The 57,671-nt window shown below is 44.9% G+C and carries 43 protein-coding genes and 3 pseudogenes (2 of these 46 cut by a window edge); 19 read left to right on the top strand and 27 right to left on the bottom strand.

Annotated features, from left to right (window positions below; translation table 11 throughout):
* The 3 genes from LMH68_RS16745 to LMH68_RS16735 all read right to left on the bottom strand — a co-directional run.
* A protein-coding gene (locus LMH68_RS16745; protein ID WP_017071256.1) for an amino acid ABC transporter permease crosses the window boundary here: on the bottom strand, positions 1 to 202 show its start. The gene continues 464 nt to the left of window position 1, outside the view; the window shows 202 of its 666 coding nt (coding positions 1–202); its start codon is at positions 200 to 202; its stop codon lies off the left edge, out of view.
* Positions 203 to 317: 115 nt separating this feature from the next.
* Entirely contained in the window at positions 318 to 959 is a 642-nt protein-coding gene (locus tag LMH68_RS16740) for an amino acid ABC transporter permease (RefSeq protein WP_017066356.1), read from the bottom strand.
* Between the two features lie 131 nt (positions 960 to 1,090).
* Positions 1,091 to 1,957: a transporter substrate-binding domain-containing protein gene (locus tag LMH68_RS16735; RefSeq protein ID WP_065584482.1), complete on the bottom strand. Its 867-nt coding sequence runs from the start codon at positions 1,955 to 1,957 to the stop codon at positions 1,091 to 1,093.
* A 239-nt stretch (positions 1,958 to 2,196) separates the two neighbouring features.
* Here LMH68_RS16735 and LMH68_RS16730 point away from each other — a divergent pair, with 239 nt between their 5' ends.
* On the top strand, positions 2,197 to 3,711 hold the full coding sequence (locus LMH68_RS16730) for a PLP-dependent aminotransferase family protein (RefSeq protein WP_017066354.1): 1,515 nt from the start codon (positions 2,197 to 2,199) through the stop codon (positions 3,709 to 3,711).
* Between the two features lie 167 nt (positions 3,712 to 3,878).
* On the opposite strand, the gene LMH68_RS16725 is transcribed toward LMH68_RS16730, so the two are convergent.
* Positions 3,879 to 5,195, bottom strand: coding sequence for an aspartate aminotransferase family protein (locus tag LMH68_RS16725; RefSeq protein ID WP_017066353.1), 1,317 nt, complete (start codon positions 5,193 to 5,195; stop codon positions 3,879 to 3,881).
* A gap of 362 nt (positions 5,196 to 5,557) precedes the next feature.
* Here LMH68_RS16725 and LMH68_RS16720 point away from each other — a divergent pair, with 362 nt between their 5' ends.
* A complete protein-coding gene (locus tag LMH68_RS16720) occupies positions 5,558 to 6,253 on the top strand; it encodes a sulfite exporter TauE/SafE family protein (protein ID WP_017066352.1) in 696 nt (231 codons plus the stop codon).
* Between the two features lie 12 nt (positions 6,254 to 6,265).
* Entirely contained in the window at positions 6,266 to 7,018 is a 753-nt protein-coding gene (locus LMH68_RS16715) for an SDR family NAD(P)-dependent oxidoreductase (RefSeq protein ID WP_017061222.1), read from the top strand.
* 151 nt (positions 7,019 to 7,169) lie between these two features.
* On the opposite strand, the gene LMH68_RS16710 is transcribed toward LMH68_RS16715, so the two are convergent.
* Positions 7,170 to 9,602: a response regulator gene (locus LMH68_RS16710; RefSeq protein ID WP_229647583.1), complete on the bottom strand. Its 2,433-nt coding sequence runs from the start codon at positions 9,600 to 9,602 to the stop codon at positions 7,170 to 7,172.
* An 88-nt stretch (positions 9,603 to 9,690) separates the two neighbouring features.
* Between LMH68_RS16710 and LMH68_RS16705 the strand changes: the two genes are divergently transcribed.
* Positions 9,691 to 10,449: a substrate-binding periplasmic protein gene (locus LMH68_RS16705; protein WP_065584480.1), complete on the top strand. Its 759-nt coding sequence runs from the start codon at positions 9,691 to 9,693 to the stop codon at positions 10,447 to 10,449.
* A gap of 174 nt (positions 10,450 to 10,623) precedes the next feature.
* On the opposite strand, the gene LMH68_RS16700 is transcribed toward LMH68_RS16705, so the two are convergent.
* Both LMH68_RS16700 and LMH68_RS16695 read right to left on the bottom strand, forming a co-directional pair.
* Positions 10,624 to 11,184 carry an NADAR family protein gene (locus LMH68_RS16700; RefSeq protein WP_050643559.1) on the bottom strand — a complete coding sequence of 187 codons (561 nt, stop codon included), beginning with the start codon at positions 11,182 to 11,184 and terminating at the stop codon, positions 10,624 to 10,626.
* 189 nt (positions 11,185 to 11,373) lie between these two features.
* A complete protein-coding gene (locus tag LMH68_RS16695; protein ID WP_017061218.1) occupies positions 11,374 to 11,568 on the bottom strand; it encodes a hypothetical protein in 195 nt (64 codons plus the stop codon).
* Positions 11,569 to 11,852: 284 nt separating this feature from the next.
* Here LMH68_RS16695 and LMH68_RS16690 point away from each other — a divergent pair.
* A pseudogene (locus LMH68_RS16690) lies at positions 11,853 to 12,641 on the top strand (ABC transporter ATP-binding protein); the annotation flags it as partial.
* Entirely contained in the window at positions 12,638 to 13,156 is a 519-nt protein-coding gene (locus LMH68_RS16685) for a transcriptional regulator (RefSeq protein WP_229647584.1), read from the top strand. The pseudogene LMH68_RS16690 and the gene LMH68_RS16685, both read left to right, overlap by 4 nt.
* Before the next feature lie 380 nt (positions 13,157 to 13,536).
* Here the strand turns inward: LMH68_RS16685 and LMH68_RS16680 are convergent, their stop codons facing one another.
* Complete coding sequence (locus LMH68_RS16680) at positions 13,537 to 15,516, bottom strand: replication initiator protein RctB domain-containing protein (RefSeq protein ID WP_017061215.1); 1,980 nt, start codon at positions 15,514 to 15,516, stop codon at positions 13,537 to 13,539.
* Between the two features lie 1,262 nt (positions 15,517 to 16,778).
* Here LMH68_RS16680 and LMH68_RS16675 point away from each other — a divergent pair.
* From LMH68_RS16675 to LMH68_RS16660, 4 genes are all read left to right on the top strand, one after another.
* Positions 16,779 to 17,996 (top strand): ParA family protein, encoded by a 1,218-nt coding sequence (locus tag LMH68_RS16675; protein ID WP_081229176.1) that lies wholly within the window; start codon positions 16,779 to 16,781, stop codon positions 17,994 to 17,996.
* 5 nt (positions 17,997 to 18,001) lie between these two features.
* Positions 18,002 to 18,976: a ParB/RepB/Spo0J family partition protein gene (locus tag LMH68_RS16670; RefSeq protein WP_229647585.1), complete on the top strand. Its 975-nt coding sequence runs from the start codon at positions 18,002 to 18,004 to the stop codon at positions 18,974 to 18,976.
* A 93-nt stretch (positions 18,977 to 19,069) separates the two neighbouring features.
* On the top strand, positions 19,070 to 21,163 hold the full coding sequence (locus LMH68_RS16665; RefSeq protein ID WP_229647586.1) for a GNAT family N-acetyltransferase: 2,094 nt from the start codon (positions 19,070 to 19,072) through the stop codon (positions 21,161 to 21,163).
* 420 nt (positions 21,164 to 21,583) lie between these two features.
* Positions 21,584 to 23,254 (top strand): DUF342 domain-containing protein, encoded by a 1,671-nt coding sequence (locus LMH68_RS16660; RefSeq protein ID WP_229647587.1) that lies wholly within the window; start codon positions 21,584 to 21,586, stop codon positions 23,252 to 23,254.
* Between the two features lie 124 nt (positions 23,255 to 23,378).
* Here LMH68_RS16660 and LMH68_RS16655 read toward each other — a convergent pair whose 3' ends face one another.
* The 6 genes from LMH68_RS16655 to LMH68_RS16630 form a co-directional block, all read right to left on the bottom strand.
* On the bottom strand, positions 23,379 to 25,493 hold the full coding sequence (locus LMH68_RS16655; RefSeq protein WP_017061209.1) for a type I secretion system permease/ATPase: 2,115 nt from the start codon (positions 25,491 to 25,493) through the stop codon (positions 23,379 to 23,381).
* Positions 25,494 to 25,511: 18 nt separating this feature from the next.
* Positions 25,512 to 27,422: a LapD/MoxY N-terminal periplasmic domain-containing protein gene (locus LMH68_RS16650; RefSeq protein ID WP_229647588.1), complete on the bottom strand. Its 1,911-nt coding sequence runs from the start codon at positions 27,420 to 27,422 to the stop codon at positions 25,512 to 25,514.
* Positions 27,423 to 27,427: 5 nt separating this feature from the next.
* Complete coding sequence (locus LMH68_RS16645) at positions 27,428 to 28,096, bottom strand: transglutaminase-like cysteine peptidase (RefSeq protein WP_019823329.1); 669 nt, start codon at positions 28,094 to 28,096, stop codon at positions 27,428 to 27,430.
* A gap of 59 nt (positions 28,097 to 28,155) precedes the next feature.
* Positions 28,156 to 29,547: an HlyD family type I secretion periplasmic adaptor subunit gene (locus LMH68_RS16640; protein ID WP_017061206.1), complete on the bottom strand. Its 1,392-nt coding sequence runs from the start codon at positions 29,545 to 29,547 to the stop codon at positions 28,156 to 28,158.
* A gap of 112 nt (positions 29,548 to 29,659) precedes the next feature.
* Positions 29,660 to 30,946, bottom strand: coding sequence for a sigma-54-dependent transcriptional regulator (locus LMH68_RS16635; RefSeq protein WP_102332339.1), 1,287 nt, complete (start codon positions 30,944 to 30,946; stop codon positions 29,660 to 29,662).
* Positions 30,947 to 31,030: 84 nt separating this feature from the next.
* Positions 31,031 to 32,953: a sensor histidine kinase gene (locus LMH68_RS16630; protein ID WP_229647589.1), complete on the bottom strand. Its 1,923-nt coding sequence runs from the start codon at positions 32,951 to 32,953 to the stop codon at positions 31,031 to 31,033.
* Between the two features lie 167 nt (positions 32,954 to 33,120).
* Here LMH68_RS16630 and pdxH point away from each other — a divergent pair, with 167 nt between their 5' ends.
* A complete protein-coding gene (pdxH, locus tag LMH68_RS16625; protein WP_017061203.1) occupies positions 33,121 to 33,756 on the top strand; it encodes a pyridoxamine 5'-phosphate oxidase in 636 nt (211 codons plus the stop codon).
* Between the two features lie 102 nt (positions 33,757 to 33,858).
* Here pdxH and LMH68_RS16620 read toward each other — a convergent pair whose 3' ends face one another.
* Both LMH68_RS16620 and LMH68_RS16615 read right to left on the bottom strand, forming a co-directional pair.
* Entirely contained in the window at positions 33,859 to 34,641 is a 783-nt protein-coding gene (locus LMH68_RS16620) for a helix-turn-helix transcriptional regulator (RefSeq protein ID WP_032549012.1), read from the bottom strand.
* A 364-nt stretch (positions 34,642 to 35,005) separates the two neighbouring features.
* Positions 35,006 to 35,182, bottom strand: a pseudogene (locus LMH68_RS16615) (SUMF1/EgtB/PvdO family nonheme iron enzyme); the annotation flags it as partial.
* Between the two features lie 270 nt (positions 35,183 to 35,452).
* Between LMH68_RS16615 and LMH68_RS16610 the strand changes: the two are divergent.
* The 4 genes from LMH68_RS16610 to putP all read left to right on the top strand — a co-directional run bounded on the left by LMH68_RS16610 (position 35,453) and on the right by putP (position 41,986).
* A complete protein-coding gene (locus LMH68_RS16610; RefSeq protein WP_060980807.1) occupies positions 35,453 to 36,277 on the top strand; it encodes an AraC family transcriptional regulator in 825 nt (274 codons plus the stop codon).
* 181 nt (positions 36,278 to 36,458) lie between these two features.
* On the top strand, positions 36,459 to 39,596 hold the full coding sequence (gene putA / locus LMH68_RS16605; RefSeq protein WP_229647590.1) for a bifunctional proline dehydrogenase/L-glutamate gamma-semialdehyde dehydrogenase PutA: 3,138 nt from the start codon (positions 36,459 to 36,461) through the stop codon (positions 39,594 to 39,596).
* An 11-nt stretch (positions 39,597 to 39,607) separates the two neighbouring features.
* Entirely contained in the window at positions 39,608 to 40,312 is a 705-nt protein-coding gene (locus tag LMH68_RS16600; protein ID WP_229647591.1) for a 1-pyrroline-5-carboxylate dehydrogenase, read from the top strand.
* A gap of 183 nt (positions 40,313 to 40,495) precedes the next feature.
* Entirely contained in the window at positions 40,496 to 41,986 is a 1,491-nt protein-coding gene (gene putP / locus LMH68_RS16595; RefSeq protein WP_229647623.1) for a sodium/proline symporter PutP, read from the top strand.
* A 638-nt stretch (positions 41,987 to 42,624) separates the two neighbouring features.
* On the opposite strand, the gene LMH68_RS16590 is transcribed toward putP, so the two are convergent.
* Positions 42,625 to 42,795: a hypothetical protein gene (locus LMH68_RS16590; protein WP_017061196.1), complete on the bottom strand. Its 171-nt coding sequence runs from the start codon at positions 42,793 to 42,795 to the stop codon at positions 42,625 to 42,627.
* Between the two features lie 278 nt (positions 42,796 to 43,073).
* Here LMH68_RS16590 and LMH68_RS16585 point away from each other — a divergent pair, with 278 nt between their 5' ends.
* The gene (locus LMH68_RS16585; protein ID WP_229647592.1) at positions 43,074 to 43,562 is read left to right on the top strand and encodes an Lrp/AsnC family transcriptional regulator; all 489 of its coding nucleotides are present in this window, start codon (positions 43,074 to 43,076) and stop codon (positions 43,560 to 43,562) included.
* A gap of 110 nt (positions 43,563 to 43,672) precedes the next feature.
* Here the strand turns inward: LMH68_RS16585 and LMH68_RS16580 are convergent, their stop codons facing one another.
* Both LMH68_RS16580 and LMH68_RS16575 read right to left on the bottom strand, forming a co-directional pair.
* Positions 43,673 to 44,377: a hypothetical protein gene (locus LMH68_RS16580; RefSeq protein WP_017065155.1), complete on the bottom strand. Its 705-nt coding sequence runs from the start codon at positions 44,375 to 44,377 to the stop codon at positions 43,673 to 43,675.
* Between the two features lie 286 nt (positions 44,378 to 44,663).
* Entirely contained in the window at positions 44,664 to 46,514 is a 1,851-nt protein-coding gene (locus tag LMH68_RS16575; RefSeq protein ID WP_229647593.1) for an ABC transporter ATP-binding protein, read from the bottom strand.
* Between the two features lie 586 nt (positions 46,515 to 47,100).
* On the opposite strand from LMH68_RS16575, the gene LMH68_RS16570 reads away from it, so the two are divergent.
* Positions 47,101 to 48,075, top strand: coding sequence for an arginine deiminase-related protein (locus LMH68_RS16570; RefSeq protein WP_017061193.1), 975 nt, complete (start codon positions 47,101 to 47,103; stop codon positions 48,073 to 48,075).
* 133 nt (positions 48,076 to 48,208) lie between these two features.
* Here LMH68_RS16570 and LMH68_RS16565 read toward each other — a convergent pair whose 3' ends face one another.
* The 6 genes and pseudogenes from LMH68_RS16565 to LMH68_RS16540 all read right to left on the bottom strand — a co-directional run bounded on the left by LMH68_RS16565 (position 48,209) and on the right by LMH68_RS16540 (position 53,471).
* On the bottom strand, positions 48,209 to 48,841 hold the full coding sequence (locus tag LMH68_RS16565; RefSeq protein WP_017067109.1) for an esterase/lipase family protein: 633 nt from the start codon (positions 48,839 to 48,841) through the stop codon (positions 48,209 to 48,211).
* Between the two features lie 134 nt (positions 48,842 to 48,975).
* Positions 48,976 to 49,175, bottom strand: a pseudogene (locus tag LMH68_RS16560) (AraC family transcriptional regulator); the annotation flags it as partial.
* A gap of 18 nt (positions 49,176 to 49,193) precedes the next feature.
* Positions 49,194 to 49,769: a mechanosensitive ion channel family protein gene (locus LMH68_RS16555; RefSeq protein WP_017070158.1), complete on the bottom strand. Its 576-nt coding sequence runs from the start codon at positions 49,767 to 49,769 to the stop codon at positions 49,194 to 49,196.
* Entirely contained in the window at positions 49,769 to 50,704 is a 936-nt protein-coding gene (locus tag LMH68_RS16550; RefSeq protein ID WP_017062015.1) for a CorA family divalent cation transporter, read from the bottom strand. Before LMH68_RS16550 ends, LMH68_RS16555 begins: the two co-directional genes overlap by 1 nt.
* A 327-nt stretch (positions 50,705 to 51,031) precedes the next feature.
* Positions 51,032 to 52,654 (bottom strand): phosphoethanolamine transferase, encoded by a 1,623-nt coding sequence (locus LMH68_RS16545; protein WP_229647594.1) that lies wholly within the window; start codon positions 52,652 to 52,654, stop codon positions 51,032 to 51,034.
* A 232-nt stretch (positions 52,655 to 52,886) separates the two neighbouring features.
* Positions 52,887 to 53,471, bottom strand: coding sequence for a porin family protein (locus tag LMH68_RS16540; protein WP_065584469.1), 585 nt, complete (start codon positions 53,469 to 53,471; stop codon positions 52,887 to 52,889).
* A gap of 192 nt (positions 53,472 to 53,663) precedes the next feature.
* Here LMH68_RS16540 and LMH68_RS16535 point away from each other — a divergent pair, with 192 nt between their 5' ends.
* Positions 53,664 to 54,203: a hydrolase gene (locus tag LMH68_RS16535; protein WP_229647595.1), complete on the top strand. Its 540-nt coding sequence runs from the start codon at positions 53,664 to 53,666 to the stop codon at positions 54,201 to 54,203.
* Here LMH68_RS16535 and LMH68_RS16530 read toward each other — a convergent pair.
* Together LMH68_RS16530 and LMH68_RS16525 are read right to left on the bottom strand one after the other, a co-directional pair.
* Positions 54,200 to 55,063 carry a MurR/RpiR family transcriptional regulator gene (locus tag LMH68_RS16530; RefSeq protein ID WP_229647596.1) on the bottom strand — a complete coding sequence of 288 codons (864 nt, stop codon included), beginning with the start codon at positions 55,061 to 55,063 and terminating at the stop codon, positions 54,200 to 54,202. The genes LMH68_RS16535 and LMH68_RS16530 overlap by 4 nt on opposite strands.
* Before the next feature lie 117 nt (positions 55,064 to 55,180).
* Positions 55,181 to 56,455 carry an amino acid deaminase gene (locus tag LMH68_RS16525; RefSeq protein ID WP_229647597.1) on the bottom strand — a complete coding sequence of 425 codons (1,275 nt, stop codon included), beginning with the start codon at positions 56,453 to 56,455 and terminating at the stop codon, positions 55,181 to 55,183.
* 176 nt (positions 56,456 to 56,631) lie between these two features.
* On the opposite strand from LMH68_RS16525, the gene LMH68_RS16520 reads away from it, so the two are divergent.
* On the top strand, positions 56,632 to 57,671 hold the 5' portion of the coding sequence (locus tag LMH68_RS16520) for an N-acyl-D-amino-acid deacylase family protein (RefSeq protein WP_017065165.1). The gene runs 394 nt beyond the window's last position; the window shows 1,040 of its 1,434 coding nt (coding positions 1–1,040); its start codon is at positions 56,632 to 56,634; the stop codon falls past the right edge of the window.

Here is a 57,671-nt window from a genome sequence, read left to right as displayed (position 1 = left end):
TCAGAAACGGTAAGGTGCGCATCATGCCTATCAAACTGTTGATGGTGTACTTAACACCGAGTCTCGAGTTTTCGAGACAGTACAACAAACCAATGCCTATGACGAAACTCAAGATTGAAGACGAAACAAAAAGATAAAACGTGGTTACAAAACCAGAAGCAAACAGCTCTTTTTGTTGCCAGATAATATTCCATTCTTCCATATTTACTCCTTAAATTTACCCACTCAATGACGCTTCACAAGCAGGTAAATGGTGTAGCTGACCAAGTAGTGATGACGGCCAAACTGTTGCTGCTACTGTAAACAGATGTATGCACTTATTGCTGCAGATAAGTGGCTCGGTTTTCAGCCACAGCTTGCAACTTCACCAACACGCCAATAATCAACATGTAAATGGCACCGGCACATAGAATCGGCCCAAGTGGTTCATAGGTAACCGCAGAGATTCGATTGGTGACACGAGTTAGGTCGACGATGCCGATCACCGCAATCGCTGGGCTGCCTTTGATTAAGAACGACATCTCATTGACTAGCGCTGGTAGGCTCATGATCACCATTTGCGGGAACATGATGCGGCGAAAATAAGTGATACGTCTCATACCAATGGCTTCTGCCGCTTCCATTTGTCCTTTTGAAAAGTTAAGAAAGGCATTGCGCCAAATCTCTGCATTGAATGCCGATGTATTGAGTGTGAGAGCTAAAATAGCAGAAACGTGTTTATCTAAATTGATGCCAAATGACGGAAAAGAAAGGAAAATAAACAGAGCCAGTGTCACCAAAGGCGTTGCTCGTGCCCAGCTGACATAGATACCCAACATTTGATCCACAAACGGGATTTTCATCATTCTAACTAAGGCAATCATTAGGCCGATGACGACACCTAATACAATCGATACTGCCGATATCCATGCCGTTGCCCACGCGCCCTGTAGTAACTGTTCCCAAGCGTAATAATCCATAAACGACCTCTTTGATCAGCGACTTCTTTCGATAGATTGTGCGCCAAAGACTCATGGGTTAAACCGCTTTGAACCCATTGGCATGGACACAAACAGCCGCTAACTGTTTGTGTCGGCGCATGCTTATTCATCTATTGAACGGCTGTTAGCTTGTGATACTGCTCAACCGAAGTGATGGCTTCTGAAGGGAGTTGGTCGAACGATTCACCGAACCACTTCTTCTGCAACTCTGCCATTTTTCCTGTTTGCTCAAGGTGTAGGAAGAATTCCGTTAGGTAAGCCAAAAGCTCAGGATTATCTTTAGGAACTGGCCAGCTAACGAAACCTGGGCCAGAGACTGCTTCGCCTTTTTTGAATACCTTTGACTTCGACTTCACTACCTCGTTAACTGAAACCACACTGTTGATCACATAGTCTATTCGGCCGATTGCCAAGTCGGAATACGCTTCTGGGTAGGATTGATACTGCACCACTTTACCCAAAGATTTGCCTTGTGCTTCGAGCATCACTTCGAGCTCTGGAAGCCTTTCTAGCAAAGCACTGCCCGCTTGTAAGCCCACTGTTTTTCCATCTAAATCGGCTACCGTATTAATATCTTCCGCGTCAGCTCTGGTTAAGAAGTAATGCTGCGCTGAAGCGATAGGTGGAGTGAAATCAAAGGCCTTCAAGCGAGCATCGGTAATGATCGCGCCAGTTAACGCCACATCATATTGACCCGCAGATACCGAAGCGAGTAGTCCTGTCCAAGGTAAGATCTCTTGTTCGATATCGAACTTCGAATATTCACGTAACTCATCAAGCAGATCTTTGTTAATCCCCGCAGGCTTACCGCGGTCGATATAGTTGAATGGAGAGTAGTTGTCTTCTGTCGCCACTTTCATGAAGCCTTGCTTTTCGATGGCTGCAAGCTCCGATGCTTGTGCGACTCCAAAACAACCCAGTACAACTGTCGCTGCCGCTGTTGAAACCCATGCCTTCATCGTCATTCCCTGTTTCATACGCTTTCCTTATCGAGATTATTTGCCTGCCTTTACTTTATGAACGGAATGCATCGGAGACGTAGAGCCAATTTAATTTTCAGGTTGGGACAGAACGATTTTCTAGTTTGGGACAACGTAATTTTCGGGGTTGAGAGAGAGCAAAACACACTCTTAAAACATCAATATGAACTCTGGCGCATTTCTTGCTCTTTTATACAAATTGGACTGAGGTTCACTGAGAATAAGGACTGTATCTCATGGCGATAAATCACAATTGTTTCATCGAGTTTGATTCCAAAAGAAGCCTGCAAGAACAAGTACGTAGCTATTTGGTGACGGCGATATTGAATGGTATTTTTCCGGCTGAACAAGCGCTTCCGTCTTGTCGTAAGCTGTCTAGCCAATTGGGTGTTTCACGCAATACTGTCTCCTTGGTGTACGACAGTTTGCTCGACGATGGCTACCTCATCAGTAAGCCTCGCAGTGGTTATTACCTTTCAGAAAAGTATGAAAACCCGAGTGATACTATCGACGCGAGTTTGGATCATTTTGAATCAGCCGACAGCGACAATGCACCGGATTGGAGCAAACGCGTTAAGCTGCAATTGGGCCAATACCCACGCATCGTCAAACCCTCGCATTGGAGTTGTTACCAATACCCATTTATTTTTGGCCAACCCTCTATCAATGACTTCCCATTAGCTCAATGGCGAGAAGCGACAAGAAAGGTCACCTCAGACCCACATGATCACCGCTGGCTTTGCGACAAGGTCGATAAAGACGTCGACATGCTGGTCGAACAGATACGCACAAGGGTGCTCCCACAGCGCGGTATTCATGCCCAAAGTGATGAGATCCTCATAACCTTAGGTTCGCAGAATGCGCTGTATTTGATTTCGACTTTGCTCATGAACCATCAGAGTCGAGTCGGAGTCGAGAACCCCGGCTACAAAGAAGCGAATCACATCTTCAATCTCTCTGGCGCGCAGTTACACCCGCATCAAGTGGATGAACAAGGATTGAGATTCAATGAGCACTCTTCACTGTGTGATCACTTCTATGTCACGCCTAGCCATCAAGCTCCAACCGGCGTCACCATGAGTGATGAGCGTCGAACTCAGTTACTTGAAATGGCCAAAGCCAATGACGCGGTAATTATCGAAGATGACTATGACGCCGAGTGCAACGTGGAGTGGAATCCTAAACCCGCGCTAAAAGCCAATGACAAGGAAGGGAGAGTCATCTACGTCAGCAGCTTCTCTAAGCTACTGGCACCCGGCTTGAGGTTAGGCTACATCGTGGCACCTGAAGAGTTAATCTACGACCTTAGAATACTGCGTCGCTTGATGTACCGACATGCGCCAAGCCGTGTTCAGATGGAAGTAGCGCACTTTATTGAACAAGGCTACTACGACAGCTTTGTGAGGCGCTTTAGAGAAAACACTCGCCAGCGCTGGAAGCTGATCAACGATGCTGTCTTGAAGTACTTACCTGACTGCAAGCGACTGGCTCAAAGCGAGCAGGCCAACTCTCTGTGGCTACAAACGCCCAGCCACATCAATAGCCAGCGTTTAGCTTCACGAGCCGCCCAAAAGGGCATATTGATTGAGACAGGCTATTCACACTTTATGACGAATACCGAAACGGAATCGGGCTGTGAAGCATTGTCAGAATATGACCCCAATTCCTATTTTCGATTGGGCTTTCACGCCATCGACAAAGATCTGATCGCACCCGGTATCAAAGAGCTGTCAGAGGTGATGAAGATCTAGCATCACTTAAGAGCAGTTTGACCAGACTGATTTAGTGAAAGAACGTAAAAAGAGCATCAATCGATGCTCTTTTGTCGTTTCTGAAGGTTAGGTTTGGCACGTTGAAAAGAACGGGGAATTCTTTGTCAAAGTGCCTTGGTTGCTGTGCTGGCTATCTTATTGGAGACTTAAGAAGCGAGTTCAAACAACACTTCATCAATGATCTTAACGCCTTTCTTTATATCGCTTGGCTGAATAACCAAAGGTGGCGCAACGTGAATGCGGTTATTCACAATGAAGGTCAACAGGCCTCGCTTGGTCAATTGCGCTTTCAATTGCCCCATTTTTTCATTGCTTAAAGGTGTTTTACTTTCACGATCTTCCACCAGCTCAACCGCCCAGAACATCCCTTTACCGCGCACATCACCAATCATAGGGTGCAACTCTTGAAGGCTCAGTAGGAGCGGCCCTAGAACGCTGTTACCGACGTTATCAGCATGTGTGACAATGCCCTCTTGCTCCATCACATCGAGCGTTGCAACGATAGAAGCCATCGCCAAAGGGTGACCAGAGTACGTTAAGCCGCCCATAAAGAAGTTTGACTTAAAGTGCTCAACGATCGGTTCGCTGACCACCACGCCACCAGCCGGCACATAACCCGAGTTCACCCCTTTCGCGAAAGTAATCAGATCCGGCACTACATTAAAGTGCTCAAACGCAAACCACTTACCCGTGCGGCCAAAGCCGACCATGACTTCATCGAATATCAACTGAATGCCATGTTTGGTTGCCAGCTCACGCACGCCGATAAGGTAATCTTTGGGCGGAATGAGAAAACCAGCCGTTCCCGGAATCGTCTCTAGGATAATCGCCGCAATCGCCGTTGGTCCTTCGCATTCAATCACTCGCTCTAAATGCTGCAGGGCACGCTCACTCTCTTCTGCCTCAGTCGCCGCGTTGAATTCGCTTCGATAGAGAAATGGATTGAAGAAGTGAACGTGCCCACGGCTATACTCGTTTGGAATTCGACGAAAATCCCCCGTCGCAGCAATAGCAGTACCTGTATTGCCATGGTAAGAACGGTAAGCAGATAGCACCTTGTCGCGCCCTGTGAATTGTCGCGCCATGCGAATCGCATTTTCGTTGGCGTCTGCGCCTGCATTGGTAAAGAACACCTTCTTAAACGAGCTTGGCGCTTTCGACAAGATGCGCTTGGCCGCCAAACCGCGAGTGAGGTTGGCGGTCGCAGGGGCAACGGTTACCAATGAGTCCGCTTGATCTTTAATCGCTTTGATCACTTGTGGATGCTGATGACCAATGTTGGTGTTAACCAGTTGGCTACTAAAATCAAGGTACTCTTTACCTTCGTAGTCCCACATTTTGCATCCTTGCCCACCCGCAATGGCGATAGGCTCCGCTGCTTCTTGAATCGACCAAGAATGAAATACGCTCTTGTCGAGGTCGATAATATCTTGGTTCACAAGCTGTTCTGTTGATACTTCCATTTCATCGTCTCCATTAACAACACTAGATTCACAGCCGCTCGTGCTTGGCTCGTCTTCGAGAATGAAAGACACAAAACACGACATTGAAAAGGCTGCGCTATCGGATGGAATAATCTTCATCCCAAACAGGGCGGAGGTCATAGTGTCAGTTTCAACAAAACATTGGGCCAGTACATCAGCCCAAGTCTCATCCCCGATCCAACAAACAGCCTGACCCAATCCAATCGTCGATCTGGCTCTATTCAAAACTCTTAGGTGTGAATAGATTGAAAGGCAGACGAGACAGGTCTCATCGAACGCTAATTAACGCAGCAGCAATATCAAAAGCAAAGAGGTGAGCAAGAGTGGAATTAGGATTAGCGATGACATTGATTCTGTTTGCAGGAGTAGTTCGAGGCTATTCAGGATTTGGGTTTGCGATTATCGTAGCGCTTTCCCTCAGCTTTATTGTTCCACCATTGCAAGCGGTAACCATCGCTATCTTGTTGGACTTTTTAAGTGCCTTTCCTCTGCTCAAGCGAAGTAAAACCACCATCAATATCCGGCTTATTGCGCCGCTGTGTATTGGCATGTTGGTTGCGGTGCCTTTCTCGCTGTATTTCATTAGCACGATATCGGAATCAGGCTTGAAGGCCTTTATCGCGATGATGTCTTTGGTCGCTAGCACGCTGATTATTTTGGACTTACGCCTCACTTGGTTGCACCAACGACACGCGTTTTGGGCGGGAGCCATTTCGGGGTTTAGCATGACCACCGCTTCTTCAGGAGGTCCGCCATTAGTGACGTATTTGATGAACCTGACCATTAAAACCAGTGAACAGAGAGCCACCGCGATTGTGTTTTTTCTGCTGAGTTCAGCGATTTCACTGATCGGCTTCATATGGATTGGCGCATTTAACCAAGAATCGTTCATCACAGGTTTATGGCTATTACCGGCAGCTTTGATTGGCAATGTACTGGGGCAAAAACTGTATCTATCAGTACCGAACTTGTCTGCAAAAACAACGACCGCGCCGATTTTGATCGGCATGGCACTACTTATGTTAATTTCAAATTAGAAGGATGTATTTATGGATAAGATAGCGTTCATTACAGGGGCAACCTCTGGTTTCGGCAAAGCGGCAGCAAAACGTTTCGCAGAAGATAACTGGTCGTTAGTGCTGTCTGGTCGTCGAATCGAAAGGCTACTCGACCTAAAGGAAGAATTAACGGTGCCTGTGCATGTAATTCAACTCGACGTTCGAGACGCAGACGCCGTAAAACAAGCCATTGATTCATTACCCGCTGAATTTTCATCGATTACCGCATTGGTCAATAATGCTGGGTTAGCTTTGGCACCAGAAGGCGCGCCTGATGTGGACTTGAAAGACTGGCACACTATGATCGATACCAATGTCACAGGCTTGGTTAATGTTACTCATGCGCTGTTGCCTACGTTAATTAAAAAAGGCGCAGGAAGCTCAATCATCAATGTTGGGTCAATCGCCGGACAGTGGCCTTACCCAGGAAGCCATGTGTATGGTGCCAGCAAAGCGTTCGTAAAGCAGTTCAGTTACAACCTACGTTGTGACTTACAAGGCACAGGGGTACGAGTGACTGACCTCTCCCCTGGTATTGCAGAAACGGAATTTACTCTTGTAAGAACTAAAGGTAACCAGACGGCTTCAGACAACCTTTACCAAGGCACTACACCGTTGTCAGCAGAGGATATTGCCGAGCAGATGTTTTATATCGCAACCTTGCCAGATCACATCAACATTAACCGAGTCGAAGTGATGCCGACACGTCAAGCATGGTCTGCGTTCGCAATCGATAGAGATTAAGTTCAAACCGACACATACAAAAAAGGTGGTCTTTTCAGGCCACCTTTATCATTTCTTTCACACGATACTTCAAATATAACCAACGGCATAAAAGACTATGTCTAATTCGCCTCATTACTCTTTTAATGAAAGTAAGATTAGAGATACTCAACTAAACAATTTGCTGCTCATGTTCTTTGTTTGATTCCGTCTCTTTCGACAAGAAACTCGCTACGATCTCTCTCAGTTTGCCTTGGTTAACCGGTTTAGGTAAAAACTCATCCATGCCTACATCGAAGCACAAATGCTTGTCTCGCTGCACGACGTTGGCCGTCAGCGCAATGATTGGAATATGCTTTGCAGCCCCTTCTTCGAGCGCTCGGATCTGCTTGGTCGCTTCGAAGCCATCGAGAACCGGCATCTGACAATCCATAAAAATCATCTCGTATTCGTTGGCTTTGAATTTCTCGACACCAATTTCACCGTTGTCGGCAATATCAACCTCAAAGCCAAGCTTCTTGAGCATCATCTTGGCGACTTGTTGGTTTACTCGCGAGTCTTCAACAACTAAAACTGTACCACTAAATTCTCCGGCAACTGCGACAGGTTTTGACTCTGCTTGAATTGGAGCTTGTTTATCGGCTGGTGTGGCGTTTACAGAGACAATGGGAGCATCTTTAACAACCGCTGCAGGTTTACTTAACGGCACAGGTTCATTGTCTTTAAACGCAACCTCTCCTCTGTTCGGATAGGTAAAGACTGAAGTATCAGCCGCTCTCGCGAGTACCTCACTGATGGTCCATTTAAGCTGATTATCTTGGTAAGGACGCGCAATGTAGGCAACAAAACCGACTTGTTTAGCACGAGCTTCATCTTGCTTTCTAGGGTCAGCAGAGATCATCACTAACTTGGGACACTCGCTACCAAAGCGTTCAACTAAGCTTCTCGCCAGTTGAAAGCCATCAACGGACGGCATTACTTTGTCTATCAGAACGAGATCATAAGGTGATGACTTAGCCACAGACTCTGAAACCAACTCTAACGCTTGGTTTGCCGTTTCACAGCACTCAGACTTAACGCCAAAGGATTGAAGCTGTGTAGACGTTATACGCATGTTCAGCTGGCTATCATCCACAAGCAGAACCGAAACCTTATTGAAATCGATATTGCTTTCATCGGCTTCTAAACACGGGTCAAAGTCAGCCGTAAAATAGAAGGTACTGCCTTTACCTTCAACACTGGTGAGTTCAAGCTTGCTGCCCATCAATGTCACTATCTTCTCGCATATTGTTAGACCAAGCCCTGTGCCTCCATAAATACGTGTGGTACTGCCGTCGGCTTGTTGAAACTTATCGAACACCGATTTCTGTTTGTCTTCTGCAATACCGATACCGCTGTCGACAACCTCGAACCTCACTCTGAGTTTTTGCTCAGGCTCAACCACCTCTTCCAAACGAAGCGAGAGCGTGACGTGGCCATGCTCGGTAAATTTAATCGCGTTACCTACTAAGTTATTTAGGACTTGTCTTAGTTGTATACCGTCGCCAATCACCATGGTTGGGATCTTAGGGTCGATCGCTAATTGGAATCGAAGCCCTTTCTGTTCAGCTTTCACTCGAAAGGTTGATTCAACGTCGGCCGCAATGCCCATCATTTTCATCGGCTCTTGCTGAAGCTCTAGTCGCCCCGCTTCGATCTTCGAGTAATCGAGAATGTCGTTGATTAAGTCGAGCAACGTAAGCGAAGAGGTGTTGAGCATGTTGATGTACTCTTTTTGCTCTTTCGGCATATCCATTTCAGAGAGCAAAGACGACAACCCGATAATCCCATTCATTGGTGTACGGATTTCGTGACTCATATTGGCAAGAAATTCACTTTTATTGCGGTTGGCCACCTCAGCAACATCTTTAGCTTTTTCCAGCTCTTGATATTGTTGACGAATACGTTCTACCGATCGGTTATAGCTACTCTCTAGAGTCGATATCTCATCTTTGTAAGTAGAGTGAGTTGGCGTTATAAAGCGCGGTTTGTTGTCTTCGACCTGTTGTTGGTTGATTTGGGAAGACATAGTCATCAAACGTTTTACGACAAGACGATAGACGATGGTTAAACATACGAGAGACAACAAGAAGATTTTAACGGCTTCGAAGGCGAGCAACAATAACACTCGTTCTTCAAAGTCATCTAGGATCATGCTCAAGTCTGATTGCACCGTGAGCGTCGCCAACGGGAAGTCTGTGCCGCCCATCTGGTGCACCATTTCCCAAGACTGAGAATAAGATTGGCCTTCGGTCTTTTGACCTAACTCTAGAATTTTTTCATCGGGACTTTCGATAAGAAGGTAACTGACCGAAGGGAGGCGAGAGATGCCTTCGGCTTGCACAAACAATTGCTCTCGATCTTCAACCCACAAACTTGCCGTTAAACCAGAAAGGTAGCCAGCCTTGACCTGCTCGATCTGAGAGCTGATAAAAGAAACTCGACTTTGGTACTCTACATACAACCCGAGACCTGTCACTATAACTGTGAATAAGGTACTGATCGCTATTATCATCCCGATCAACTGTCGGGAGAGTCCAACGTAGCGTTTTCCTTTTGTCACCATACACAAATTACCATTATTGTTATCCTAGCAAACTACAATTACTCAACTAGTATAATAGTAGTCATTCATCAAATAACTAGGGAAGGTTATGAAAAAACATCTTATCGTTGCATCCATAGTCAGTTTGTTTTCAAGCAGTTATGCTTCTGCAAGCGAACCTCTTCACTACTACATTATTGCGAGCCAAGCGCAACCTTTTCAAATCGAAACTGACGGGTCATCTCACAGAGGAATTGTTTCAGATATTGTGGAAGCCGTGTTTGATGACAGCCAATATGAGATCAACTACCACACCTACCCTTTTAATCGAATGATCGACAAGCTCGATGCGAGAGAGAATCCAAACTGGGTTACCTATGGCAGCCCTAGTTGGGGGAATATTCAATCTGCGAACCTATCTGAAGACCCGATTTACAATGTAAAACACGTATTACTCAGCAGCGGTAAAAAGCCATTTGAGTTCAATACAATCGATGATCTCGATGGGAAAGCCGTGGTATTGCTGAAAGGATTTGAGTATCCGAACTTGGAATCTTATATCCAACAGGGCAAGCTCAACGAGATTCGAGTAAAAGATTACACTGCTGCGTTTCGTGTCCTGAACCGAGCACCTGGCGACACCGTGTTTGTGGAAATGGAATCACGAATCAAATACAACCTAAACGAGCAAAAACTGAGTATTGATGATTACCAGATGCATGAGTTTGGTTCTGTCATCAATAACTACCCTATCCATTTGGCGTTTGACCCTGAGATGGATCCTAAGCTGCAAAGCTTCATCAACCAACGCCTAGACCAAATGAAAGACGATGGACAGCTTGACGACATCGTACAGAGTTACTTATAGCACCAGCGTAACTTAGAACTTAGCAACGGATAGCTTAGTCACGTACGTTAACTCTCGTTGATGCCTGACTCTCTAAAACCGAAAAGGCCGCCCTGCTTCATACTAGATAGCAGGGCGGCCTTTTAAATGCGTCTAAGGGGTAATCATAAGCATGCCGCTATCTGAATCGACGAATCAGTGCGAAGCAATCAAATGCAGTTGCTGAGTGCGAAGCTGGTGACGCACTGCCATCAGAATCTTACCCAAATGGTTCTCGCCGGTTCCATCGCCGCCATCGCCCCAGAAGTGGTCTTTGTGCGAATGTTCTTTGATCACCGAATCTCCGGTATTGGTAAGAAACAGCGCAAACTGTGGATTCTGTCTGAACTTCTCCGTCACAATAAACTGCATCACTTCAACACGAATGTCATACCAATCTTCGCGAACTTGGTCTTCGTAGTCACGACTTAAAGAGAACGCTTCAGCAGGTGTACTGGCTTCCAAAATGGTATTACGTAGCGCTTCGGAGGCAAACTTCATCGCTTGATAATAATGTTCGCTGGTTGCCCAAACTTGATCACCTACCTTGATAGGACAAGCGGCAAAATTTGACAGGTATCCGTTCGGATCTTCGGGTTCGTAAAACAGCACTTCTTTAGCTTGAGCCACAGAATTAGACATAGCCTTCTCCTTACCAACGACATCGCATATTTTTGCTTTAACTTTAAAATTAGTGGCGTTGAATATGACTGTCAAACAACTTAGCTCAAGAGTATGCCATGTGCGTGTTTTTCATCTGAAAAGCGTAATATCAAAAGGGTTAGGCTAAACAGAACAGTGAGCCAAAGAATCAAGGAGTTGATTAAATCTGGATAGGAAACATGAAAAAACAATTATAAATCAAAGGGTGGCGTTGTGCCACCCTTCTAAATGCAATGGGGATTATTAGTGAATAAGACCTAGCTCCCTCGCTTCTTCCAGACTCAAACCGCTTTCTCTAATTTCTCTTAGAGTCTCGATACGACGACGAGCTTCAGCAGACTTCATTTTCTTTTCTGGTTTGAAAGATACTTCTTCTTCAGCATCCCACTTGTTTGCAATATTTGTCATTTCATCATGGTTGATAGAATTAATGGACATGTTTTCCTCCGAAAAGCACCATGTAATGGACAGGTAATCTGTAGCAAATGCTTTTTCGCTTGTTAAGAAATTCTGTACTGAAGTGTGATGATTCCGACGCTTCACAAAGCTAATTAATAAATGCCTCATTTAAACTTTGCCAAAGCCATTTTCTGCAATTATATTTAAAAGATTCCCCATAAGAAATGTGGTTTGATCCAACTCTCATTTTCCCCTCTTTCAATGCAATAAAATCCGTTAGCTTTCACATAGGCTAAGGCGAGATTTTCGGCTTAGCCGGATAATCTGGCTGCGGGAAAAGCACCTGCGCACGATTGATGACCAAGGTTTACCCTGCGACAGAGGGAGAGATACTGTTCAAAGGCAGAGACATCTCTACTCTGAAAAGCCGTAAAGATATCTTGGATTATCGCAGCCGTGTGCAAATGGTTTTTCAAGACCCCTTTGGTTCACTCAATCCCACTCACACTATTGATCACCATTTAACGCGCCCACTTAAGATCCATAAACAGGTAGTCACTAAACAGGCTCTCACAGAGCGCCTCAAAGAGTTATTAACGCTGGTGGAGTTACCCATCGAAACGCTAGCCAAATACCCGCACGAGCTCAGTGGGGGCCAAAGACAGAGGGTTAACCTAGCCAGAGCACTGGCCGTTGGCGCTGAGGTTATTCTTGCTGACGAACCCACCTCGATGTTGGACGTTTCGATTCGACTTGGCGTGTTGAACTTGATGCAAAAAATGAAGAAAGAGTTAGGCATAGGCTTTTTGTACATAACCCACGACCTTGCCACGGCACATTACATCGCTGAAGAGACGGCGGTGATGTACAAAGGGCAGATCGTCGAGTGGGGATCAACCCAGTCGATCTTGACCAATCCACAACACCCGTACACTAAGTTGTTGATCTCTGCGGTACCAGATCCCGATCTGCCATTTGGCGAACTCGTCAAAAATGAGCCAAACTATTCAATAGACGCTGATCGTATTCGAGAGCAGAGCTGTGAAATACAGCATGAAATCAAACAAGTTTCTGATAATCACTTTGTAAAACAGTGGGATAACGTTGCATGAATGAACTAGACACTTGGTTAGAGCGGATCGGAGATTGGTACAAAGACCGAAAGCATGATCAAGTGGACCGGTTAGAACCTTTGATCTTAACGCCTCCAGATGCGCTCTGGGGGCCATTGATCACGGATGAGCAGAGCAAAGGCATCGCATGTTGGCTAGACGGATGCCTGAGAATCTTTACTTTCTATCGCCACCTCGCGGATTCATCGAATCCGGAGTTGGCTTCGCAGGAGGCCAACAGCTCAAGCCATCAAGATAAAGCCTACCAATACCTAATGTTTGCCTACAGTAAGCTGCAAGCGGTGTCATGTGACCCAAAATCAGAAGCAGGATTGCAAGAGTGGTGTACACAGCGGCTACAACACTTGTGTGTATTGGCTTTGGAATTTACGAACCAACAGCAAGAACCACGTTGGAAAGCAGAGTCTGAAAAATTGATCGAGTCGCATGTACGCTTTATGGCAACCCATCCCCGAAACGATGATCAAGGAATTATTCAACGCCATCTCCACTGATCAAGCCCTTCTCGATCAAGCATCAAATCAGAATCTCACCAGAGCTAGATCCGTAGAAAGCATGATCGAGCCTTGATCATGCTTCGGCGTTTAACTCTGTAAGCTATTGAATTTTAATGATTGAATGAATTTTAGGCAAAAAAAAGCGAGTCCCTTGGGAACTCGCAAAAATCTATTCAGTATGATGTAACAAAATATGAGCCAATCTATTAATCACAAGAAAGGACAAAGGTTGTCTATTCGGGATAAATAATAATCAACTAGATGCGCTACTTTGTCATCACTTTGTCAGCGTTAGGTGCGATTTTAATCAGCACCTAATGTGTTCAAAACTATCCATTCAGCGACGGTAAAACAGGCTTATCGCGATAGGATAATGACTAGTGGCCAATCGCCATTTCATCGAGCGCAAGGAACACGTTTTCGTCTAAATGACCTTCATGAACTTGTTTACACACTTTACGACGCACCGCTAAACCAGAGATCAAACGTTCAATGGACAGATGTCGATTGCTGGTGCTATCTCGGTCGTTATATAGCTCAATCAAGCGACTCAGTGTTTCGTATGGGATAACGTCCTCCCCTACTCTCAACCAATCAAGCTTCTCAATGAGCTCTGAGCACTCTTCTTTGATTGAGGCATGTGAGTGCCCTGTCATAGCAGATAAAGCCGTTATGCTGCGTTCTAGAGCCTCTGCAGAGGTATATTTAGAGAGAGTAATCATGATCTCGTCAGCGTTGATCTCAACAGAGTGTTTACGCTGCTTAACTCGACGTCCCAATTTGCCTCTTGGCGACGGTGCTTTACGCTGAATGGGTTCAAACTCACCATCGATAATCTCAGACAGCTCTTCCAGTTTCTGCTTAGACACCATTTCGTTACGAAGTGGGTTCGGCAGCGTTGGTGCCATATTACGCTTACCTGCGTTAGTGGTACGCGCTCTTGAGTAACGTAATACTTCTTCCACATTACATTTGATATCTACCTGATAATCGGTCGTTTTCCCTTTTTCGATCAACGCGGTGATCGTCAAGTGATAACCCCATAGATTAACCAGGAAGGTATCTTCTTGATCCCCGACTTCACCCAATTTTCTGAGCTCGCGGATCAGATCCATCGAGAAACGACGCCAATCGATGTTACGCGCCAATTTCTGGTTGAGCTCACTGAGCAACATGCTATCTGAATGGCGACGTGCCATGCGGCTTCTAAAGTACGAATACACTTGGAAAACCAAGGTATGTTGCTTCAGGATTTCTGGCGGAAATAGGAAGAAATAATCACGCGTCAGCAGCTCTTCGTAGAACGAAGGTTCCCAAACCAGGATGTATAGGTTCGGTTTAATGCGAATTTCGCCGTCAGAGCCCTCTGTAGGCGCTTCTTCCGATGCGGTAATGGTTCTAGCTAAGAATCGGAAACGATCACTCTTAAAGCCTTCTGGCATGTTCTCACTAAGCCAACGGCCTGTAAGCTCGTGCAGTTGGAAATCCGTGAATTCGATACGATCAATACTATCGCGGATCGAATCACGAGCAGGGCCGCTGTCTTTCTTGCCACGTAAAGACAAAATATCAGTGATGTAGAGTGGTGTTTTGTTTGGCGTGTGTTTCGCGTCTAGATGGTAATCATCTTGGTGATGATCATGATATTGAACGGTGAGAGTGAATAACGCGAATAGCGTCATCAGATCGTCAACGGTCATGATATTTTTAGAAGATCGTGTCTCGATCACAGCGCGAGTGCCAGAGATCGAAACCATGGATTTCTGGTAGCTCTTACGAGTTCTAGGTGGCGCTAACGCTTGATCAATAATCCCCGCCCAATTGGTTGGCGAAACAATGAATTGATCCGCTTCATCTTTCATCGTTGGTGGGGTATTCAACCCATGTTCATTCAGTAAGCGCTTGTTTACTTTGGTTTGAGCTAGGGCTTTAGAGCGCTTTTGCTTTTCATTTTGCTTCACGCTTTCTGTCACTAAGCTGGTGGCACCCAGCACCGATATCAATTGGTTTGGGTTCACAAAGCGATGCAACATGGTTTTACCAGCAAGGCCTTCTTCAAAGCGAACGGGGATTTGTTTGAACAATCCGATATTAACTGCAGCTCTCAGCCTTTGCTGTAAGGCTGCGCGAGTGACTTGACCATCGGTTGATTCAATAATCTCAGTGGTGGAAACGTACCCGTCTTTACTGCTAAACCCACGAAGTGAAATTAGGTTAAGAAGCTCAACTATGCTTTTGGTGACACCTTTGAAGTGTTGATATTGTTCTATCCATTCAACGGCTGTTTCAGATACCTCAAATAAATGACCATCTTTGTGGCTTCGTGCCTTAATTAACAATTTCTCTTCTGGTTTCATTTTTGATCCGTATCACACTAACCGTAATTTCACTATAGTTCCTGAATGATAAAGAAAGAATGATCATAAATAAAGAGAATTTATTGGCTTTTAAATAACTGATCTTTTTGATTAATATGATCTTAAATGATTAAGTGATCTAATGATCTGGACGTGACTTTGCTTATAAGTGGTTGAATTTAAAGCATTAAAATAAATCACCTTGGAAAGCATGATCATAAAGGTTCCGAAACTATGATCATTAAACTTAAGAAAGCATGATCACAGAACATCAGAACGATGATCATTAAGTCATTGTAAGCATGATCATTATTGGTTCGAAAGCATGATCATTATACTTATACAGCTTATCCACAGATCGGAATTCAACATCGGTTTCTAAGTCGCTTTTGACTTGTCTATGTAGACACTTGTGGCGGCCAATCTATCGGAACAATGATCAAGAGAGCATACTTTTTTATCGTTCCTGCCCTATTGAGCGCAAAATTTAGTCGGTATCCACTGGAAATGGGTTGCTTTGATGTATTTAGCGCTGGTGGGTCTTAACTAGGAAGCATGATCATGAAATTGTCATGTTTGTGTATTCTCGGTCTGTGTCGATTGAATTTTCAATCATTGAGCCCTTATAGGCGTTGAATCCCCATTCCAAAAGCATTTGTCCGTAACTTAGCTCATAAATTACATGCTTCCGGAACGATGTTTACTTGATCATTTTTCCGGAAGTTGATCATTTCCAATGTGCGGTTACTCGGATCAATATTGCTCAGTTTACGCCTTGATCATGCTTCATAATTTGGCGTTATTAATTATCTTACACTGGATGTGGTCCATGATCATTCTTCCGGTTAGGCTCCAATCCTCTGCTGTTTTTTGACACCCCGTCTTCTCTTCTGTTTTGAATCTTATTGTTCATTGAGCGTTTTTTAATTTTTATTGTATTGAAAATCTATAAATTCGAATGCAAATCACACCAACCGTAATCTACGGTTGTATTTCAATCGTTCCGAAGGTTTTTCGCTGAAATTCCATTTACATTGTAAATAAGTGATGCTGTAACATTTTAAATGTAGGTTAGAAATAACATAGGTTATGCATGATAAAAACGGTCATTTTTGTGTTTGTCTAAGGCGATGTTTCATCAAATTGTAAAAACGCGGTCTATTTTATGTGATTTTACTCATAAATGTATGTTCATGTTTTTGTTGTGTTTGTTGTTAATCGCTGTACAATTTGTACTTAGTTAATCATTACGGAAACTGGCAATGAAAAGAGAACAAACGATTGATAAGCTCTATCAGCTAGCCGAACAAACTCAACAAGTTCAGGCTGACCGAATTGAGATTATTTTGGAAGAGCGAAGTGATGAACATTTCCCTCCAATGTCTAAAGCTATGATGGAGACTCGTTCTGGTTTAACGCGTCGTAAACTCGATGAAGCAATCACTAAACTTGAAGCTGATGGCCATCAGTTTACAAAGAACAACGCCAATCATTACTCGATTTCATTGACAGAAGCTCACATGTTGATGGACGCGGCAGAAGTGCCAAAGTTCCATGAACGTAAACAGCACGCTGACAATAAGCCATGGATTATCAACGTACAAAACCAGAAGGGTGGTACGGGTAAATCAATGACAGCGGTTCACTTAGCCGCTTGTTTGTCTCTGAATTTAGATAAGCGCTACCGTATCTGTTTGATTGACTTGGATCCACAGGGCTCTTTGCGTCTGTTCCTAAATCCACAAATTAGTGGGGCAGAGCACGACAGCATCTATTCTGCTGTCGATATCATGTTGGACAACGTGCCTGAAGACCAAGACGTCGATCTAGAGTTTCTTCGTAAGAACGTACTATTGCCAACTCAGTATCCAAATCTGAAGACAATTTCTGCTTTCCCAGAAGATGCGATGTTTAACGCTGAAGCGTGGCAAAGCCTTTCACAAGATCAGTCACTTGATATTGTTCGTCTGTTAAAAGAGAAGCTTATCGACAAAATCGCCGATGATTTCGATGTGATTATGATTGATACCGGCCCGCACGTTGACCCTCTAGTATGGAATGCAATGTACGCGTCGAACGCACTTCTGATTCCATGTGCAGCTAAGCGTTTGGATTGGGCTTCAACGGTTAACTTCTTCCAGCACTTACCAACGGTTTACGAAATGTTCCCGGATGATTGGAAAGGGCTCGAATTTGTTCGTCTAATGCCAACCATGTTTGAAGACGACAACAAGAAACAAGTGTCAGTTCTGACCGAAATGAACTACCTGTTGAATGACCAAGTAATGATGGCAACCATTCCAAGAAGCCGTGCTTTTGAAACCTGTGCTGACACTTACAGCACAGTTTTCGATCTAACGGTGAGCGACTTTGAGGGCGGTAAGAAAACTCTAGCTGTTGCTCAAGACGCAGTACAAAAAAGTGCTCTAGAATTAGAGCGCGTATTACATAGCAACTGGCCTTCACTTAATCAGGGATAACAACAATGGCAATTAAAACATCTGACTTAAATGCAAAGCTATTTGGTAAAGCAAACAAACGTCGCGTAGCAACACCACAAGAAGCGCAAACAGCGGCAAAAGAACAGGCTCAAGTGATCGAGCTTTCTGTTGCTGGCGAAGATCTGGTTTCATTTGAATTGGTTCGAATTCCTGCGGCTGAAGTGGCAACTCGAACGGTTGTTTTTGAAGAGAACGCTCGTGAGCAATCTTTCTTAAATGAGCACGCGCTTTCTGATGTTCTTACAACATTGAAAGAACGTGGTCAGCAATACCCAGCGGTTGGTCGTAAGAACAAAGACGGTAAGATTGAAGTTCTTGATGGTAGCCGTCGTCGTATGTCATGTATTTTGGCTGACAAAGAGTTCCTAATCTATGTTGCTGAAAACATTAACGGCGAACACGCTAAGTTCCTATCAGACGTAGCTAACGCTCATAAACCGCTTTCTCTTTACGAGAAGGGCAAAGAGATGCAAGCGAAGCTGGATAAAGGCGAAGCTGAAGATCAGAAAGCACTGGCTAAAATGTTCCAGTGCAGTGAAGCTTTAGTGAGTGGTGCATTGAAAGCAGCTGCTCTACCACTTGAATTGCTACAAGCTTACCCAAATGTGAGCGACCTTGGTCGTCCAACTATTGTTAAGCTACACAAGCAGTTTGGTGGATTGACGAGTGAACAGCAGCAAACACTGCTGACTAAGTGTGATGCTTCTGAAGGTTTCGTATGGCAGCGTAGTGAAGCTCAAGGCGTAACTCGTCTAACCAAAGACGTGACAGAAACTTTGGAAGGTTGGATTCTTGAATTGTCGCCAGCGCCAGCGAAAAAAGCTTCTCCAAAAGTTGAGCTTATTAAGGGCCGCGCATCATACAGCCGCAAGGGTTCAAACTTGGCGTTGAACCTTAAGAAAGTTGATGATGCAACAATGGAAGAAATCCTCGCCTTCGTTCAATCGAAGCTCGACTAAGTCGACGACTTTTCATTACTCCTCTAAAGCCGCTTAATGCGGCTTTTTATTTGGCTGTGATAAACTGTGTTTAGATGAATCTGGACGCTAACTATGACAAACCCAACCAACACTTTTCTGCAGACACTTTCTAATATTGCTCAACATAACGATCACCGTTACGGTGTGGTCTTTGATGGCGATTTTGATTGGCAAAACTCAGCTGTTTTTACCTTCCTTCAAGACTCACACACTCCGAGCATCTTCCAGATTGGCGGTACGTCATTTGAAGGTGTGATTCATGCTCCAGTAAAAAAAGGCCAACAACTGCTTGGTCGTGAGTGCCAAGTTCTTGTTTGTGACTTTAGAGAGCAGTTTGATGCGAATGGTTTTAGTGCTGCGCTGGGTTCGTTAGTCGGTGGTGGGCTGTTGTTGGTGTTGCCGCCAAAAGTTGATGCCTCTGAAGATAGCGAAAGCTTTGGTCAACGTTGGTTAAAATGTCATTTCGATAAACTTATTTCTGTTTCACAACACAATGAAGCCGGCGATGTAGTTCAAGCGACTCACGCTCTTCCTCAGATGCAAAGTGCCCAAAACGGATTGGATAAATTTGAACAGCAAAATACGGCTGTTGAATTAGTTAAAAAAGTGGTGTCTGGACATCGTAAACGTCCTTTGATTCTCACTGCGGATAGAGGGCGTGGTAAAAGCTCGACATTGGGTATTGCCGCAGCGCAGCTGTTAGTTGAGCGTCACGGGTTTAATATTATTGTTACCGCGCCTTCAGTGAAAGCGGTAATGACGGTATTTTCTCATGCTAGCCAAGGGTTAGAATCTTGCGAAGTGGTTAACGCTACTCACATTCGTCATCAAGGTGGCAGTTTAAGATTCGTCGCAGCAGATGAATTACTTAAATCTAAGCCTGATTGCGATCTGTTATTGGTTGACGAAGCAGCTGCAATTCCAATTCCGATGCTTAAATCCATGGTCGACATCTATCACCGTATGGTCTTTTCAACCACGGTACATGGTTACGAAGGCAGTGGGCGAGGGTTCGGTATTAAGTTTGAGTCTTGGCTTTCTGAGCATCGTCCGGGGTGGAAAGGCTTTAAGCTCGAACAACCGATTCGTTGGAATAGCAACGATCCGCTAGAAGCTTGGTTGTTTGATTGCTTCCTACTTGGTAATGACGCATCAGTCACTGAATCGGCGGTTGATGAAATCGAAGGCTTTTCTGCTGACGCAATCAACCAATTAAACTTGGGCGAGTTATCAAAATCAGAATGCTTGGCTAATCCTGAGCAGCTACAACAATGTTTTTCTCTTCTCGTGGATGCGCACTATCAGACCTCGCCAAATGACTTAATGCAATTTCTCAACAATCCAGCAATCCGTTTATACGCCGCTTGGCAGCAAGATAAATGTTTAGGTTGTATGTTAGTGACGGAAGAGGGTGGTTTGGACAGCGAGTTGATTGCTCAAGTTCAACTTGGAAAACGCAGGCCTCAAGGTCACCTTGCCCCTGTATTACTGGCAAACCAATTTGGCTGTACTCAGGCGGCGACCAGTCGGTGCCTTCGAGTTATGCGCATTGCTGTTTCAGCACGTCATCAAGGTTTGGGTATTGGCCGTTGGATGTTGGCTCAGTTATCACAGCAAACCAGCCAAGCAGATTATCTGGCGACAAGTTTTGGCGCGACCAGCGAATTGATTTCTTTTTGGCGTGGTAGTGAATTTGAAGCTGTGCACATCGGCCACCAGCGAGATCAGGCCAGTGGCTGTCACTCGGTTCTGATGGTTAAGGCGCTTAACTCAAACTCTCAAGGCTGGATAAGCCAAGTTCAAAATCACTTCGAGCGTAGCTACTGTTTTCTTGTTTCAGGTTCTTTGGTTTCACTTGAAACCGATATGGTACGAGCGCTGCTGCCAAAGAGTGTTCACACTGTTAGCGAGTTTGAAACTCAGTTAGTTAGAAATCACGTGAACGGTGGCAACAGTTATGATGCGATCAGCTTCAGCGTACTGAACTTGATTCTACTCAGCAACGATCGAAACATAGGTATTTCTGACTTACTCATCGCAAAGGTTGTTCAGCAGAAAGAGTGGGGGACTTGTGTCGAACAGTTTAATCTTGTTGGTCGAAAACAAGCAGAGATTCAGTTTCGTAAAGATGTCGATGCTCTGTTAGCAAATTTACAGTGTAAATAGGCTAGCCATCATTTAAATAGACTGACCGCTACAAATTAGATTTACAGTGTAAATTAGAATCTTGGATTTACACTGTAAACTGAAGCTCCATATTGAAATCCGTTTTTACCCTGACTATCTGTTACATCACTTCTGTTTCATCTCTCCATGACAGCCTTTAATCTTCTAAAGCTATTCGCCTTTACTATCTTGCACCAATATCGAATCGACATTCAATCACACGAAATATTCTGAAAAAATCTTCCTATGTATTTGTAAAGGCGAAGCAGATCATAAAATGTGTAAGTCTTATTTATGAGTCATGTTTGCAGAATCGAAAGTAAGTGATGTGACGCTGATTATTCTAATAATGTGATACTCAGCGCAGAATGAATTATATAGACTGAATAACAACTGAGTCATTAGGGATACTCAATTCGAATGTGGGATAACATCGTTACATTGTCGGAAGACAAGCAACAAGTAATGGCATGTCTGCCAACCGGGATTGTGGTTGACGCAAGCTTTGATAACAAGACGCTGCCACCAACCTTGGAAGCTTTGAATGCATCAAACTATTTTCTTTTCGAAGAAGAGGTGTTGCGTTTCGTTACTCTTGCTAAAGAAGGTAAGGGTGAAGCTTATGAAGGAATCTTGATTGCTGAAGTTCGAAATGCCACTGTTGCGGTCGAACTGTCTGATGATGAGATGTTGGCGAGTCTCGTGGTCACTGGTCCCTACAATGGACACCCACTGCGTGGTAGCGACATCATTCAGTGCTTATCTCTAGCTCAAATAACAAAAGGAATAAATAAGTTAGCGCTCAGAAAAGTTCTGATGATGAGTAGCAAACTTAAGCCCGGGGAAAAGTTTACTCAGCCCGTCGCTAAAGGGACACAACCAGTAAAAGGTAAGGATGCTAAGTTTGCCGCTTTGGTTGAAGATATTACTCGCCAAGTCTTGAAGCCTCGCAGCAAAGACGAAGGCAAGATTGATATGCGAGACTTGGGACAAACCATTACCGTTGGTAAAAATGATCACTTAATGAAACGTACCCCCGCTACCAAAGGCATCGCTGGCTTTACCGTTCAAGGCCGAATTATCCCACCGCTTCCTGGGCAAGACAGTTTAATCAAGCCAGGAAAGGGCACCTACATCTCCCCTGAAGATCCCAATTTACTACTCGCCTCACACCCTGGATTGCCCATCATTAAAGATCGAACCATCGAAGTGGATGACGCCTTATGTGTCAGCAATGTCGATGTCTCAACTGGGCATGTTAAATTTAAAGGTAATGTCTTCGTCTCTGGCAACATCGAGCCGGGGATGATCGTCAAGGCGACCGGAAGTGTTACGGTTGGTGGCTTTATCGAATCGGCCGAAGTTCAAGCCCAGGGGGATATCAAAGTCGCCAAAGGCATTATCGGCCATACGACTAAAGAGGGGGAGCCAAAAAGTTGTAAGGTATTCAGTAAAGGCTCTATCACAGCAAGCTACGCACAGAATGCTGAGCTACAAACGGCCAACGACCTTAGACTTGGTGTGCACAGTATGAGTAATGACATTCGCTGTGGTAACAACCTTATCGTGATGGACAGTTTGAAAAAACACGGCACGCTCAGCGGTGGTGAAGCCAAAGTCGGCGGGAAAGTAGAATGTGTCTTCTTAGGTGTTGAGGGAGACACCGCAACTAAAGTACATGGCTTTGCGCGCTACGATGGTTACCGACAAAAGCTAGCCGAGCTGAAGGAAGCTTATAAACACACTCAAGAGCAAACCATGGGTGTGATTCGCCAAGAGTTAGAATTTAAGAAGCGCCCTAAAACCGAGAGAAGCGAAGAGCAAGCCCTAGAAATTGAGCAGCAACGTGAGAAGAATAATCTCGCAATTGAAAACACAAAGTCGCAGCTAGATACACTCGAAGCGGAGTTTGCAACCAACCTTGCTGAATGCACTGTAGAGGTACACGAAAAAGTGTATACCCGAGTGACGATTCAATTTGGTGATGAGACAGTCACAACCAAGCGAACCCACGGCGGAAGTGTTTTCTCATTCAACCAATACGAGATCCAATGTTCATTCAAGATGGAGCAAGAGGATATTGCTTTGTAGACTTTTGTGCTGAACACAAAGTTACGTATGGTTAAGGTGCCGATACTGACAAATAAAAAAGGGGAGCTGATGCTCCCCCTTTTGGTTTCTACTGATAATTATTTATTTAGGTGGCTTGAGCGCTCTAACTAACGGCTCTCACTCGGCCTTGTTTAAGGTCTGAAAGAACCTGTGCTTTAGGACCATCTGCAATGATGCAGCCTTTCTCCATTACGATCACTCGATCGACAATGTCCAACATCGACGTTTTGTGTGTAATCAGAATTAACGTCTCGCTTGGTAGCAATTGGTTAAGTTGGTGTTTGATGTGCATCTCTGAACGGTTATCCATAGCACTGGTCGGCTCATCCATCAACAACACTGGCGGACGGCCAAGGAAGGCTCTAGCAATGGCAATTGACTGACGTTGTCCACCAGACAGCAAGGCACCACCTTCACCCACTTGGCGTTCCAAACCTGCAGGATCTTGTTGAGTAAACGCGGTTACCCCTGCACGGTTTGCAGCATCCATCACGTCACGGTCATCCACCAAAGGACGACCTAAAGTAATGTTGTCTCTTACTGAACCGTAGAACAGGTTACTGTCTTGCGGAACACAACCTATATTGCGTCGTACGTCGACATGATGCAGTTGCTCCATATCCGTGTCATCAATACGTACATGGCCTTCTGTGGGCTTGTACAGGCCCATAATCAGACGTTCTAGTGTGGTTTTACCTGAACCAATACGACCAATGATTGCTACTTTCTCACCAGGACTAATATTGAGGGTTAAGTCTCTAATTGAAGCCACTGGTGAATCTGGGTAGTGGAACGTCACTTTATCTAGCGCGATATGGCCCTGAATAATCGGACGGTGAATGTAGCGTTTACCTTCTTCTTGTTCATCAGGCATCGACATCACTTGCTCAATCAGAGTCATTGATGACTTTGCTTGGTTGTAACGAGTCGAAAGCAAAGACAGCTGAACAAGCGGGCCAATCGCTCGGCCGCTCAACATGGTTGCAGCGATCAAGCCACCCATCGTAAGTTCACCTTCTGCAATTAGATACACGCCAAAGATGATCATACCAACGTTAGTACTTTGCTGAACAAAGCCGGCGGTGTTTTGGATGCTGTCAGTGATGCGTCGACTTTTGATATTCCAATTCGCCATGTGAGCAACGGCTTCTTCCCAACGGAATTGGAATTGGCTTTGCGCACTGAACAGCTTAACCGTCTCTAACCCTGCCAAACTCTCGATTAAGTTCGCGTACTTCTGCGAAGCAAGACGAGAGCCTTCCTCAATGGTACGGCGCAGTGGACCTTGGATTAGCAATGCATAGACGATCAAAATGACCACGCCAGCAACGGGAACAAACACAAGGTTTCCAGCCATTAACCAAATTAGCGCTAAGAACATCAGTGCGAAGGGGAGGTCGATTAACGAGCCAATGGTTGCAGAGGTAAAGAATTCACGAATGGATTCGAACTCTTGCAAGTTTTTAGCGAAAGCACCGACAGAAGCAGGCTTCGCTTCCATACGAATCCCCAGTACTTTACTGAACAGTTTGGAGGAAATGAGAATATCGGATTTCTTACCGGCAACGTCAATGAAGTAGCTGCGCATCAATTTGAGCAGCAAATCGAATAGGAACACGACAAAGATACCACTTGCCAGCACCCACAAAGTTTCAAAGGCGAGGTTGGGAACTACCTTGTCGTACACCAAGCGTGTAAACATCGGCGCGGCAATCGCGAAGATGTTGATAAGAATGGAGGCAATCAACACATCTCGGTAGATGTTTTTAGATTCCCAAATCGTGCTCCAAAACCAATGCCCTTTACGTGTTTTTAGAACTTCTGGTGAACGTTCATCATAACGGAACTGTTTCTTTACCAAGAAGTAGCGGCCGATGAATTGTTCTTTCAGCTCTTCGACAGGAATGATGATTGGCACCATTCCGCTTTCCGCAGTAATGATTTCCGCTTCTTGCTTCTCTAAATCGATACTGTTGAGAACGCACGCCTCACCTTGTTTAAGTAGTAAGACCGCAGGCAGTATCAGGTGAGGAATCTTTTCTAAGTCGGAACGGTTTTCTTTTGCCACTAATCCTGCTCGTTCAGCAGAGCGTGGGAATAGGAAAGGGGTTAGCTTTCCATCGGATAGTGGTAGCCCATTGATCAACGCTTCGGGCGAGTTAGCTAACCCGTAATACCGGCTAACGTAGATCAGTGAGTTCAATAGTGGATCTTGCATGTGATATAACCCTTACAACTATTTATCAACAATGAAGCCTTGGAACACTTCTACGTAGTTATCAGACAGGATATCTAGCTGAGTCTGAGTTTCTATTCGAGACGCAATGGTGGTTATGCCTAGGTTGTGAGCGGTTCTAGAGATCGACGTTAAGGTGAATTTCTGTTTTTCATCATCAAGGTTGTGCGTAAACAAGTAATCCAACTTCACATAGCTTGGGCGGTACTCGTTGATGTAATCCAATGATTGGAAATTACGTCCGTAGTTATCAACCCCGAATACGGACTCAGCGTTACGAATGGTGTTACACAGCAGCGCCGTGTAGTGCGGAACGTTGATGAAGCAGTTTTCTGGAATCTCAAAGTGCAACAGGTGAGCGATTGAAGCATTCTGTTCAAGCGTCTTACCGATCCAACGGATGAAGCTTGGTTGAGATATACTGCTTGGCGAGAGATTAATAGCGACTGGGCTGGTTACTTCTTTTGCATTGAGCTTTTCAACCATCTTCTCAATAACGTATTGGTCGAGAATGTGGCTCATTTCAAGCTGTTCTAGCGCGTATAGATACTGGTTAGCACCGTAACGCACGCCATCTTTTTCAATCGCAGAGAACACCTCTTGGTGATACGTTTTACCAAAGGCATTGTTTGCAGCCTGCAAACGGAAGGTAATGAGGTCGTTGATGATCGCTTCTTCAACCAACATACGCCATTGTTGTTTGCCCATCACTGCGCCGTGATCGTCTGCGGTTACGTAGCCGTAAGCAAGTTCTCGATTCGCCTTGGCACTTGAGAGTGCGTTATCCACCAGCGACATGATTTCAGTACTGGTTTTACGCTTGTTGCTGTAGGTCACACCAAGAGCAATATGTGGATTCGCAGTGCCTGTTGGGTCTGAACCTAGGCTCTGGATACAGTTTACGATGCTGCTCGCGACAAGTTTCAGTTCGCTCTCATCAATGTTTGGCATGATGAAACCGAACTCGTCACTAGAAATACGAGCGATGGTGATATCTGGATATGAAATTGAAGCTTGCAGCTGTTCAGCCAGTTGATGAACCAAGGCATCACCTTCTTGATAGCCCTTTTCATCGTACTCTTCACTGATAAACTCCGCTTTAAGTACCGCTAAACCACCTAAGCTCGACTCCTCTAACCATTGAGTTAACTGAGACATGTAGTAAGCACGGTTACCTAGCTGAGATACAGGGTCGATATATGCTCTTTCACGTAACTTCTGAGCTTCTTTCGCTTGGTTTTTAAATGCCAGTTCAACTTGAGTCGACATGTGGTTGATACCATCGACAACCAAGGTGAGATCTTTTGTCTTTGGACGAGCCAGAGGTTCGCCAAACTGATTCTTGGCGATCTGATCCATCTTGGTAATGATCAACGAGAGCGGGCGTAAAGCGCGCTTAAGGATCCAAGAGATAGACACCAAACCGAGCAAGAAGATCGTGCCAAATATGCTCAGTAAGCGGATGAATGCTTGCCAAAGTTGATCGTAGGCAGGGCCTGGGTGACTTACGATCTCGACCTCGGCCAATTGCATCCAGCCACTGGTGATCACGCGGCGGTCATGAACAGGCTCGAACAGGTTTAGGTTGGTAAACCACTCTGGTACGCCAGTTGGCTTTACAGGGTATGAGCGGAGAATGTCTTCACCGCTATCGAGAAAGATCAATCGAACGACTGAGTAAGAACTGCCATCAAACAGGGCGTTGATAACAGACTCCACTGCCACCTTGTCCTTTTCTTCTAGGTAAGGGGCGAGAGCCAGTCCAACAGTATTAATGGTATTACTTACCTCAGAGCGTTGCTGCTCCTCTAAGTATCCACGGGTGGTATTGAATTCGATCATAAAAACTGACGTCATCAGCAGTATGAACACTGCAACCATCCCGACCACAAGCTGTTTATATAAAGTCATTGTACCTACTCATCGTAATTGATAATGGGTTTGTTTAATTTTAGAGAGCGCTCACGTGAACGTAAGTCGTTCCATAAGCTCAATCTTGAAGATTTCCCTGCCAACTTGCCGCTGCCTGCTGCCGACTTGATCAACCAAAGGTTTTTACCGTTAAAACTGTAAATTGGTCTTAGATCTGGGCGTTTGGAACCGCGTTTAATTTCAGGGTTTAAGTTGTCCAAAATTAATGGCTCTGCACTCGGTGTTGAGTAGTAAGCTAACACCATGTGGAACTGGTTTAGTTCCAGTGCTTTTACGTACACTAATCGTAATTTCTTATCTGGGACGCCCAGTTCAAGCAAAGAGAAGTATTTTGCGATTGTGAAGTCTTCACAATCACCGGCGTTGCTGCCTAAAAATTCCAGTGGTGTTGCCCAGTAATCATTCTTTCCCCACAGTATGTTGTCATCGACAAAGTACATCTGGTTGAAGAACTGGTTCACCGACCTGAGCTTCTCTTTTTCACTTAATCCGTCGTATGACGTCATATTTGAGCGCCATGTTGCCACTCGCTTTCCGGCTCTATCGCCGTAGGTTTTGGTCACTGCATCTATCCACCGTTGGTCGCTCTTGTTGAGCGCCACAGAGGTGAAAGAGGTGAGGACCAGCAGCAATAGCGAAATCCGAGACTTCATAGCCTCTGCTCTTGTCTATTTGCTGTGTATTGAAAGGCGTTATCAAACATCAAACGTCATTACTCTTTTAGTGCATTGTTTTGAGCGCTTAATAGTGGCTTCAACATGTACTCAAGCACGGTTCTTTTACCCGTGATGATATCGACAGAGGCGGTCATACCTGGAATGATTGGCAACTCTTCGTTCTGTCCAAAATTGTGTTTTTCGGTGCGCACGCGCACGATATAGAAGCTATTGCCTTCTTCATCTTGAGTGGTATCGGCACTGATGTGCTCTAACACGCCTTCTAGACCACCGTACTTAGTGAAGTCATAAGCACTGAATTTAACGATGGCAGTCAATTCTGGGCGTAGGAACGCGATATCTTGCGGGGCGATTTTCGCTTCAACCAATAGAGAGTCTTCTGTTGGTACAATCTCAACGATGTCCATACCCGGTTGGATAACCCCGCCGACAGTATTAATACCCAATGTTTTAACGGTGCCTGTTACAGGAGAAACCACCACGGTACGGTTTACTCTGTCTTCTAGGCCAACGGCAGATTCGGTCATTGCAGAGAGCTTGTCTTGGGCTTGATTGAGTTTTTCTTGTTGTTCGGAGCGGAAGTTCAGTGCGGCGTCAATACGGCTGAGCATGGATTCTTTGATTGCTGAGCGTAAAAGAGGAATTTTTAGCTCGCTCGAAGTCATTTCTCGGCGAGTGTCGTTCACTTGTCTTTGCAGTTTAAGTAATTCAATTCGTGGTACCACCCCTTCATCGGCGAGAGGTTTGGTGATATCCAGTTCTTGGCGAGCAAACTGGTAGCTCTGTTTTAGGTTTCGAACACGCGCTTTAATCTCAACTAGGTCTTGCTGTTTCTGTTCAACTTGTTGATCAAAAACGGAAAGCTGGTTTCTCAGATTATTGAGATCTTGACGGTATTCTGCTTTTTGACGATTAACCAGTTGAGGTTGAAGTTCATAGAATTTAGGTGGGAACGCAAGCTTGCCATAATCGAGAGTGACACTTTTCTTCCATTCTTTTTCAGAGAATTCTTCATTGATGACAACACTGGTCAGGGAAGCGGAAAGCATTAACACGTTGGCGGTCAAGTTCGCGACTTGTTGTTCACGTTCGCGGAAGTCAGAACGGAATCGTGTGTCATCGATTAACAGCAGTTGTTGACCTTTTTGAACGCGTTGGCCTTCTTTAACTAAGATTTCTTTAACCAAGCCACCTTCAAGGTTTTGTACCACTTGGATCTGAGAGGAGGGGATCACTTTGCCTTGGCCAACGGTAACTTTGTCGATCTCTGCCCATGCAGACCACCCAATAGCAGCAATAAAAAACAGAACGATCACCCACAACATAATTCGCGCACTGGTGGGCGTATTGAGGAGTAGTGCCGCTGTTTTATCATCGACATACTCAAGCTCGGTCTCGTTCAATTTGCTGAAATTTTTCTGACTCATAACAGTCCTTGTTCGCTAAATAAAAGTGCAAGCCTATTGAGTGTATTCTTACTTTTGATAAATGTTAAGATTTTGCTCATTTAAATCTTTGAATTTATATATTTTTTAAGACTTATCGGTTCTTGAAATCTGTTTTATCGAGTTGGTGCTTTCTTAGTTTGTCATACAGTGTTTTTCGCGACACCTGCAGCTCTTGTTGTACCTCTTTTAAACGACCTTGATGGCGATGTAGCGCCTCAATCAAGATAATTTGTTCAAAGCTATCGGTGCGTTGGTTCAACGACTGTTGTTGCTCTTCAATGCTCATATCGAGTTCATTTTGCTCATCAGTATCGCTGTCGAGCGACGGCTGCTTAATTTGAGTCAGCACTCTGAGTTCAGCATGTTGGCGAAGCTGACGAATGTTCTCAGTCCAATGCGTTGCAATGAGTCGCTGAATCTCTTTTTCTGTAATGACGGGTGGCGGCAGTTGATAGCGACTGGCTGCACCACGAGCAAAGTGTTTGAACAAAGAGCCAATATCTTCCGTTCTTTGCGCCAAGGGTAGTAAATTAAATCGGCGCAGTTCACCTGTAATTGTAGTAGGAACTACTGTAGTTGCGATAATGATACAAGTTGCATTGGTCTTGCATGAGTTTTCACGAAGTAGAGTAGGTTTTAGGTTCGCTAACCACAGCCATTGATCCTGAGTTAGTGCTTCTGTCTCATGGATATAGAGTGTTCCACCTTGATGCTTCAAGAACAGTTGCAAAATAAACTGATGGAATGTCGCTTCGTCACTGCGTGGCAAATTAAACGCAGCGACAGGGCAAAGCTCCGCGGTTTGATGACTGTGTAAATCATGGGTGTATTGTGCTGTGACCCTTTTCCCCGTCCCTAAATCACCAACAAATAATAGAAGTGGGTTAGTTTTGGTATCTAGGGTGATCAATTCTCGGCGTAATGCCTGCATTGATGGTGATTGACCAATCAGTTTCGGGCCAACCTGATTTTGCATTGCCAACTCTTTACGCAATAGGTTGTTCTCTTCAACCAGTGCGAGCTTATCCGCCGCTTTTTTAACGGCAGTGAGTAGGGCATCGACCACAAATGGCTTTTCCAGAAAATCGTAAGCGCCGGCTTTCATCGAGGACACCGCGGTTTGCACGTCACCATGTCCGGTAAGTACGATGACCTGAAAATGAGGATTTTGGCTCAGTAACTTTTGCGTCAATTGAATGCCATCCATCACCGGCATGTGAATATCGGTGACGACAATTCCGGCTTGCGTGGTATCTATTTTCTTTAATGCCTCAATAGCATTGGGAAAGCAGACAATATCGATGCCTTCAATGAGCATGGCTTGTTCTACGGAGTCTCGAATGGCGGGTTCATCGTCGACAAAATAGAGTTTAGGCATAGAGTGCAAAAGTCGAGTCCTTAGCTGTAGGTGAGATTAGCAGTAATGTGAAATTCGTTTTCCGTTAACAATAACAACGGCGTGTTAGCCCTTATCGTTATATAACGGGATGTTTAGCGAGAATACCATGCCTGAAGGCTCTAATCGGTTCGCGCTGATCGTGCCGTGATACGCTTCAATAATCCGTTTCGATATTGAAAGCCCTAGCCCTAAGCCTTCCGGTTTGGTGGTAAAAAACGGGTCGAACAGCTGTTCTAGCTTATCGTTCGGCATGCCAATTCCGTTATCCCAAATGATCAGCTGACAAGCGTCATGATGCAGTTGCCATTCGATGCCTATCTGTGGGCTAGCCTGTTGGTCAACGCTTTCCAGGTTTTGTTGCTCCTGCAAGATTTTGTGTTCAAGAACTTGTTGTTGCAGCGCTTGAGTCGCGTTGTGAATCAGGTTCACTAGTACTTGCTCGAGTTCGGTTGGATGAATCGCAATATTGATGTCATCTGGCACCGTGCTTAGCCTTAGCGTAATGCCTTGCTTGATCATCAGCGCACTGAGAATGCTAGTGGCGTTATTGACCGCTTGATGCAGGTTCGCCACATGATGTTCTTGTTTGGTGACCTTGCGAGTAAAGACTTTGAGTCGCGCGATGATGTCGGTAATGGTGTTGTTGAGGCCAATCATTTTCTCAAGATTGCTTTTCACTAAATCGGTTCGTTCCATTTCCAGTAGCTTTAAGCTGTTTTCACTGTAGGTTCGCAGTGCTGCAAGCGGTTGGTTGATTTCGTGGTTAATGCTGGCTGACAGCTCACCGAGTACCGCTAGTTTCGCGGTTTGTGTCAGCTCTTGTTCTGTCTGTTTCAACTTCGACTGCGACTCTTGGTATTGAAAAAGGGTTTGTTGCAGCTGCTGATTGGATTGCTTCAAGTAGTGGGTACGTTTATCAACGGTTTGCTCTAGGTTTTGGTTGAGTCGGGTCAACGCCACTTTCGCGAGATAAGTCTGGCGCCACGACCAAGCGATGAGCATCACCAAGCTGTAAATCACCACGAAGATGACATCGATCTGAAAGATTTTAATAAGTTCAGCTCTGGTCTCTTTTAGGGCGACGACTTGGTACTGGTTGTTGCTGATGGTAGCGGGGTAAAGATTAAAAGCACCAAGCTTGAATAACTGGTTGGCGGTGAGCTCTTTTCGGATTTCATTGGATTGAAGGTTGCTAGATTGATTGGCGTTGCTAGCTTCTGACTGAGATCTTGAAGAACGAAAGGCTTCGATGATCGAAATTTCGCTTTGACCGTATTGGCGTTGAAGTGCGATATCCGTTTGTTGTTGCTGCGTTAATGGCAACAGTGAATGATAAAGCCATGGAGCTTGGCTTGATAGAAAGACCACTTGGTTCGAGTCGAGTACTACGATCTCAAAGTCGTCGCTGGTCAGGATGTTTTCGAGGTTTTCTAAACTCACTTTTACGGTGATAACCCCCACAATGTGATTCTCAACATACAGCGGTGAAGACAGAAAATAACCGCGTACGTTCGAACGAGCGCCTAGCGCGACATATTGTGTGTTGTTACCTTGAATGGCAGAAGCAAAGTAGGGACGAAACGAGAAGTTCTCACCTACAAAGGTACGAGGCTTTTGGTAATTACTGGAAGCGACCACAGTACCGCTCGGGTCATGAATATAGATGGTGTCGGCTTGGCTTTGATTCGACCATTCAAACAGCAATTGATTGAGCTGCGCAGCGGAAATCTTGTTTGCTCGTTGTGATGAGTCAAAATAAGAGAGCAAGCGCGGGTCATGGCTGAGCAAATCTGGGATCTGTTTGAATTTATCCAGCTCAGAATCGATTTGTAGATTGGCTTTATTCGCCGCTTCATCGAGTTGCTGAGTGACGATTTTTTCTTGGAATTGTACTGCCATAAAGTGGGTTGCGGTCAGCCCTGCAGCTCCCAATAACAATGAGAATAAAACAAAGGGCGTCATTAGGTTAGGCAGTATTTTGGTCACTCGGATCTCAGCTTGTCATCGGTTTGTATAAAGATTATCAATATGATGGAGAGAGTACCGAGATCTTGTTAACACAGAGCACCTTCTGTGAGACAAAACCATGGCTTAGACTTGTGTTTCAAAGGATTACGGCGCAAAATCACAAAAAAATTAAAAGGAGCAACCAAATGGAACTGACAGATATTCGTCGCGAATACGCTAAGGGTGGATTGAGACGCAAAGACTTGGCCGCAGACCCGATTGAGCAATTCAATCTATGGCTAGAGCAAGCCATTGAAGCGAAGTTGACGGACCCTACTGCCATGACAGTTGCTACGGTTGATGAAAATGGTCAGCCATTCCAACGAATTGTTCTGCTGAAGAATGTTGATAAGGACGGGTTCGTTTTTTACACCAACTTAGGTAGCCGCAAAGCGCACCAGCTTGAGCACAACAGCAAAATCAGTTTGCACTTCCCTTGGCATCCACTCGAACGACAAGTTCATATTACGGGCACGGCTGAAAAGCTGACCGCTATGGAAAATATGAAGTACTTCTCGTCACGTCCAAAAGAGAGCCAATTGGCCGCGATTGCAAGTAAGCAGAGTAGCCGCATTTCAGCGCGTGGGATTTTAGAAGGTAAGTATCTAGAGCTTAAACAGAAGTTTGCCAAAGGCGAGATTCCCGTGCCTTCTTTCTGGGGTGGTTTCCGTGTACGTGTAGATAGCATTGAGTTTTGGCAAGGTGGTGAACACCGCTTGCACGACCGTTTCTTGTTCTCTCGCCAAGACAACAGTTGGGATATTGATCGCCTAGCGCCTTAGGCTTTTTGATCGCTTAGCTGCTTAACAGATCTAAAAATGCCGTTGATTAGACTTATCAAATCAACGGCATTTTTTTGTCTGCATTTTCAGATGAACAGTCAATCAGTTACTGTGCAGAACAACGGAGATCTGTTTTTTGAGCAGAGTTTCTGGGATCACTGAGCCCAATCCTGAATCCAACGCATACTCAATCAATTGGCTTTTACTGCGTGCATCAAACTTCTGTTTCAATCTGGCGACATGACCTTCGACCGTTTTGATTGAAATGTTTAACGTCGACGCGATGTACTGTGGTTTCTTGCCGAAAAGCAGTAAGAACAGCACCTCTGATTCTCTCGAAGTCAGCCGCTTTTGCAGTTTAGACACACGCGGCTCTGACCCCGCAAGCGATGCCTGATTGCCTTTTGTTCCTGTGGCCTGACAAACCCAATGACCAACCTCTAAGATCGCGGTATCGGTAAGCTCTTGGCCATAGAAGATGGTGCCTTGGACGTTGTCGTCATCATCAAGCCAAGGGGTTTTGGTAAAGATATGGGCGTGCCAGCGTCCGTCTGGATAGGGGTGAATATCGAGAATCTTAAGGGTACTGCGTGTATCCATTACATGTTTGTCTTGAGCCCTGAAATCTTGTGCGCACTCAGTGGTTTGACTGGGCATGTCGAAGTCGGTCAAGCCAGTACAAGTCTCATTGGGTTTTAAGCCAATCAATTGGTTGTAAGCAAGGTTGGCATACACGAAGACCGAGTCAGTATCTTTGCAGCCCCAGCAGCCTGGAAGTTGTTCGAATAAAGAACGATGTATGGAGTTGAGTGGATCTGGCAAGGTTTTATCTCGTGTGTTGCGATGTTGCAATAATATCAGTTTCTTATAGCGCTGCAATGGCAATTAGAGTACGAAAAATAAGGGGTGACTGACAGTTAAACGGACTGTTGATTAACTGTGTCAATCACGGAGAATCGATGGGCATAAAGGGTGATAATCAGGCAAAAAAAAGCCAGCCTGAAGAGGGGCTGGCTAAAGACAAGATATGCCTTGTCGACATGTAGAAGATTTTCAGTCTAATTTACGAGGGTCAGGTAAATTAAACTGAGGCATCAATTTGATACCCAGAGTGACTTACTACTCTATCGACGAATCTACTCCTAGGAGTGCTTATGCATAAGGGGGGAATTCCCCTATAAATGTTGCTCAATGTGATAATTGAGAACCTAGAGTAAATATTTGGGGTTCTGAGCCTATGACTGGGAGCCTACAGCTCTCGTACTACTCGGAATCCTAGATAGTTCGCTGCCGTTGAAGGCGGTACGTACAGTTCGTTAAACACTTTTGCTTCTTCAGGAGAGAAGCTCCACGCGCCACCTTTCGCTAGGCCTTTCTGAACGGTTGTCCATTCCCATACATTACCCACCATGTCGTAGAAGCCTGTAAAATGTTTTTCGTGTTCGTGTTCGTGTTCGTGTTCGTGTTCGTGCTTGTGTGATTGCTTGTGAAGTCCCTAAACTCGCCGGAACGATTGGTTTTACAATGCCCGTAGTTTGTACACTCTTGATCATCCTTCCGGAGGCATGATCATGATGATCGCGATGATGATCTTTTTATTCTCGCGAGCAAATAACTCTCATGAGCATTTACAAATTCATCTTATGCGCATTTAAGAGTATTATTCTTACTATGTTGACCCGAGTATTTTTCTGTCATGTCTAAACCTTTACCCTTTCCTAACCTAGACCTTTCTCCGCTCGGCCTTACTGGCCCTCGTCCTGCTGAGATCATCACTTTGCCATCGCATATGGATTGCCACGATCACCACTATTCTCAGGTGGTGATTGGTTTAAAAGGTCAGGCGGAATTTGAAGTGAGTGGTAAGGGGAATCTTGTTGGCCCAGGACAAGGTTGTGTGGTGACAGCGAGCTCTGATCATGCTTTCGGTGGTGTGGTCGGTCAGTCCGACATTTTGGTGCTTAACATGCCCGTGCCGAGTGACGACGACCCGCTGATGCTAGAGAAGATTAATCAGCTCGAGTCTTCGAACGTCTATTTCCAATTAGATGCGCAAATTCAAAAGCTTATTCATATGCTGGTACAAGAGATGCAGGCGAGCCCTGATGATCTGTTGTTAAGCCGAGCCTGCAATGACACGGTGATCGCTCTGATGCAAAGGCACATATCGGCATTTGAAACCTCAATCAAAGATTCACGTTTTGATCTTGAAGCGCTGGATCGTTATATCGAGCAACACCTCGCAAATAAGATCTCCGTCGCGCAACTTGCAGGTAGCGTGTTCTTAGGCGAAAGCCAATTCCATATGTTGTTTAAAGAGCAAATGGGCATTACTCCTCACCAGTACGTTCTTGGCAAGCGCATCGACCGTTCTCGTCGTTTAATTGAACAAGGTAATCTAAGCCTTGGTCAGGTCGCTGAACTGGCTGGTTTCTCCGGTCAATCTTCCTTTACTCACACCTTTTCACGCCTTCAAGGCATGTCACCATCCCAATACAAAAAGAAAATTTCTGTTAAATAGTGAAACAAAACGGCATATTATTTTAAAGTTTCATATGTGACCTTGTGTTTGTTTTGTTAATAAAGCGAGTTTTTAGCAAAAAACTCGGAGTTTTTGACAAGTAATCCTTATATACTCTAAATACACTGCAGCCATTGTAGAGATCCCGGGCTAATTCCGGGTGTGAGATTAAGGAAAACGCATGTTTACAGCTACTGATGTGTTAAAGCCAGAATTCAACGAGCAGTCGCTTGATGATCTATGGTCGCTTATCTCACCATTATATATGGTGGATGAAACCCAATGGCTAGAGCAACTTCTGCCACTAGCTACCCCTTCTGAGTCTGAAAAGCAGCAAATTACAGACAAAACGACGTCGTTGATTGAGTCTATCCGTGCGGATAAAACATCTATTCAGATGATCGACGCCTTGTTGCTTGAATACAGCTTAGATACTCAAGAGGGCATCTTGCTAATGTGTCTGGCGGAAGCCTTGATGCGTATTCCTGATTCGGCAACCGCTGATGCGTTGATTCGCGACAAACTTAGCGTTGCGGATTGGAAATCTCACCTGAAGAATTCTGACTCGGTTTTTGTTAACGCATCAACTTGGGGCCTAATGCTAACAGGCAAGGTGGTTGGACTTTCATCTAAAGAGCAGAGTGCAGGTCAAGCGGTTAACCGTTTAGTGAACAAGCTTTCTGAGCCGGTGATTCGTAAAGCGATGCACCAAGCGATGAAGGTGATGGGTCACCAATTCGTTCTTGGTCGCAGCATTGCTGAAGCGCAGAAGAACGGTAAGTCTATGCGTGACAAAGGTTTTACCTACTCATACGACATGCTAGGTGAAGCGGCACTGACCACTGCTGACGCAAACAAATACTTCAAAGATTACCTAATGGCGATTGAAGCCGTAGGTCGAGACACTTATGTCTCTTCAAAATCGAGCCCTGCGCCATCGGTATCTATCAAGCTTTCTGCGCTTCATCCACGTTACGAAGTAGCGAACGAAGACCGCGTACTGACTGAGCTATGCGACACGCTAGAGCAGCTATTGCGCCGTGCAGTAGAGCTAGATGTTGCAATTACGATTGATGCTGAAGAAGCGGATCGCCTAGAGCTTTCGCTTAAGTTATTCGAAAAACTGTATCGCAGCGAGCTAGTGAAAGGCTGGGGCAAGTTTGGTCTGGTTATTCAAGCGTATTCAAAGCGTGCGTTACCGGTTCTAGTTTGGCTAAACCGCCTAGCAAAAGAGCAGGGTGACTTAATCCCACTTCGCCTAGTTAAAGGTGCTTACTGGGATAGTGAGATCAAATGGTCACAACAAGCTGGTTTCGATAACTACCCTGTTTACACTCGCAAAGAAGCGACTGATGTAGCCTACCTAGCGTGTGCGCGTTATCTATTGAGCCCAAGTGTTCGTGGCAATATCTTCCCGCAGTTTGCTAGCCACAATGCTCATACGGTTTCCGCTATTGCAGTGATGACAGACCATAAAGACTTTGAATTCCAACGCTTACACGGCATGGGTGATTCTCTGTACAACCACGCGATGGAAGCTTACCAACAGTCGGTACGTATCTACGCACCAGTGGGTAGCCATAAAGACTTACTGCCATACCTAGTACGTCGCTTGCTAGAGAACGGCGCAAACAGCTCGTTTGTCCACCGTTTAGTTGATGCACGTTGCCCTGTGGCAGAGCTGACTCAACACCCTGTCGATATGCTTCTGGCGTTCGATACGCTGCACAACACTAAGATTCCATTGCCACCGGCGGTATTCCCAGAGCGTAAAAACTCTTACGGTGTGAACATCGATATCGAAAGTGAAGCGCATCAGTTTGAAGAGCAGGTTAAAGCTTTCCTTAATAATCAATGGACTGCTGGCCCTGTGATCAACGGTGAATCTCTTGCCGAAAGCATGATCAAGGCTGATCAGAACGTTGAGCAAGTGACTGCACCTTATGATCGTCGTATTAATGTCGGTCAGGTGGCTTTCGCGAACCTTGATCATGTTTCCGCAGCGATCACTGGCGCAGATGCAGCATTTGCTGATTGGAACGCAACTTCAGTTGAAACCAAAGCGGCAGCGCTTGATAAGCTGGCTGACCTGATGGAAGACAACCTTGCTGAGCTGGTGGCAATTTGTCATCAAGAAGCGGGTAAGACGATTCACGACAGCGTTGATGAAGTGCGTGAAGCGGTCGACTTCTGTCGTTACTACGCAAAACAAGCGGATAACCTACAAGGTTTCGAACTAAAAGGTTTTGATGGCCAAACACGAATCGCTTCACGACAAGGTCGTGGTGTGTTCGTTTGTATTAGCCCTTGGAACTTCCCTCTGGCCATCTTCCTTGGCCAAATTACAGCAGCTTTGGTTGCGGGTAACACGGTTGTGGCTAAGCCAGCCGAGCAAACAAGCTTGATTGCAGCTCGCGCGGTTGAACTGATGAATGAAGCGGGTTTCCCTGCTGGCACCATTCAGTTACTACCGGGTCGCGGTGCTGAGATCGGCAGTGCACTAACCAGCCATGATGCAATTGCTGGCGTTGCTTTTACGGGTTCAACACCAACAGCACAACGTATCAACGTTTCATTGGCAAGTCGTAACGCTAAGCCTGTTCCGTTTATTGCGGAAACCGGTGGTCAGAACGCGATGATCGTCGACAGTACCGCACTGCCTGAACAGGTAGTTCGTGATGTTATTCGTTCTGCATTTGCTTCAGCAGGTCAACGTTGTTCTGCACTACGTGTGCTTTACATTCAAGAAGACATCGCAGACCGCGTGGTTGCATTGATTCACGGTGCAATGGACGAATTGAGTGTGGGTATTCCACATCTTCATAAAACGGATGTTGGCCCTGTTATCGACCAAAATGCGAAACAGAAGTTGTTGGCGCACTTAGAAAACATGACCAATACCCAGAAGAAGGTGGCTCAACTTTCTCTAGGAGCGGATTGTGAACATGGTGACTTTGTTCCACCAAGTGCATTTGAAATCGATGACATCAGCTGTTTGAAAGAAGAGCAGTTTGGTCCTGTACTGCATATCGTTCGCTTCAAGGCGAGTGAGTTAGCGCAAGTGGTAGACCAAATTAACCAAACGGGCTTTGGCTTAACTATGGGTATCCACAGCCGTAACGAGACAACTTACCGTTGGATCGAAAAACACGTTCGTGTGGGTAACTGTTACATCAACCGTGACCAAGTGGGCGCTGTTGTTGGTGTTCAACCATTTGGTGGTCAAGGCTTGTCGGGTACAGGCCCTAAAGCGGGTGGTCCTCACTACCTATATCGCTTTACTGATGTTCAGTTTTCTCAATCACAAGACAAGGCATAAGGAGCAGTATCATGGTTCATCAAGTGACAGGTTTTTCTGATGCTTTGTTAGCGTGGGAACAATGGAATCTTACCGATTTTGATCATAAGAGTGCTCAGGTACTTTCATTCAAATCAGAGATCGAAAGCCAATCTGCGCCTTTGGCAGCTGTGGCGACTTATCATCTAGAGCAAGCGTCTGCACTGCTTTCTGAGCATCACCTCATGGCGGGGCCTACGGGCGAAACCAATGAGCTGTATGCTGCAGGTCGTGGCGTGGCTTTGGTGATTGTTGATGATTGCCAAGACAAAGAGCCAGCACTGCAAACAGCAACCGCGATGATTACCGCAGCACTATTAGCGGGTAACAGCGTGCAATTGTGCAGTGATGACGTGCAATTCAACACCTTGATCGCTGATGCAGCGAAACAAGCGAATTTACCGACGAACTTGGTGCAGGTTGCTTCGTACGACGCGGCTCAACAGCTGCTGTCTTGCGATGTACGTAGCGCAGGTTACGTAGGTAACTCACAAACGGCTCAAGCTATCAATTTACAACTTGCTAAGCGTGACGGTGCCATCGTCAGTTTAGTAGCTGAAACGGATCTGACAGCAATGCATGTTGCTCACGATCCACACTTATCGCTGCGTTTCATTACCGAGCGTACGCGAACTATAAATATAACAGCCGTGGGCGGTAACGCGACCTTGCTCGAACTTGGAAGCGAAGCTCACTAACCTTCAGTAACATTGGCTCTAAGCACTTTTGTTTTCTCCATTGTTGGTTTCACCATCTTTGGATTTAACTCATAGTGCCTTGGAGCCTCAATACCTAACTCAATGCACTCGCTTGCCTTTACGGTGAGTGTCTTGCATTGAATTAGGTATGGAAGGCTTTTTACAAATGAGGACTATCAAATGATAGAAAACAGTTTTGCAATAACGACGACGTTCATTGCGTATCTAATTATGATGCTGGCAATCGGTGTTATTGCTTACAAACGTACTTCTAGCTCGACAGACTACTTCCTAGGTGGTCGTTCGCTAGGCCCATGGCCTGCTGCACTTTCTGCTGGTGCATCAGACATGAGTGGTTGGCTACTACTTGGTCTACCGGGTTACGCTTATGCTGCTGGTTTTGAAGCATTCTGGCTTGCTGGTGGCCTGCTAGTTGGTACTTGGGCGAACTGGTTAATCAGTGCTAAGCGTCTGCGTACTTACAGCATTACAACAGAGTCACTGACGCTACCTGAGTTCCTATCTCGTCGTTTCAATGATAATTCTAAGCTGATCCAAACAATTTCTGCTTTCTTTATCCTTTTATTCTTCCTTTTCTACACAAGTTCTGGCTTGGTAGCAGGTGGTAAATTGTTTGAAACAGTATTCGGCCTAGATTACACAACAGCGGTAATCATCGGTACAGTATGTGTGGTTTCTTACACGCTATTTGGTGGTTTCCTTGCGGTATCTTGGACGGATTTGGTTCAAGGTCTGCTGATGTCTGCTGCGCTATTGATTGTACCAATCGCAGCGATGAACGGTGGTCTTGGTCAGCTATCGACTGATCTTCACAACATCAACCCAGAGCTTCTCACGCTATGGAATGATGTGAAAGGTGAGCCACTTTCTGCTATCGCGATCATCTCGCTAGCGGCATGGGGTCTAGGTTACTTCGGTCAGCCACACATCCTTGCTCGTTTCAAAGCAACACGTAGCAACAAAGACCTAACAACAGCGCGTCGTATCGCGGTGGTATGGTCTGCTCTGTCTATGGTTGGTGCAATGCTAGTAGGTCTTGTTGGTCTAATCTACGTGACTAACTCTGGCGCGCCTAAACTAGACGATGGCGAGAAGATCTTCATGCTTCTTGTTAACGCAATGTTCCACCCAGTCATCGCCGGTATCCTACTTGCTGCAATCCTAGCGGCAATCATGAGTACTGCTGATTCACAGCTTCTTGTTTCTTCATCTGCAATGGCAGAAGACTTGTACAAGCAAATTCTGAAGAAAGACGCAACGTCAGAAGAGATTGTTCGTGTTGGCCGTTTCGCGGTTATCCTAATCTCTTTGATTGCACTTGTACTAGCGATGACGCCAGACAGTTCAGTACTTGGCCTTGTGTCTTACGCATGGGCTGGTTTTGGTGCTGCATTCGGCCCAGCTATCGTATTGAGCCTGTACTGGTCTCGTATGAACCGTAACGGCGCTCTAGCGGGTATCGTGGTTGGTGGTGTTACGATTGTTCTTTGGAAGCAGTTCACGGGCGGTTGGTTCGATGTGTACGAAATCGTACCGGGAATCATCCTATCGACGCTTTCTATCGTTATCGTGAGCCTAATTACTGGCGAGCCTGAAGACGAAGTTAAGAAGCAACACGCTGAGTTCGAGAAGAACCTTGTTGAGCTAGACTAATTTACATTGTAAAAATACCAATGAATTAGCAAAAGACATGAACAATAGAGTCACTTCGGTGGCTCTATTTTTTTATGTGAGTACGACCTTTGTCTTATTTCAAATTAAGTTTATTCGAGGTTTTCTGATATTGAAATGGGGGTTTACAATGTAAATCGAAAGCGAAGGATCTTGAGCGAGAAATGAAAGGTCTGTCTTGTTGGTGGCGTTTGATGTCAAAAAATAAAACAGAAAAATGGCTATTTTTTGAACTTGGCGCTCACTTTTGTCATTAGCTCGGTGAATTGTGGAACCGAATTGGACATGATGTGTCAATTGTCAGTAACCACTAAAGACCTATAGGACAAAGGTATGCCTGATCTCTATTGCAAAGGATGTAAAAAAACAACACTACATAAGTCTATAATGAAACGTTGTGAATCAGAGCCCGAGACAGCTTCTGGCCGTATGATGCAATGGACGTCAAAACTATTTAGTGGAAACCTGTACTACGATATGGAAACTCAGCACTTCTGCCGCACGTGTAACTGCCGTTGCGAAACAGGAAGTACTGTACCCCAAATTGGTTTAGCTTAACTTACAGTAAGCGCTCACTAACTTAGATCAAAAAACCTCCGTTTTAGGAGGTTTTTGCGTTTCTATGCGGCTTTGAGTGCTAGCTCGGCAACAATGGCGTCGCCATCAATCTTCACATCCCAACCATAGTTTGAGTATTCATTTGCTAGTGCCTGAGCAACATCTTTTGATACCGTTACGTGTGTCCATGAACCAATACCGTAAGGTTTATATGCGAGTTCTTGCGTTTTCATAATAGAGTCATCCTTTCTCTTTGATAATTATATTATTCACTTTGGCCTATATCCTTTCTTTCGTTTCCGGCTCAACTTATTTGTTAATCGGGTCATTTCTATAATAATTTGTTAATAACCAGAGTTTGATTTATAAGGGTTCTTATCTATTTGTATGTGTTTATATCTGGCGTGAATATCATCCGTGCATTTAGTTTTTAAATGTGTGAGCGAGGTTTTCTTCGATTGCACTTGGTATGGAATATACTGAGCGGAATTTAGAATGTTTAAGGAATGTTATGTCTCAGCATCAGCTCGATCGTATCGATAAAGAGATACTAAGAATTCTGCATATGAAAGGCCGTTTGCCCGTTGTTGAACTAGCGAAACAGGTCAACCTAACAACTTCACCTTGCTCTGATAGGTTGAAGCGATTGGAAAAAGTGGGCTACATCACAGGTTATCACGCTGAGCTTTGTTCAGAAAAGTTGGGGCTCGATGTCCAAGTGTTTATCCATATTCGCCTCGATCAAACCAGTTTTTCAATTTTTGATAAATTTGCACAAGCGGTAGAGATGATGCCTGAGGTGGAAGAGTGCTACTCACTGTCGGGTGACTTTGACACCATGATCAAGGTTCGAGTGAAAGACATGAAGGCGTATCAAGCGTTTATGGCAACTAAGTTGGGCACCTTACCAGGTGTGATTCAGACACGCAGTGAAGTGGTGATTGAAGAGCATAAAAAGGGTTTTGGCGTGAACCCTGAGTTGTTGGCAACTCTAAAATAGTGGCCTGCTTTCACCTTACCAAGGTGATTTAGATATAAAAAATGGAAGCTAATAAGCTTCCATTTTTTGTTGAGCGTCAGATAAAGAGCAATCCGATAAACTTGTTCGCCTTAAAGCGTAATGGCCGCAGAGATTAAGCCAATCACACCACCGAATACACCGCCCCAAACCACAAGCCAGCCAAGGTGTTTCTTGATCATGGTCTGAACCATCTCTTTAACCAGCTTAGGTGTTAGTTCATTCAAGCGCTGATCGATGATCGCCTCAATGTTTTCTTTGATTTCATCCATCATCGCAGGCGATTCTAGCTCGTCTTTGATGGCATTTTTTACAGAATCACTCTTGCTGATTTCAATCACAGATTCTTGCATCTTCTCAACAAACGGCGCTTTCATTGGCTCTAGTGCTTCTGTGCCACCAAACATTGCCAACATACCGCCAAACTGAGAGTTCTCGATAACATGCACCAGTGAGTCGAATGCAGGGTTAAAGTCGATCTTCTGAATCACAGGCTCTAGATTGAGCGACTTTCCTGTCATCTCGCTGCTTAGGAAGCGGTCGATGTTACTTTCTGTAAAGAATTGCTCCATCATCAGTTGCTTGATGGCTGCCTTGAACTCTTCAAAGCGTGCTGGAATAACGCCTGAACCGTATAGGCCGGGTACTTTCTCGAACAACATGTGAATCGCAAGCCAGTTGGTGATGGCACCAGAAAAGGCGAATAGGCCTGCGTAAAGCAAGTATTGGTTTGCTGTCGCATAGCCGCCAGCAAGCAGTGCTAACGCAATAACGTTAGTTAAGACACTTTTGTTCATGGTTGATCTCTAGAAAGAATATTGCGCGCATTTTAAGAAAAAAACGCCAAGAAAAAAACAAAAGGATCGATGAAGTTTATTGGACAGGTAGCAAAGAGCGCCAAATAGCAGGCATAAAAAAGGCTAGCCTCCCCCCGAAGTCTAGCCTTATTCCAGAACGCGCAAGCGAGGCGTCTTTGGTGTTAATGTCATTATATAATTACGACATAACATTCTGCCATGTGTAATTTACCGCTATTTAGTAAATTGGTGTGAAATACGCCGCACTTTTAAAATAGCACACAAATTAATCGTTGCTAGCTTGCTCAAGATCATCGGCTATGAAGCCACCGGTCTGGTGATTCCACAATTGAGCATAGATGCCATTTTGTGTAATCAGCTCTTGGTGAGTGCCTTCTTCAACGATATTGCCTTGGTCGAGTACGATCAGGCGATCCATCGCAGCAATGGTCGACAGGCGGTGTGCAATCGCAATAACCGTTTTGCCTTCCATTAGCTCAATCAAGCTCTCTTGAATCGCTGCCTCTACCTCAGAATCGAGTGCAGAAGTTGCTTCATCGAGAACCAATAGTGGTGCATTTTTCAAAAGAACACGTGAGATAGCGACACGTTGACGCTGACCACCAGAAAGCTTAACGCCACGTTCACCTACTTGAGCATCGTAACCAATGTTGCCAAACGGGTCGGTTAGCGTTTCGATAAACTCATGCGCGTGTGCTTGTTTAGTTGCCGCGTATACTTCTTCGTCTGATGCCTCTGGTCGACCGTAAAGAATGTTGTCTTTGATCGAACGGTGCAGCAGTGAGGTATCTTGAGTTACCATACCAATGTTGCTGCGCAGAGAATCTTGAGTAACGCTCGAGATCTCTTGGTCATCAATCAGGATGCGGCCGCTTTCTACATCGTGGAAACGCAGCAGTAAGTTAACTAGGGTCGATTTACCTGCACCTGAACGGCCAACCAAGCCCACTTTTTCACCCGGTTTGATGTTGAGGTTTAGGTTGTTAATCACACCCTTATTGTCACCGTAGTTAAAGCTTACATTGTCGAAGTTGATACCGCCTTGTGGAACCTCCAGAGGCTTCGCGTCTTTCTTGTCTTCAATAGCAATAGGCTTAGACAGAGTTTTAATGCCGTCAATCACGGTACCAAGGTTCTCAAACAGACCACCAATTTCCCACATGATCCATTTCGACATGCCGTTAATACGCAGAGCCAAGCTGACCGCAATCGCGATTGCACCCACGGTGATTGCGCTATCTAGCCATAGGTAGATAGAGATACCCGCAATGCTGAACACCAATAGATAGTTAGCGAATTCCACGCAGATGTTGAAGCCGGTTACCAAGCGCATTTGGCGGTGCACAGTATCTAGGAAGCCTTCCATGCCTTCTTCGGCGTATTCGGTTTCTCTTTTACTGTGTGAGAACAATTTCACCGTCGCGATGTTGGTGTAGCTATCAACAATACGACCTGTCATCAGTGAACGAGCATCCGCTTGCTCTGAAGACACGTCTTTTAGCTTTGGCACGAAGTGCAGTTGAATACCGATGTAAACGAATAGCCAAATCAGCATCGGAGCCATCAAGCGCCAATCTGATTCAGCAAGCATGAACAGCATCGCCGTGAAGTAAACCGTCACGTAGACAAACACATCGACCATCTTGGTCACAGTTTCGCGCACTGCAAGCGAGGTTTGCATCACTTTGGTCGCGACACGTCCGGCGAAGTCATCTTGATAGAAGGACAGGCTTTGCTTCAAAAGGTAGCGGTGTGCTAACCAACGAATCGACATTGGGTAGTTGCCCAGCAAAGTTTGGTGAAGCAATAGCGAGTAAACACTGATCAAGATTGGCATCACAACCAACAGCAGAATACCGAGCCCCATCAATGTCGATTCGTTGTCTGCTAAGAAAGTGTCTGGGTTGCTTGTTGATAGCCAGTCGACCAATTGCCCCATGTAACCGAACAGCGCGACTTCGATGATCGCGATGGTCATGCTCATCAACCCGAGCAAAATCAATGGTTTTTCGAAACCTCGAGTGTAATGGCGGCAGAATGCCAGTATGCCAGTAGGAGGTTGTATCGGCTCTCCCTTTGGAAAGGCTTCAGTAAAGCCTTCAAATTTCTTGTACATAGATTTCCCTTTATAAACTAGTGCATCTATAAGCGACTGCATCGTTGGTGCAGCTTTGTTTTTATGGTCTTGATTCGAAATTTAACTGTCTTAGTTTGAAATTATATAAGCGCCCATGGGTTCTTATCAGTATTAAGTCATTCGATGGATTTTGTTCTAGCGCCTATTTAGGCACTTGGCTTTAAAACACTAAAACTTTGTCTAAGCGATACAGGAAAGGTCCAAAGAGTGTCTTTCATGACGCTTATTTTAGATTGAATTAGACAGGAAAAGTTAAGCTTATTTCAAACGTAATTGATTGTTATGCAACGGTGATAATCCTAACGTTAAATGGATTGAATTGTAATCAAAACTCGTGATGGGCGAGAAAATGGAATCAGAATATTTATCCATAAAGTGACTTAACGAATATGCATACAGTTGGTTCTTTCTGATGTGCTGTTATCTTGCAGTAAAAATTACCGATTAATCTAAGATCTGCAGTAATTGTTTGGGATAAATATTCAAATCAATATTCTTTTCAGTGAATCTTGTCGTAACAAGTTGTTTACAATTCTGAAGTAAATAAAAGATAGGGACGGTTGAAATGTTAAACCTACACAAAAAATCACTTCATATCACTAATGTTCAAAACGCCAATTGCGTTGTTATGGTGCCACCAAAAGAGTTTAAATTTAACGAAGAAACAGCACGTGATAACGAATTTCAGCACAGAGTTAATCTGACCGAAGCTGAGGTGAAAGTAGAAACGATGGCCGAATTTAAAGCTATGGTCGCTTCGTTGCGTAAAGAAGGTGTGCAAGTTGTAGAGTTTGATTACCCAGAATTGGGCGTTGAAACTCCGGATGCTGTTTTCCCAAACAACTGGTTCAGTACCTGTAGTGATGGAAGCTTATTCACGTTCCCTATGGCGTGTGAAAACCGTCAGAATGAAGTTAAGCCAAATGCTCTTATTGAAGCGTTAGAAGCGTCGGGTCGCATTGTTAACCATAGCGAGTCTCTAGAGTCTTACATCGCGCAAGGTTCTTATCTAGAGAGCACGGGCGTGATGGTTATCGACCATATCAACAAGACCATCTACGCTGCGCTTTCTCAGCGTTGTGACCGCGAAGTGTTAGAAGATTATGCGAAGCGCATTGGTTATTCTCGCGTGGTCTCGTTCCAAACGGCATTACCGTCTGGCCAACCGATTTACCATACCAATGTGATGATGGCGATTGGCGATAACTTCTGCGTGATCTGTGATGAAGTGATTCCTGAGTTTGAACGCCGCTTTGTGGTGAAGTCGCTTGCTAAAGATAAGCAGGTTATCTCTATCTCAATTGATCAGATGAACCGTTTCTGTGGCAACATCCTGCAGCTTGAAACCGTGAATGGCGACAAGGTGATCGCGATGTCTCAATCGGCTTACGATGCGTTTTCTCCAGCCCAGTTAGCTCAGCTTTCGACGCATGGAAAACTGCTGCCATTTAACGTGAAAACGATTGAAGACATTGGCGGTGGTTCGGTGCGATGCATGTTGGGTGAGGTGTTTTTACCAACGCGAGTAAATCGTCTGTAACAAGCACTCACTTTCAGTAATGAATCTTTGAATACCACTCTTATCGCAGAGTGGTATTTTTGTTTTTGTCTTTCACATATAAGAGAACAGAGCTCGATACAGGAGTCAACGCGCAAAAGCTAATGGAAATAAGCTATGAAGCGTCCTTAAAAGCTCTGTGTTCGATGAACTGAGCCGACAGTGTTACGACTTCTTTGGAGTAGACAAGCGCCGTGTGGTTGAGCTTGAGGGCGCAGGTGTCTGTTGCGCCTCGCAGGTTCGCGTCTTCAAGCGTCACCGTGCCATCACCTGGGTTTCTGCCCAATACAATGCGCCCTACACCAGCGTCATAGGTGCCGGTAATCACGCCAATCGGCACATCAATATCATAATCACCCAAGCCATCACTTAAGATCATCTTGCTCGAGCCAAAGATAAAGCCAAGACCATGATTCGACAACGTTTTGGCTATGGTTGCCCCATTGTGCGGCGTACCTGCGGTAATAATGCAGGTGTCTGCAAAGTCGGGTTGGTAGAACTTAAAGTAATGGCGAATCAGCAAGCCACCGAGTGAGTGACCAAAAAAATAGACCTCATCGTACTCATTAAAGCGAGCATTTACGAAGCGATTGAGGCGTTTGGCTGCAGAAGGGAAACGCAGCGAGTTGTAGGCAAACTTGTGCGTTGTAAAGCCGCGTTTTTTGAAGTTTCTATCCAGATACTGCATGATCAACGCAGGCATATATAGACCATGAATTAAAACTATATGTTTGTTTTTATTATTCATTTTTGTCCTCCGTCTGATGGTGTTTTCAGTATATGGAGTCGCAATTCTAAACTCAACAAAACTTGCTGTGAATGGGGCACAAAAGACAGAGGTGTACGTTATAAACAGTGCGTTCGTCATAGAGAAAAGGTGGGTTAGTCAGATCTCACTCCACCATACACATCTATGGTTAATCCGCCTTGTTTGGCGTAAGTATTGGGTGTTAGACTTTTTACCTTATTGAAGCTTCTCTCTAATGTCCTTTATCGCCAAGTTTTGCAATCCATGTCGAACTAAGCTCTTTTAATATCTTACGAATCAGTTCGCTGTGTCTATCTGTTTGACTTGCCGATATCTAAGGCACCAGTAGATCTTATGATTCTGAATTTTCAGTTTTGGTTAGCTCAGTATCACCTGCTTCACTTTTTGCTTCCGGTTCAACCAAAACTTTGATTACGCCTTTTTGTAGGATCAGGTTATTAGGGTAGGTGATAATGTTGCCCGAACTGTGTCGAAGAATAACATGGAACATGGTGATATCGATGATCACACCGCTGATGTCTTCGTCTTTCTCCGCGACTCTTACTCTGTCGCCAATGCGATAAGGGAAGACGAAAAATATTAGTACGCTGGCTGTGAGGTTACTTAGAATCGACCATTGCGCGAATAAAGCGACACCCAGCACCGCAAATATCGAAGACAAGAACAGAGAAATATCACCAAAACCCAAGTTAAGAACAATCGTAAACACAGCGATGAAGAGTAGAAACAGAACAATATTGAAACACTTAATCACGAACTGCTTTCGCTTCAATTCGACACGCTTATTTTCCGCTAATGTTTCTATCCAGTTCTTACCTAAGCGTTTGATCACCCAATACACAGTGATAAGAAGTAAACCTAAAACTACTTGTCTAAGCCACATATTGGATTGCAAAAACTCAACCATTAAATAAACCTCAATTTTTTCAAAATAACGACCTCTGCCGCTATGACCACGAGCAGCCCAACGCAAAATAGTGGAAATGCTATCGGGTTATCTGTTCCGGGTATCCCAGCGATATTGACACCCAGTAAACCGGTGAAAAACCCAGCAGGGAGGAAAATACCTGCAATGATAGAAAATAGGTACGTATTTCTATTCATTTTTTCAGCTTGTTGCTGACTTAGGCTCGCTAAAAATACATTAATTTGTTCGATGTAAAACTCAACAGACTCGTTAATTCTCAGGATGGTATCAAGGCTGTTCTTTATATGACTGTTGTGCTTACTCAATGGCGCAGGTAGGTCACTCATTAAATCTTCAAAAACGTATTTCTGTGGCTTCAAATAACGCCTTAGTCTGAGTAGCCTTGAATGTAGAGCGTTAATGGATCTTATGTCGATATTGGATGTAGATTCTAACTCGTCAATTAATAGTTCGACGGGTGCTAGGAAGGTTGAAATACTGTGGTTGATTCCACGTATCATGCCCAGTAATACATCAGGTAATGATGTCGGGCCTTGGTTTTGTTTGAGATCAGATATCAGATTACTGACCGCTTTTGAAGGAACTTTACGTGTCGATATTAAAGTGCCTTTGTACCATAAGATGCGTAGGCTAAGCATGTCGTCAGGGTTAGCACCTTCGTTTAGATTAATACCTCGCAGAATCATCAAAAAACAGTCGTGACCAAATTGTTCAAATCGAGGACGGGTGTCATCGGTAAGTAATGAATCGATGATGGCATTTGGAACCGTATTACTGTGGAGCCATTCTCTCAAACCGTCAGCATCTCTTTGACAGTGATACCAAGTTGATTGCTCGAATGAGGCTGGGCTGGTGGTGTGTTCATGTGCCACACCCTCAGAAAATTGCCAGCTTGAAATTATGAAAGCGTCCATTCATTTGTCCTTAATGATATGACGTAAACATTGATATTATGCGCCATTCAGGTGCCGTATTGAACTGAGCTTAATCTTGGTAAGTTCAATGATCGATGTGAGTGAGATAAAGTCTAATAAGACAGGTTGGTCTTTGGAGCACGACGTACTCTTCCATTATTGTCTCTATTAAATGTAGCTCATTGTTTCATCGTTATAAATTAGCACTCTGGCTCCATGTTAGCGACGAAAAAAAAGAAAAGACCGAGGTCTTTTCTTTTTAGGAGAAGTTGAGGAGAGCTTGTTCAGGCAACTCGAGTTTTCCGATGGTTTACATAAGCAAAAGCACTACCGACACGCAGAAAAAATGTCTTGGTTCTCTCGATATTCTTTGGTTTGTACATCCATTAGGCCGAGTAAAGAGTCGAACAGATTATCTTGGGAGAAGCTCTGTTCTTTGCCTGCCTTTCTTAAGCAGGTCTGGTTTATCCCTTTCTGCTCGGCGAAACCATCAGACATCCACATTATCATAGGCACATGGGTTTGCTCTTTCGGTGCCAATGAATAAGGCATGCCGTGTAAGTAGACGCCATTTTCTCCCAATGATTCTCCGTGATCGGAAATGTACATCAGCGCAACATTGTACTTATCGGTGAGTTTCTCTAGCTTCTGAATAGCCTGTGATAGAAAGAAATCTGTGTACAAGATGGTGTTGTCGTAGGTGTTGACCACTTGCTCTTTGGTGCAGTTTTCGATATCAGAACGTGGGCAGTCTGGCACAAACTTCTTATGATCTTCTGGGTATCGCTCAAAGTAAGTTGGGCCGTGAGATCCTGAGATATGATAGAAAATGATGCTATCTTGTTTAAGATCTTGAGTATCTTGTTCGAAGTTCTCTAGCATGGCTGTGTCATAGCACACATCTTTATTACACAGCGGGTCGCTGTCTTTGGCGACGAGAGTCATCTCTTTGATTCGATGTGCGACCGCCTTGTCTCCACCATCGTGCTCTCGCCAGATAGAGTGAATGCCCGCGCGGTTCATAATGTCGACCACGTTATCTTGGTTGTAGGCTTTGTCGCGATCGTAGTTGCTTCGGTTCATGTTAGAAAACATACACGGCACAGAAACCGCAGTGGCTGTTCCGCATGACTGAACATCAGAGAAAAAAATCGGATTATAGGGTTTGGTATGAGCATTGGTTTCTTTCTCATAGCCATAATATTGGTAGTTATATACACGTGCTGTTTCACCAAGAACAAACACCAATAAGGTTGGTTTTTCAGCTTGTTTAGCTTCTGGTTTTAGCTGCGCATCTAAGCCGATTTCTTGGTAAGGAATCGGTTCTTTGATGTAAGTATTGTTGATGTATTTTGCGGTTGAAGCGACGTATTCGGTCGGAATGATCATCTTTTTAAGATGAGAGTTATTACGACCAATCGACACATAATCTTTGTAAAACAACCCGGCAATGATGGCAATGACGATCAACGAAGAGAGCAATCCAATCGCCTTCCCAATAGCAAAATCTTTCCAAGATTCTCTTTCAAGATCCGTAAATAAAAGCAGCAGTGACGGGACTCCTCCCATCAGAACAAACCATAAAATAGAATAGCTGCTTAGGTAGCTAGCAGCCTCTCCGCTGTTGGTTTCGAAGACGTTTTCTATCATTCCATAGTCTACAAAAATGCCGTAGTTGAACATGCTGTAGCTGACTAAAGAGGAAGTAAGTAGTAACAAGATAAAAAAAGCTTTGGCGAATATCGGCCAGTTGAATACTTGAAAGATAAAGTTGAATGCGGCGAGAAAGAAAAATGGGATCGAGATGATAAACCCAATGCTTTCGGCTTGTGAGGCACTAAGAATATTGAACAGTTCGCGTGAGATAGGCAAGTTAATGACAAGCAGGTAATACACTGCCAAAACGAAAGGGAGTTTGTTTATCGACATGTTTAAGCGTGGTAGATTCATAGGTCTTGTCTTCCTGTGTCACTTATCCCTTTATTTTAGTCTCGCTACCAAGAAAGCTCTAATATCAATGCATAAAGCTCAAATAGAAGGCGCTGAGCGATAAACTGGCTAAAGTGAAATGACGCTAAGGTGTGTAGATACAAAAAATTTACTTTACTGAGTGACCTTCATGACAAGGTGGAACAGCAAAGTGAATTAGTATGTTCAGCTTATTCTATGTGGTTCAATCACATTAGAAGTTGTATGAACCACCGAAGCTAATGCTTTTGAAGGCAAGCGTGTGGTCACCAGCTGATATCTGAGAGTTCTTAAATTGGACCGTGTCGTCTACGCTTACTGCATCCGCTTGCGAGATTAAGCGTAGCGTTAGGTGTTCGATTGGCGTGTATTCAACACCTACACCAAAGTGGAAACCCGTACCGCTGTCATCAGCGTAACCAGCACTCTTATTTGCGTTTAGGTCAACAGAGCTTAAACCAGCCAATACGAATGGGCGGATTGTGTTGTCGAATGTGTAACCAAGATTTGCTGACAAAGAAACAGACGTCGGAGACAGCTTTTCAGCGCTATTTTTGTAGTTTGCGTAATCTGTGTAGCCAAGTTCAACACCTACGATACGGTTGAATTGGTAGCCGCCGTATAGGTTGTAGCCCATGCCATCTGAATCTAAGCTACCGTGACCGTCTGTGTCAGAATCTTGGTAGACACTAAGTCCGCCACCAATGTACGCACCGCCGTCAGTACCTGCTGCTAAAGCTGGAAGAGAAACTGCGCTGATTAAACCCAGTGCTAATGCTGATTTTGTTATCTTGTTCATTTTTGTTACTCACTCTTAAATGTCATGCCAGTATCAATTATTTTTATTTTGCGACCTTTCGACCGTTGGTCAGTATTATTCCGTAGTCTTGTACCTATTACTGTATGGCTTTGTAAGTTGAATCGTTACATAGTAGAAAAAATGCTCATCCGGTTGCGTAGTGAGTTAGGCTGCCAAAAACAAGGAATACACATGCTAATGAAACAAAATACATGTTTGGTGGTTGTGGACGTACAAGGTAAGCTTGCACGCCTTGTTGATGAGAATGAGACACTTATTTCTAACTGTGGAAAGTTGATTAAGGGCGCACAGGTTTTGGGTCTGCCAATTATTCGTTTGGAGCAGAATCCAGAGAAGCTAGGTGCGACGGTTGATGAACTCAATGACCTTTTGAGTGATGTTAAACCAATACCTAAATTCACGTTTAACGCGTGTGATGAGCCCAAGTTTGTTGAGGCGGTTCAAGCCAAGGATGTAGAGACTTGGTTAGTGTGTGGTATTGAGGCTCATATTTGTGTTTATCAAACCGCAATGGGGTTGTTGGAACTTGGGTACAAGGTTCAGGTAGTTGGCGACTGTGTTAGCTCACGAACGGCACTCAACAAAGATCTGGCAATCCGTCGACTAATGGATGCTGGTATCCAAATCACAGGATTAGAAATGAGCTTATACGAGCTTGTGAAAGACTGCCGCGCGCGTGAATTTAAGCTCATTCTATCCTTGATTCGTTAATCACCGAGAGGCTGTCTATCGCCACCGCCTCGGTAAGAATCGAGCGCAACTTTCAAGCGACGCAGTTTGTCGCGCGAGCGGTTCTTGTGATTGACTGCGATTCCCATAGAAAGCACATCCACTAACGCCAACATAGCGTAGCGAGAAGCCGACGGCTTGTAGATGAAGTCGGTTTCCATATGCTTGATGGGTAACAAGATATCGGCAATTTTTGCTAGCGGTGTATCTTGTGGGGTAATCGCAATGATCTTAAGTCCGTACTGCTTAGCCAGCTCTGCCGTTTCTGTGATCACTGGTGTAAAGCCAGTCGCAGAGATCATCACCATTACGTCATTAGCATCTGCCGTGGCAGCAACCATACGTGACATCAAGCCATCGTTGTACGACACCACTGGGTAGCCTAAACGAAACAGTCGATGTTGCAGCTCTTGAGAAGCAATGGTTGAACCACCACCCATACCAATAGCAATGATCTGTCTGGCGTTATGCAGCCAGCTGACTGCGGTTTCAACGTCTTGCTCTTTGAACAAGGTGCGGTTGATGTCTAGGCTTTGCTTGATCGATTCGTAGATACCTTGATAACCCGTTTGGTCAACCGGTTCGAGGATAAAGCGCTGGCCAACGGTTAGCGTCTGAGCCAACTTAATCTTCATATCACGTACGTTGCTGCAACCGATCGCTTTAGCAAAACGTGTAATGGTGGCTTCACTCACTTGAGCGCTTTCAGCAAGCTCTGTGATGCTGGCATTGGCAGCAAAATCAATGTCGTCCATGATCAGCTTAGCGACTTTTTTCTCTGCATCACGAAGAACAGGGAAACGCTCTGTTATCTGTGAAATGATATCTACTTCTAAACTCAAGAATCCTGATCCTTTGTTGATGGGGCTATTTGCTAATACCTAGTCATTGGTCGCTAAAGCTTAGCCCCGTTAGTATATCTTATTGTTTCGCTGATTCTAGCTTATCGAGAATTCGATTTAGAAACAGGTTTCCACCCAGTTTATTACCTGATGGTCGTCATCGCTGATGGCAATGTAGCGCCACTTATCGAAGGTTAAACACGGGTGTGAGGTTGAGAAGGCAATCATGTCTCCTACTTCAATCTCAGAAGAGCCGTCAGTTTCAACAAAAGTATGCTGATCCATCACGGAGGTAGCAGTCAGCCCTTTCACTGAGATCGCTTCGCCGTTGCGATAGCCGCGTTCGGCAATAGGTAAACCCGCATCAAAGGCCACATCACGCTTGCCTAACCCAACCACTAATTTGGTCGGTTCTGGGCGAGAGATTACATACGCCCATACTTCAAGTGCCGATTCCAGATCTCCACCCAATTCACACGCGTAACCTTGGTTTGCTTGGGCACGCTGCAACACTTTGCTTTGTGCGTCTAGGTAAATGCCTGTGTCGTGAATGGCATAGCAGCCCGGGCGGATGATCGCCAAGTAATCGGTTAGGTTCGCCAAACATTCTGCAACCACGTCATACCAAGCAGAACCAGCGCCCGTGATGATAGGTTGCCCTGCAATTAGGCCATCTGACGCGAGGCTTTCGACCGAGGTGAGCGCGTGATTTAAGAAGGTACGAATGTCTTGTTCTGCATTGTCACCGTGAATCACACCTTCATATACCTCAATACCTGCCAGCGAAAGGGCAGGTGTGTCTTGTATGGTTTGAGCCAGTTCTAGAACTTCTTGTGGTGAACGACAACCACAGCGACCGCCCGGTACACCAAATTCGATCAGTACTTTTAGTGTCTGTTTTGTATTAGAGAAATATTGGTTAAGTTGCTGCACGTTTACCGAAGAATCCACACAACAGTAAAAGTCGATATCAAACTCACTGATCAACTGTTCAACGATCGCCATGTTGGTTTTACCCACCAATTGGTTAGCCATGATGATGCGTTTTGCACCCGCCATAGCGGCAACTTCTGCCTGTGCAGGCGTTGCTACTGTAATTCCCCAAGCGCCATTTTCTAGCTGTTGACGGAAGAAATCAGGCGTCATCGATGTTTTGCCATGTGGCGACAATTTAACCTGATGATGATCGGCGAATGATTGCATCCAATTCAGGTTATTGGTCAACGCTGATTGTTTGATAATTGCTACCGGAAGCGAAATGTCTTCATCAACCAGTCGATAAACACCGTTCTCAGATTGTGATACTGCTCTCCCTTTTTGGCCTTTTTCAGTCAAGATGAAACTATCTTTTTGATACTTTATAACATCTTTTTGTGCAGGGTTATGTTTCATTGCTGATTCCTAACATGATTTAAGTGGTTGTTATTTAATGTTTAAATATATCTATGATGTGTTTTGTGATAGAAACTATCACGCAAATTAAAATATTATGTGTGTTTTGTCACTGAAAATAATCGGCTGGATTTCTAATATAGCTCCATCAACACAGTGGATTGAGAGAGTGAAAAATGTTGTTCGATACGATAATCAAAAATGTAGAGGTGTTTGACGGCACCGGCGAACAATCGTTTTGTGCCGATGTAGCAATCCTTGATGGAAAAATCGCCGAAATTGGTCAAATCGATCACGAAGATTGTGGCCAGTTGGTTGAGGGAGCAGGCTTAGCATTGGCTCCTGGATTTATCGATGTACATACACATGACGATACCAACGTAATTCGTTACCCAGACTGCCTACCTAAGATCAGCCAAGGTGTGACAACCGTGATTGTTGGCAACTGTGGCATCAGCGCATCGCCAACGGTTTTGGCTGGCGATCCACCTGACCCAATGAATCTTTTAGGTGCGCAGGCTGATTTTAAATACCCAACTTTTGCGGCGTATGCACAAGCGGTAGAGCAAGCGCAACCAGCGGTGAACGTAGCAGCATTAGTTGGCCACACTACACTGCGTAACCAAGTGATGGACGACCTGCAACGCACCGCAAGCGAAGAAGAAATCGCGGCAATGCAAAGCAACCTTGATTTAGCGATGGAGCAGGGTGCACTGGGTTTGAGTTCAGGTTTGGCTTACGCAAGCGCGAAACAAGCCAACGCCAATGAAGTGATGCAGTTAGCGAAAGTGCTGTCTAGTCATGGCGGTATCTATACCACGCATATGCGTACTGAATTCGAAGAGATCTTAAGCGCGATGGAAGAAGCGTTTGAGACCGGGCAATACGCGAAAGTACCCGTTGTTATCTCTCACCTTAAATGTGCAGGTGCAGGCAACTGGGGCAGAACTGTTGAAGTGCTTGATTTGATGGACAAGGTTTCAGAGCACCAAGATGTGTCTTGCGACTGCTATCCATACTCAGCGAGCTCTTCGACATTAGATCTGAAACAGGTGACAGACGATTTCGACATCTTCATCACTTGGTCTAAAGCAAAGCCTGAACATGCAGGCAAAACGCTTAAGCAGATTGCTGATGAGATGAACCTACCACTGATGGACGCAGCAAAAGCGCTTCAACCAGCCGGTGCGGTTTACCACTGCATGGATGAGAACGA

Source organism: Vibrio sp. F13 (assembly GCF_020806305.2).
Classification (GTDB): Bacteria; Pseudomonadota; Gammaproteobacteria; order Enterobacterales; family Vibrionaceae; genus Vibrio; species Vibrio crassostreae_C.
This window is presented reverse-complemented; position numbering and strand designations above follow the sequence as displayed.

Bases quoted from the DNA above. Each gene is read 5' to 3' on its own strand.
- LMH68_RS16740 (WP_017066356.1), bottom strand. From the start codon at position 959: ATGGATTATTACGCTTGGGAACAGTTACTACAGGGCGCGTGGGCAACG.
- LMH68_RS16735 (WP_065584482.1), bottom strand. From the start codon at position 1,957: ATGAAACAGGGAATGACGATGAAGGCATGGGTTTCAACAGCGGCAGCG.
- LMH68_RS16730 (WP_017066354.1), top strand. From the start codon at position 2,197: ATGGCGATAAATCACAATTGTTTCATCGAGTTTGATTCCAAAAGAAGC.
- LMH68_RS16725 (WP_017066353.1), bottom strand. From the start codon at position 5,195: ATGGAAGTATCAACAGAACAGCTTGTGAACCAAGATATTATCGACCTC.
- LMH68_RS16720 (WP_017066352.1), top strand. From the start codon at position 5,558: ATGACATTGATTCTGTTTGCAGGAGTAGTTCGAGGCTATTCAGGATTT.
- LMH68_RS16715 (WP_017061222.1), top strand. From the start codon at position 6,266: ATGGATAAGATAGCGTTCATTACAGGGGCAACCTCTGGTTTCGGCAAA.
- LMH68_RS16710 (WP_229647583.1), bottom strand. From the start codon at position 9,602: ATGGTGACAAAAGGAAAACGCTACGTTGGACTCTCCCGACAGTTGATC.
- LMH68_RS16705 (WP_065584480.1), top strand. From the start codon at position 9,691: ATGAAAAAACATCTTATCGTTGCATCCATAGTCAGTTTGTTTTCAAGC.
- LMH68_RS16695 (WP_017061218.1), bottom strand. From the start codon at position 11,568: ATGTCCATTAATTCTATCAACCATGATGAAATGACAAATATTGCAAAC.
- LMH68_RS16685 (WP_229647584.1), top strand. From the start codon at position 12,638: ATGAATGAACTAGACACTTGGTTAGAGCGGATCGGAGATTGGTACAAA.
- LMH68_RS16680 (WP_017061215.1), bottom strand. From the start codon at position 15,516: ATGAAACCAGAAGAGAAATTGTTAATTAAGGCACGAAGCCACAAAGAT.
- LMH68_RS16675 (WP_081229176.1), top strand. From the start codon at position 16,779: ATGAAAAGAGAACAAACGATTGATAAGCTCTATCAGCTAGCCGAACAA.
- LMH68_RS16670 (WP_229647585.1), top strand. From the start codon at position 18,002: ATGGCAATTAAAACATCTGACTTAAATGCAAAGCTATTTGGTAAAGCA.
- LMH68_RS16665 (WP_229647586.1), top strand. From the start codon at position 19,070: ATGACAAACCCAACCAACACTTTTCTGCAGACACTTTCTAATATTGCT.
- LMH68_RS16660 (WP_229647587.1), top strand. From the start codon at position 21,584: ATGTGGGATAACATCGTTACATTGTCGGAAGACAAGCAACAAGTAATG.
- LMH68_RS16655 (WP_017061209.1), bottom strand. From the start codon at position 25,493: ATGCAAGATCCACTATTGAACTCACTGATCTACGTTAGCCGGTATTAC.
- LMH68_RS16650 (WP_229647588.1), bottom strand. From the start codon at position 27,422: ATGACTTTATATAAACAGCTTGTGGTCGGGATGGTTGCAGTGTTCATA.
- LMH68_RS16645 (WP_019823329.1), bottom strand. From the start codon at position 28,096: ATGAAGTCTCGGATTTCGCTATTGCTGCTGGTCCTCACCTCTTTCACC.
- LMH68_RS16640 (WP_017061206.1), bottom strand. From the start codon at position 29,547: ATGAGTCAGAAAAATTTCAGCAAATTGAACGAGACCGAGCTTGAGTAT.
- LMH68_RS16635 (WP_102332339.1), bottom strand. From the start codon at position 30,946: ATGCCTAAACTCTATTTTGTCGACGATGAACCCGCCATTCGAGACTCC.
- pdxH (WP_017061203.1), top strand. From the start codon at position 33,121: ATGGAACTGACAGATATTCGTCGCGAATACGCTAAGGGTGGATTGAGA.
- LMH68_RS16610 (WP_060980807.1), top strand. From the start codon at position 35,453: ATGTCTAAACCTTTACCCTTTCCTAACCTAGACCTTTCTCCGCTCGGC.
- putA (WP_229647590.1), top strand. From the start codon at position 36,459: ATGTTTACAGCTACTGATGTGTTAAAGCCAGAATTCAACGAGCAGTCG.
- LMH68_RS16600 (WP_229647591.1), top strand. From the start codon at position 39,608: ATGGTTCATCAAGTGACAGGTTTTTCTGATGCTTTGTTAGCGTGGGAA.
- LMH68_RS16590 (WP_017061196.1), bottom strand. From the start codon at position 42,795: ATGAAAACGCAAGAACTCGCATATAAACCTTACGGTATTGGTTCATGG.
- LMH68_RS16585 (WP_229647592.1), top strand. From the start codon at position 43,074: ATGTCTCAGCATCAGCTCGATCGTATCGATAAAGAGATACTAAGAATT.
- LMH68_RS16580 (WP_017065155.1), bottom strand. From the start codon at position 44,377: ATGAACAAAAGTGTCTTAACTAACGTTATTGCGTTAGCACTGCTTGCT.
- LMH68_RS16575 (WP_229647593.1), bottom strand. From the start codon at position 46,514: ATGTACAAGAAATTTGAAGGCTTTACTGAAGCCTTTCCAAAGGGAGAG.
- LMH68_RS16570 (WP_017061193.1), top strand. From the start codon at position 47,101: ATGTTAAACCTACACAAAAAATCACTTCATATCACTAATGTTCAAAAC.
- LMH68_RS16565 (WP_017067109.1), bottom strand. From the start codon at position 48,841: ATGAATAATAAAAACAAACATATAGTTTTAATTCATGGTCTATATATG.
- LMH68_RS16555 (WP_017070158.1), bottom strand. From the start codon at position 49,769: ATGGTTGAGTTTTTGCAATCCAATATGTGGCTTAGACAAGTAGTTTTA.
- LMH68_RS16550 (WP_017062015.1), bottom strand. From the start codon at position 50,704: ATGGACGCTTTCATAATTTCAAGCTGGCAATTTTCTGAGGGTGTGGCA.
- LMH68_RS16545 (WP_229647594.1), bottom strand. From the start codon at position 52,654: ATGAATCTACCACGCTTAAACATGTCGATAAACAAACTCCCTTTCGTT.
- LMH68_RS16540 (WP_065584469.1), bottom strand. From the start codon at position 53,471: ATGAACAAGATAACAAAATCAGCATTAGCACTGGGTTTAATCAGCGCA.
- LMH68_RS16535 (WP_229647595.1), top strand. From the start codon at position 53,664: ATGCTAATGAAACAAAATACATGTTTGGTGGTTGTGGACGTACAAGGT.
- LMH68_RS16525 (WP_229647597.1), bottom strand. From the start codon at position 56,455: ATGAAACATAACCCTGCACAAAAAGATGTTATAAAGTATCAAAAAGAT.